50 protein-coding genes (1 of these 50 running past the window's edge) are annotated in these 49,672 nt (G+C 68.7%); 23 read left to right on the forward strand and 27 right to left on the reverse strand.

The genetic code is table 11. The annotated features are described in order from the left end of the window. A protein-coding gene (locus QMZ26_RS10730) for a ferredoxin reductase (protein WP_234458271.1) crosses the window boundary here: on the forward strand, window positions 1–396 show its end. 675 nt of this gene lie to the left of the window's left edge; 396 of the gene's 1,071 nt are visible here — the last part of the coding sequence; its start codon lies beyond the left edge, outside the window; its stop codon occupies window positions 394–396. 12 nt (window positions 397–408) lie between these two features. Further along, a complete protein-coding gene (locus QMZ26_RS10735; RefSeq protein WP_079222134.1) occupies window positions 409–1,557 on the forward strand; it encodes an acyl-CoA desaturase in 1,149 nt (382 codons plus the stop codon). A gap of 5 nt (window positions 1,558–1,562) precedes the next feature. Here the strand turns inward: QMZ26_RS10735 and QMZ26_RS10740 are convergent, their stop codons facing one another. The 5 genes from QMZ26_RS10740 to QMZ26_RS10760 form a co-directional block, all read right to left on the reverse strand. Beyond that, the gene (locus QMZ26_RS10740; RefSeq protein WP_200732036.1) at window positions 1,563–1,919 is read right to left on the reverse strand and encodes a tetratricopeptide repeat protein; all 357 of its coding nucleotides are present in this window, start codon (window positions 1,917–1,919) and stop codon (window positions 1,563–1,565) included. Then, complete coding sequence (locus QMZ26_RS10745) at window positions 1,916–2,494, reverse strand: flavin reductase family protein (RefSeq protein ID WP_283221437.1); 579 nt, start codon at window positions 2,492–2,494, stop codon at window positions 1,916–1,918. Before QMZ26_RS10745 ends, QMZ26_RS10740 begins: the two co-directional genes overlap by 4 nt. Further along, window positions 2,494–3,120 (reverse strand): superoxide dismutase, encoded by a 627-nt coding sequence (locus QMZ26_RS10750; RefSeq protein WP_283221438.1) that lies wholly within the window; start codon window positions 3,118–3,120, stop codon window positions 2,494–2,496. Before QMZ26_RS10750 ends, QMZ26_RS10745 begins: the two co-directional genes overlap by 1 nt. Window positions 3,121–3,579: 459 nt before the next feature. After that, complete coding sequence (locus QMZ26_RS10755; RefSeq protein ID WP_283221468.1) at window positions 3,580–5,103, reverse strand: thioredoxin family protein; 1,524 nt, start codon at window positions 5,101–5,103, stop codon at window positions 3,580–3,582. A 99-nt stretch (window positions 5,104–5,202) separates the two neighbouring features. Beyond that, window positions 5,203–6,177, reverse strand: coding sequence for a LysR family transcriptional regulator (locus tag QMZ26_RS10760; RefSeq protein WP_283221469.1), 975 nt, complete (start codon window positions 6,175–6,177; stop codon window positions 5,203–5,205). Between the two features lie 37 nt (window positions 6,178–6,214). Between QMZ26_RS10760 and QMZ26_RS10765 the strand changes: the two genes are divergently transcribed. Next, window positions 6,215–6,976, forward strand: coding sequence for an SDR family oxidoreductase (locus tag QMZ26_RS10765; RefSeq protein ID WP_283221439.1), 762 nt, complete (start codon window positions 6,215–6,217; stop codon window positions 6,974–6,976). An 18-nt stretch (window positions 6,977–6,994) separates the two neighbouring features. Here QMZ26_RS10765 and QMZ26_RS10770 read toward each other — a convergent pair whose 3' ends face one another. Beyond that, window positions 6,995–7,444, reverse strand: a complete 450-nt coding sequence (locus QMZ26_RS10770) for a GNAT family N-acetyltransferase (protein ID WP_283221440.1) — start codon at window positions 7,442–7,444, stop codon at window positions 6,995–6,997. Window positions 7,445–7,499: 55 nt separating this feature from the next. Here QMZ26_RS10770 and QMZ26_RS10775 point away from each other — a divergent pair, with 55 nt between their 5' ends. From QMZ26_RS10775 to QMZ26_RS10820, 10 genes are all read left to right on the forward strand, one after another. Further along, window positions 7,500–8,441, forward strand: a complete 942-nt coding sequence (locus QMZ26_RS10775; protein WP_283221441.1) for a TIGR03571 family LLM class oxidoreductase — start codon at window positions 7,500–7,502, stop codon at window positions 8,439–8,441. 107 nt (window positions 8,442–8,548) lie between these two features. After that, window positions 8,549–8,860, forward strand: coding sequence for a DUF3817 domain-containing protein (locus QMZ26_RS10780; protein WP_283221442.1), 312 nt, complete (start codon window positions 8,549–8,551; stop codon window positions 8,858–8,860). A gap of 121 nt (window positions 8,861–8,981) precedes the next feature. Next, the gene (locus QMZ26_RS10785) at window positions 8,982–10,178 is read left to right on the forward strand and encodes an MFS transporter (protein WP_200732042.1); all 1,197 of its coding nucleotides are present in this window, start codon (window positions 8,982–8,984) and stop codon (window positions 10,176–10,178) included. Continuing rightward, entirely contained in the window at window positions 10,175–11,368 is a 1,194-nt protein-coding gene (locus tag QMZ26_RS10790; protein ID WP_283221443.1) for an isochorismate synthase, read from the forward strand. The genes QMZ26_RS10785 and QMZ26_RS10790 overlap by 4 nt, the downstream gene beginning before the upstream one ends. Continuing rightward, window positions 11,365–13,014 carry an AMP-binding protein gene (locus QMZ26_RS10795; RefSeq protein ID WP_200732044.1) on the forward strand — a complete coding sequence of 550 codons (1,650 nt, stop codon included), beginning with the start codon at window positions 11,365–11,367 and terminating at the stop codon, window positions 13,012–13,014. Before QMZ26_RS10790 ends, QMZ26_RS10795 begins: the two co-directional genes overlap by 4 nt. Beyond that, window positions 13,014–13,646 carry an isochorismatase family protein gene (locus QMZ26_RS10800; RefSeq protein ID WP_200732045.1) on the forward strand — a complete coding sequence of 211 codons (633 nt, stop codon included), beginning with the start codon at window positions 13,014–13,016 and terminating at the stop codon, window positions 13,644–13,646. The genes QMZ26_RS10795 and QMZ26_RS10800 overlap by 1 nt, the downstream gene beginning before the upstream one ends. Beyond that, complete coding sequence (locus tag QMZ26_RS10805; RefSeq protein ID WP_283221444.1) at window positions 13,646–13,903, forward strand: phosphopantetheine-binding protein; 258 nt, start codon at window positions 13,646–13,648, stop codon at window positions 13,901–13,903. Before QMZ26_RS10800 ends, QMZ26_RS10805 begins: the two co-directional genes overlap by 1 nt. Continuing rightward, window positions 13,900–17,787: an amino acid adenylation domain-containing protein gene (locus QMZ26_RS10810; protein WP_283221445.1), complete on the forward strand. Its 3,888-nt coding sequence runs from the start codon at window positions 13,900–13,902 to the stop codon at window positions 17,785–17,787. Before QMZ26_RS10805 ends, QMZ26_RS10810 begins: the two co-directional genes overlap by 4 nt. Next, a complete protein-coding gene (locus QMZ26_RS10815) occupies window positions 17,778–18,536 on the forward strand; it encodes a 2,3-dihydro-2,3-dihydroxybenzoate dehydrogenase (RefSeq protein WP_283221446.1) in 759 nt (252 codons plus the stop codon). The genes QMZ26_RS10810 and QMZ26_RS10815 overlap by 10 nt, the downstream gene beginning before the upstream one ends. 182 nt (window positions 18,537–18,718) lie before the next feature. After that, a complete protein-coding gene (locus QMZ26_RS10820; RefSeq protein WP_200732049.1) occupies window positions 18,719–19,165 on the forward strand; it encodes a transposase in 447 nt (148 codons plus the stop codon). 144 nt (window positions 19,166–19,309) lie between these two features. Here QMZ26_RS10820 and QMZ26_RS10825 read toward each other — a convergent pair whose 3' ends face one another. The 4 genes from QMZ26_RS10825 to QMZ26_RS10840 are packed head-to-tail and all read right to left on the reverse strand — an operon-like array spanning window position 19,310 to window position 23,210. Beyond that, window positions 19,310–19,690 (reverse strand): DUF2894 domain-containing protein, encoded by a 381-nt coding sequence (locus QMZ26_RS10825; protein ID WP_200732050.1) that lies wholly within the window; start codon window positions 19,688–19,690, stop codon window positions 19,310–19,312. Then, window positions 19,680–20,318: an OmpA family protein gene (locus QMZ26_RS10830; protein ID WP_079222115.1), complete on the reverse strand. Its 639-nt coding sequence runs from the start codon at window positions 20,316–20,318 to the stop codon at window positions 19,680–19,682. The genes QMZ26_RS10825 and QMZ26_RS10830 overlap by 11 nt, the downstream gene beginning before the upstream one ends. Then, the gene (locus QMZ26_RS10835) at window positions 20,315–22,546 is read right to left on the reverse strand and encodes a DUF802 domain-containing protein (RefSeq protein ID WP_283221447.1); all 2,232 of its coding nucleotides are present in this window, start codon (window positions 22,544–22,546) and stop codon (window positions 20,315–20,317) included. Before QMZ26_RS10835 ends, QMZ26_RS10830 begins: the two co-directional genes overlap by 4 nt. Before the next feature lie 10 nt (window positions 22,547–22,556). Then, window positions 22,557–23,210, reverse strand: coding sequence for a DUF3348 family protein (locus tag QMZ26_RS10840; RefSeq protein ID WP_283221448.1), 654 nt, complete (start codon window positions 23,208–23,210; stop codon window positions 22,557–22,559). A 170-nt stretch (window positions 23,211–23,380) separates the two neighbouring features. Between QMZ26_RS10840 and QMZ26_RS10845 the strand changes: the two genes are divergently transcribed. Next, window positions 23,381–24,298, forward strand: a complete 918-nt coding sequence (locus tag QMZ26_RS10845; RefSeq protein ID WP_283221449.1) for a M14 family metallocarboxypeptidase — start codon at window positions 23,381–23,383, stop codon at window positions 24,296–24,298. Window positions 24,299–24,389: 91 nt separating this feature from the next. On the opposite strand, the gene QMZ26_RS10850 is transcribed toward QMZ26_RS10845, so the two are convergent. The 10 genes from QMZ26_RS10850 to QMZ26_RS10895 all read right to left on the reverse strand — a co-directional run bounded on the left by QMZ26_RS10850 (window position 24,390) and on the right by QMZ26_RS10895 (window position 34,822). Next, window positions 24,390–25,016 (reverse strand): hypothetical protein, encoded by a 627-nt coding sequence (locus tag QMZ26_RS10850; RefSeq protein ID WP_283221450.1) that lies wholly within the window; start codon window positions 25,014–25,016, stop codon window positions 24,390–24,392. A gap of 111 nt (window positions 25,017–25,127) precedes the next feature. Beyond that, window positions 25,128–26,396 (reverse strand): hypothetical protein, encoded by a 1,269-nt coding sequence (locus QMZ26_RS10855; RefSeq protein ID WP_283221451.1) that lies wholly within the window; start codon window positions 26,394–26,396, stop codon window positions 25,128–25,130. A 109-nt stretch (window positions 26,397–26,505) separates the two neighbouring features. Further along, complete coding sequence (pcaC, locus tag QMZ26_RS10860; RefSeq protein WP_200732056.1) at window positions 26,506–26,892, reverse strand: 4-carboxymuconolactone decarboxylase; 387 nt, start codon at window positions 26,890–26,892, stop codon at window positions 26,506–26,508. Then, window positions 26,889–28,346, reverse strand: coding sequence for an NAD-dependent succinate-semialdehyde dehydrogenase (locus QMZ26_RS10865; protein ID WP_283221452.1), 1,458 nt, complete (start codon window positions 28,344–28,346; stop codon window positions 26,889–26,891). Before QMZ26_RS10865 ends, pcaC begins: the two co-directional genes overlap by 4 nt. Window positions 28,347–28,403: 57 nt before the next feature. Then, on the reverse strand, window positions 28,404–29,795 hold the full coding sequence (locus tag QMZ26_RS10870; RefSeq protein ID WP_283003907.1) for a cytosine permease: 1,392 nt from the start codon (window positions 29,793–29,795) through the stop codon (window positions 28,404–28,406). Between the two features lie 190 nt (window positions 29,796–29,985). After that, window positions 29,986–31,455, reverse strand: coding sequence for an aldehyde dehydrogenase (locus tag QMZ26_RS10875; RefSeq protein WP_200732059.1), 1,470 nt, complete (start codon window positions 31,453–31,455; stop codon window positions 29,986–29,988). Window positions 31,456–31,457: 2 nt separating this feature from the next. Continuing rightward, window positions 31,458–32,501 carry an LLM class flavin-dependent oxidoreductase gene (locus QMZ26_RS10880; RefSeq protein WP_283221453.1) on the reverse strand — a complete coding sequence of 348 codons (1,044 nt, stop codon included), beginning with the start codon at window positions 32,499–32,501 and terminating at the stop codon, window positions 31,458–31,460. A gap of 1 nt (window position 32,502) precedes the next feature. Further along, the gene (locus QMZ26_RS10885) at window positions 32,503–33,420 is read right to left on the reverse strand and encodes a flavin reductase family protein (RefSeq protein ID WP_283221454.1); all 918 of its coding nucleotides are present in this window, start codon (window positions 33,418–33,420) and stop codon (window positions 32,503–32,505) included. Window positions 33,421–33,456: 36 nt separating this feature from the next. Further along, on the reverse strand, window positions 33,457–34,251 hold the full coding sequence (locus QMZ26_RS10890; RefSeq protein ID WP_079222103.1) for an alpha/beta fold hydrolase: 795 nt from the start codon (window positions 34,249–34,251) through the stop codon (window positions 33,457–33,459). Beyond that, window positions 34,220–34,822, reverse strand: a complete 603-nt coding sequence (locus tag QMZ26_RS10895; RefSeq protein ID WP_200732063.1) for an amino acid synthesis family protein — start codon at window positions 34,820–34,822, stop codon at window positions 34,220–34,222. Before QMZ26_RS10895 ends, QMZ26_RS10890 begins: the two co-directional genes overlap by 32 nt. A 285-nt stretch (window positions 34,823–35,107) precedes the next feature. On the opposite strand from QMZ26_RS10895, the gene QMZ26_RS10900 reads away from it, so the two are divergent. The 3 genes from QMZ26_RS10900 to QMZ26_RS10910 all read left to right on the forward strand — a co-directional run bounded on the left by QMZ26_RS10900 (window position 35,108) and on the right by QMZ26_RS10910 (window position 36,956). Further along, a complete protein-coding gene (locus QMZ26_RS10900) occupies window positions 35,108–35,779 on the forward strand; it encodes a GntR family transcriptional regulator (RefSeq protein WP_200732064.1) in 672 nt (223 codons plus the stop codon). Beyond that, window positions 35,779–36,060 (forward strand): DUF1330 domain-containing protein, encoded by a 282-nt coding sequence (locus tag QMZ26_RS10905; RefSeq protein ID WP_200732065.1) that lies wholly within the window; start codon window positions 35,779–35,781, stop codon window positions 36,058–36,060. Before QMZ26_RS10900 ends, QMZ26_RS10905 begins: the two co-directional genes overlap by 1 nt. A gap of 251 nt (window positions 36,061–36,311) precedes the next feature. Beyond that, a complete protein-coding gene (locus QMZ26_RS10910) occupies window positions 36,312–36,956 on the forward strand; it encodes a hypothetical protein (protein ID WP_283221455.1) in 645 nt (214 codons plus the stop codon). A 338-nt stretch (window positions 36,957–37,294) separates the two neighbouring features. Here the strand turns inward: QMZ26_RS10910 and QMZ26_RS10915 are convergent, their stop codons facing one another. The 6 genes from QMZ26_RS10915 to QMZ26_RS10940 all read right to left on the reverse strand — a co-directional run bounded on the left by QMZ26_RS10915 (window position 37,295) and on the right by QMZ26_RS10940 (window position 44,328). Then, window positions 37,295–39,490 carry a TonB-dependent receptor gene (locus QMZ26_RS10915; RefSeq protein WP_283221456.1) on the reverse strand — a complete coding sequence of 732 codons (2,196 nt, stop codon included), beginning with the start codon at window positions 39,488–39,490 and terminating at the stop codon, window positions 37,295–37,297. A gap of 113 nt (window positions 39,491–39,603) precedes the next feature. Continuing rightward, a complete protein-coding gene (locus tag QMZ26_RS10920; protein ID WP_283221457.1) occupies window positions 39,604–41,073 on the reverse strand; it encodes a M23/M56 family metallopeptidase in 1,470 nt (489 codons plus the stop codon). After that, window positions 41,070–41,453: a BlaI/MecI/CopY family transcriptional regulator gene (locus QMZ26_RS10925; protein ID WP_283221458.1), complete on the reverse strand. Its 384-nt coding sequence runs from the start codon at window positions 41,451–41,453 to the stop codon at window positions 41,070–41,072. Before QMZ26_RS10925 ends, QMZ26_RS10920 begins: the two co-directional genes overlap by 4 nt. Window positions 41,454–41,525: 72 nt before the next feature. Then, on the reverse strand, window positions 41,526–42,335 hold the full coding sequence (locus QMZ26_RS10930) for a trypsin-like serine protease (RefSeq protein ID WP_283221459.1): 810 nt from the start codon (window positions 42,333–42,335) through the stop codon (window positions 41,526–41,528). Window positions 42,336–42,462: 127 nt separating this feature from the next. After that, window positions 42,463–43,716, reverse strand: coding sequence for an ectonucleotide pyrophosphatase/phosphodiesterase (locus QMZ26_RS10935; RefSeq protein ID WP_283221460.1), 1,254 nt, complete (start codon window positions 43,714–43,716; stop codon window positions 42,463–42,465). Window positions 43,717–43,764: 48 nt separating this feature from the next. Further along, the gene (locus QMZ26_RS10940; RefSeq protein ID WP_283221461.1) at window positions 43,765–44,328 is read right to left on the reverse strand and encodes a hypothetical protein; all 564 of its coding nucleotides are present in this window, start codon (window positions 44,326–44,328) and stop codon (window positions 43,765–43,767) included. Between the two features lie 223 nt (window positions 44,329–44,551). Here QMZ26_RS10940 and QMZ26_RS10945 point away from each other — a divergent pair, with 223 nt between their 5' ends. Beyond that, window positions 44,552–44,878 carry a hypothetical protein gene (locus QMZ26_RS10945; RefSeq protein ID WP_283221462.1) on the forward strand — a complete coding sequence of 109 codons (327 nt, stop codon included), beginning with the start codon at window positions 44,552–44,554 and terminating at the stop codon, window positions 44,876–44,878. Here the strand turns inward: QMZ26_RS10945 and QMZ26_RS10950 are convergent. After that, the gene (locus QMZ26_RS10950) at window positions 44,875–45,279 is read right to left on the reverse strand and encodes a ribonucleotide reductase subunit alpha (protein ID WP_345782670.1); all 405 of its coding nucleotides are present in this window, start codon (window positions 45,277–45,279) and stop codon (window positions 44,875–44,877) included. The two genes, QMZ26_RS10945 and QMZ26_RS10950, sit on opposite strands and share 4 nt — an antisense overlap. Before the next feature lie 194 nt (window positions 45,280–45,473). On the opposite strand from QMZ26_RS10950, the gene moaA reads away from it, so the two are divergent. Genes moaA through QMZ26_RS10975 form a run of 5 tightly spaced genes read left to right on the forward strand, consistent with a single transcriptional unit; the run spans window position 45,474 to window position 49,482 of the window. Further along, entirely contained in the window at window positions 45,474–46,454 is a 981-nt protein-coding gene (gene moaA / locus QMZ26_RS10955; protein ID WP_283221464.1) for a GTP 3',8-cyclase MoaA, read from the forward strand. Between the two features lie 8 nt (window positions 46,455–46,462). After that, entirely contained in the window at window positions 46,463–47,476 is a 1,014-nt protein-coding gene (gene moaCB / locus QMZ26_RS10960) for a bifunctional molybdenum cofactor biosynthesis protein MoaC/MoaB (RefSeq protein WP_200732092.1), read from the forward strand. After that, on the forward strand, window positions 47,473–48,726 hold the full coding sequence (gene glp, locus QMZ26_RS10965; RefSeq protein ID WP_283221465.1) for a gephyrin-like molybdotransferase Glp: 1,254 nt from the start codon (window positions 47,473–47,475) through the stop codon (window positions 48,724–48,726). The genes moaCB and glp overlap by 4 nt, the downstream gene beginning before the upstream one ends. Further along, window positions 48,726–48,986, forward strand: coding sequence for a MoaD/ThiS family protein (locus QMZ26_RS10970; protein WP_079222091.1), 261 nt, complete (start codon window positions 48,726–48,728; stop codon window positions 48,984–48,986). Before glp ends, QMZ26_RS10970 begins: the two co-directional genes overlap by 1 nt. Before the next feature lies 1 nt (window position 48,987). Continuing rightward, the gene (locus tag QMZ26_RS10975; protein WP_283221466.1) at window positions 48,988–49,482 is read left to right on the forward strand and encodes a molybdenum cofactor biosynthesis protein MoaE; all 495 of its coding nucleotides are present in this window, start codon (window positions 48,988–48,990) and stop codon (window positions 49,480–49,482) included. Window positions 49,483–49,672: the final 190 nt, after the last annotated feature.

Consider the following 49,672-nt stretch of genomic DNA (forward strand, 5'->3'; position numbering starts at 1 on the left):
CTGGCCCAGCGCCACGTGCTGGCGTGTGGCCCGGATGGTTTCGTGGCGGCTGCACGGCAACGCCTGGTGCACCAGGTGGCCGGTTTCCAGGCCGAGGCCTTCACCCCGCCGGCACCGCTCGGCGATGCCGACAGTGCCGGCGAGATCGCCCTGACCCTGGCCCGCAGTGGCCGCCAGCTGAAGGTCGCGCGCGGCCGTTCGCTGCTGGAAAGCCTGGAAGCGCAGGGCATCAAGCCCAAGCACGGCTGCCGCATGGGTATCTGCAACAGCTGCACCTGCGACCGCGTCAGTGGCACCACCCGCCACCTGCGCACCGGTGAAATGCAGTCCGAAGCGGCGCAGCCGGTGCGGATCTGCGTGAGCGCACCGACCACCGACCTGACTTTGGATCTCTGAGGACCTGCTGCCATGACCCGCGCTTCCGACCGTGCCCTGAGCCCCGCCGAGATGAACGCCTTCGGTGCCGAGCTCGACGCGATCCGTGACCGTATCCTGGGCAGCCTCGGCGCGTCCGACACCCGCTACATCCGCCGCGTGGCCGCCGCCGTGCGCTGGTCGGGCGTGCTGGGCCGTGGCCTGCTGTTCCTGGGCGCGTTCTCGCCGCTGTTCTGGGCGCCCCTGCTGTGGCCGGCCTGCATCGCCGGCACCCTGCTGCTGGCGCTGGCCAAGATCCTGGAGAACATGGAGCTGGGCCATAACGTGATGCACGGCCAGTACGACTGGACCGGCGACCCCAAGCTCAACGGCAACACCTATGAGTGGGACATCGTTGCCACCGGCGACAACTGGCGCAAGACCCACAATTTCCGCCACCACACCTACACCAACGTGCGTGGCATGGACGATGACATCGGCTACGGCCTGCTGCGCATCTTCCCGGAACAACGCTGGTCGCCGTTCTACCTGCTGCAGCCGATCATCGCGCCGATCTTCGCGCTGCTGTTCCAGTGGGGCGTGGCTGCACAGGACCTGCGCCTGGGCCGCTGGTTCAAGGGCCGCATCAGCAGCCGTGCGATGTGGCTGCAGACCCGCCCGGTGGCACGCAAGATGCTGCGCCAGGTGCTGAAGGACTACGTGTTCTTCCCGCTGCTGGCCGGCCCGTTCTTCCTGCCGGTGATGCTGGGCAACCTGGTCGCCAACGGCATGCGCAACGTCTGGACCTACGTGATCATCTTCTGCGGCCACTTCACCGCCGAATCGGAAACCTTCCCGAAGGAATGCCTGCGCAATGAATCGCGCGGCCACTGGTACCTGCGCCAGCTGCGTGGTTCGTCCAACATCAGCGGTGGCTTCATCATCAACGTGCTGTCGGGCAACCTCAGCCACCAGATCGAACACCACTTCTACCCGGACCTGCCGGCCAACCGCTATGCGGCCATTGCCAAGGAAGTGAAGGACATCTGCCGCCGCTACGGCCAGCACTACAACAACGGCTCGCTGCCGCGCCAGTTCGCCCAGGTGGTCTGGCGCATCCTGCGCCACGCCTTCCCGAGCAAGCCGCGCCGCCTGCCGATGCCGGACATCATGCCGGCACCGGCGCCCGCCAACGCGGGCTGAGGCCTTCAGCTGGCCTTGGCCAGCGCTGCTGCCGGCAGGCCGCCGTCCTTCGGGGCGCGGTCCAGCCGGCGCAGGAACACCTGCATTTCCTTGCGCGCCTGCTGGTCGCCCTTGCTGCCGGCCACGCTGAGCCCGCGCTGCCACGCTTCGCGCGCCGCCTGCGGCTGGCCACTGGCCAGCCAGGCCTTGCCGAGCAGCTTCCACGCCGCCGAATAGTGCGGATCCAGCGCCACGCACCGCGCCAGGTGAGTGGCCGCATGCACCGGCTGTCCGGCATCCAGCCAGCTCTGGCCCAGGCCGAAACGCAGCAGCGCGCTGTCCTTGCCGCTGGCCAGCAGGGTCTCCAGTGCTTCGATGTTCATGGCTTTACCTCGTGCAGGTGCTCAAGCGGCCCGGGGAGGAAGCGGCCGCGGTGGAACAGCAGGGGGGCGCCGCCGGCGTCGTGTGCGCCGATGATGCGTCCAGCCAGCAGCAGGTGGTCACCCACCGGCCACTGCGCATGGCGGCTGCAGTGCAGGTGGGCGACCGCACCGGCGATACGCGGGGGGTCATCGTGTCCGCCATCGAGCAGTGCCACATCCGTGAAGCGATCACGCACGGCCGGATCGGCGAAGCGCCGGGCCAGGGCTTCCTGGTGTGCACCGAGGATGCTGAGCGTGAAGCGCGTGGCACGCTGGAACACCCGCAGGCTCTGTGCGTGCAGCGCCAGGTTCCACAGCACCAGCGGTGGCTGAAGCGATACCGGCACGAACGAGTTGATGGTCAGCCCGTGCGGCGTGCCCCGTGCGTCGCGCGCGGTGACGATGGCCACGCCGGTCGGGTAGTGGCCCAGCAGCCGGCGCAGCGCGCGCGGCGGCAGGTGGACCGATGGGGCCGGCGCCGGGGCAGGGAAGACCCCTGCCCACGGCCCGGCGTAGGCAGCGCCATCGGCGTCCATCAGCCGTGTGCCTGGCGGTAGCGACGGCCGACCTCTGCCCAGTTGATGATGTTGAAGAACGCGCCGATGTAGTCGGGACGGCGGTTCTGGTAGTGCAGGTAGTAGGCGTGTTCCCAGACATCCAGGCCGAGGATGGGGGTGTTGCCGGACAGGCCCGCGGCGGCACCCATCAGCGGGCTGTCCTGGTTTGCGCTGCTCTCGACCTGCAGATGACCTTCGCGATCGCTGGTCAGCCACGCCCAGCCGCTGCCGAAGCGGGTCTGTGCAGCTTTGCTGAAGGCATCCCTGAAGGCCTCGAAACCACCGAGATCGCGCTCGATGGCTGCCGCCAGCCCGGCGTCCGGCATGCCGCCGCTTGGGCTGAGCACGGTCCAGAACAGGCTGTGGTTGGCATGGCCGCCGCCGTTGTTGCGCACCGCGCCGCGCACGGACTCGGGCAGCGCATCCAGGTCGGCAATCAGCGCTTCCACCGGCGTTTCGGCGATGCCGGCCTGTTCCAGTGCGGTGTTGAGGTTGTTGATGTAGGCCTGGTGATGCTTGCCGTGGTGGATCTCCATGGTGCGCGCATCGAAGTGCGGTTCCAGGGCGTCGTAGGCGTAGGGGAGGGCGGGAAGCGAGTACGGCATTGCAACAGTCTCCGTGGGGAAGGCCGGGGGCCTCGGGAGGACTGTTATCGCACCTCAACTTTGGTTGAGGTCAAGGGGGAATGGAAGGCGTGCGCTGTCAGCGCCTTGATTCTTTCCTTGGTGCAGGGGCGGATGGGTCAGCGCAGGACACGCCGTAACCCCCCCTCCGGGGTCCGGCCCAGCCGCTGGCGGCTGTGCGTTCGGGCGCTTGCGAAGCAGTGCTTCGCAGGCAAAGCGCCCTCACCCATGGGGGCTCCATGGCGCCAACGGTCCTGCGCTGACCCATCCGCCCCTGCCGGACAGTTTCATGCGCCGGCGCGGAGGCGGATTCAAAAGCAAAAGCAAAGCAGATTGGTAGTGCCGGCCGCTGGCCGGCAACTCAGCTATCCGTGATTGCCGGCCAGCGGCCGGCACTACCAACCGCTACGCTCGCCGGGCATGGCCCGGCGCTACCATTGATCAGCTCAACCAGCCCTTGCACGCGCTGTCGATCTGCTCGCCACAGGCCTGCTGCATGCGCTGCTGCAACCGCGCCAGTGTGTCCGCACCCTGGTGCTTGCTGCCCCAGGCCTTCAGCTGCACCGCCAGCCGTTCGAAACGCTGCTTCGTGCGCTGGTGGTAGCCCGACGGCTGTGCCTGCAGCTCGGCAATCAACGCGTCGGTGGCCTGCTCGATGCGCGGTGCATCGTCGGGAGCCAGGCGCAGCAGGCCCTCCACGTACAGCACGCCCCACTGCACGCGCGTGGCTGGGCCCTGTGCGCCTTCGTAGGCACGCTTCAACCACTCCAGTGCCCCCGCCGTGTCGCCGCGCTTCTCGGCCAGCTCAGCCAGTTCGGGCATGTAGTAGTAGGGCTGCTCGCTGCGCTTCAACTCGGCCAGCAGCAGGGTCTCGGCGCCGGCGTCGTCGCCGACTTCGCGCAGGGCATGGACCGCGCTGCTGATGGTGGCCTGGCGCGCATGCGCATCCGTGGCCGCAGCATCGGCAGCAGCCACGCGCTGCTTCACGCGCTGCACCAGCGCTGCGGGCAGCGCGCCTTCGGGCTGCTGCTGGCGGACCAGCGACACTTCGGTCAACGCACGCGACAGCGCATCGTCCGCACGATTGCCACGCTCGGCATCGGCGCGGTCCAGCGCCAGCAGCAACTGCTGGCCCAGCGTGTTGCTGCTGGCCGGGCCTGCGCTCGCCTGCTTCACCAGCGCAGCACCCGCATAGCCCAGCAGGTCGCGGTTGCGCCGCACTTCCGTGGGCTGTGCAAGCACCGCCTGCAGCAGCTCGCGCACTTCGGTCGGCGGCGTCGTCGGCTTCTCCGCGGTGGCCAGCGCCAACAGGGCGAAGCGACGCTGCAGGGCGGCATCGGGGGCGGCCTTGGCCAGCTGGCGCAGCACGTCGTCGGCCTTGCGCTGGCCGGCCAGGCGGTTGGCATCCACCTCCCAGCCGTAGTCACCCAGCACCTGCCAGTCCTCGGCGCCGAGCTTGCCCGGCGTGGACAAGGCCGTGGCCAGGGTCTCGGCTACCGCGCTGCGGCGGCTGGCGGCCACGGTGAGCGTACGGGTCAGCTCGGCCGCGTCGTTGCCGCCGGCCACGCGGGTGATCTCGTTTCGCTGCGGGTCCAGCACGATCAGGGTCGGGTAGCCGCGCACGCCGAAGCGCTCGCCCCAGGCCTGCGCACCTTCCTCGTCACCGTCCAGGTAGACCGGCACGAATTTGCCGGTCAGGGCGATGAAGGCGGGATCCTTGAACAGGCCGGCCTTCAGCTGGTTGCAGGGCGGGCACCACACCGCGCCCCAGTACAGCAGGACCGGCTTGCCGGTTTCGGCGGCCTCGTTGAACGCATCGTCGACATCGCCCTGGCGCCAGGCAATGGCCGTGGCCGGTGCGGCCTCGGCGGCCTTCGCGCTCGCTACCGGTGCCTGCGCAGGGGAACAGGCGCTCAGCGCGGTGGCCAGCAGCAACAAGGGAAGGGCAGCGCGCATCGGCAGCATCTCGAAGGAACGGAAGTGAAGCGCCATTGTAGGAACGCCGCCCGCCATCACTGATGCAGTTTGCTTATGTCCGGCTTGCTGCGTGGTATATGCCGCCGCTCAATGCGACGGGTGTACCTCCGCCGCGAGCAGCTCGGCCAGCCAGGTCATGAATGCCTCGACCCGCCGCGGCAGGTGGCGGCGTTGCGCATAGACCAGATTCACCGGCATCGGTTCGGCCAGGTAGTCGGGCAGTACTTCCACCAGGCGACCGTCACGCAGCGCCTCGCGTGCACCCATTTCCGGCACCTGGATGATGCCGAGGCCGGCCAGCGCGGCGGCGCTGTAGCCGTCGGCGCTGTTGACCGTGAGCGCGCCGCGCATCGGCCAGGTCTGGTAGCGCTGGCCATCGAAATACTCGAAGCCGGGCGAACGCTGGCCCAGCGTGCCCACGTAATGCACCAGCCGATGCTGGTCGAGGTCGGCCAGTTCGCGCGGCGTACCGTGGGCGGCCAGGTAGCCCGGGCTGGCCACGTTGAGGATGCGCATCTGCCCCAGGGGGCGCGCGATCAGGCTGCTGTCGTCCAGCGTGCCGACCCGCAGCACGCAGTCGAAGCCCTCGCGCACCACGTCCACGCGGCGGTCGGTGGCGCTCAGTTCGACCTCCAGCCCCGGGTGCAGGGCCAGGAAGGCCGGCAGCTGCGGGATGACCAGGTTGCGGGCCATGCCGCCGGGCATGTCCACCCGCAGGCGGCCGCTGAGCTCGCTGGTTTCGCGCCGGAACAGGCTCTGCAGTTCGTCCATGTCGTCGAGCAGGTCGTGCGCGCGCTGCTGCAGCTGGGCACCGTCGGCGGTGAGATGCACGCGGCGGGTGGTCCGGTGCAGCAGCTGCGTGCCCAGTTCGGCTTCGAGCCGGGCGATGGCCTGGGAGACGCTGGCCTTGGGCAGGCCCAGGCTGTCAGCGGCGCGGGTGAACGAACCCAGTTCGGTGACGCGCAGGAAGACGCGCAGGGTGTCGAGGCGGTCCATGGATTGTTCGCCCGGCTTGAACAGTAAAATCAGGATCGCGCGATTTATGCGCGCAGGCAATCCCAATAGTCTGGCCACACTTCCTCCCAGACAGGTGCCCGCCATGACTTCTCCTTCCCGCGTCGTCCTCATCACCGGTGGCAGCCGCGGCCTTGGCCGCAATGCGGCACTGGCCCTGGCGGCCGACGGTGCCGATATCGTGATCACCTATCGCTCGCAGGCCGATGCCGCTGCGCAGGTCGTGCAGCAGGTGCAGGCGCTGGGCCGCCGTGCGTTGGCGCTGCCGCTGGACATGGCCGACAGCTCGGTGTTCCCGGCCTTCGCCGCGCAGCTGCGTGACGCGTTGCAGGCGTGGGGTGTCACCGCACTGCAGGGCCTGCTCAACAATGCCGGTGAAGCGCTGTACGCACCGATCGCCGATACCACTGAAGCGCAGTTCGACCACGCCGTGGCCGTGCACCTGAAGGGGCCGTACTTCCTGACCCAGGCACTGCTGCCTCTGATCGCCGATGGCGGTCGCATCCTCAACGTTTCCAGCGGCCTGGCCCGCTTCTCGCTGCCGGGCAGCTCGGCCTACGCGATGATGAAGGGCGGTATCGAAGTGTTCACCCGTTACCTGGCCAAGGAGCTGGGTGCGCGCGGCATCAGCGCCAATACGCTGGCGCCGGGCGCGATCGAAACCGATTTCGGTGGCGGCCACGTGCGTGACAACGCGCAGGTGAACGCCATGGTCTCGTCGATCACGGCGCTGGGTCGCCCCGGCCAGCCCGACGACATCGGTCCGGTGGTGGTGGCGCTGCTGTCGCCGTCCACGGCCTGGGTCAACGGCCAGCGCGTGGAAGCCTCCGGCGGCATGTTCGTCTGACCGCTCGCGGGCGGCGTGTCATGGGGCGGCGAGGCTCAGCGGCTGGTAGACCAGTCCGTTGAACTCGCCGGCCTCGCCGTCGATCACGAAGCCGTAGCGCTGGTAGGTCGGCACCGCATTCAACGAGGCGCGCACGTTCATCGCCGGTGCGCGCAGCAGCGGCAGGACGGCGCGGAACAGGGCATGGCCGATGCCCTGGCCCTGGCAGGCAGGATCGACGAACAGCATCGCCAGGTGGCGGCCTTCCTTCAGTTCGACCACGCCGACCAGCCTGCCGTCCTGCTCGGCCACCAGGATGTGGTTGTCACCCTGCAGCCGCTCGGCGAATGCGCCGGTGGCAGCCACCTGCATGAAGGTCTGCACGCCCTGTGCGCTGAGCGACGGGGCGACGGCAGCTTCGAAGGCGGCGATGCAGATCGCGCTGATCGCGGGCAGATCGTCGGGGCGGGCCGGGCGGATGGCGTGCATGCAGTGTTCTTTCCATGATGACGTGCGGGCGCATTGCACACGATAAGCTCGCCGCATGAACCACTTCAATGCGGCCCATGCCCGGGTATTCCCACAGCGCGGCCTGAGCCTGGGGCTGATGACGCCGGTCGCCGCGAACGGCCTTGCCGACGTTGCGGAAGCGCAACGCATCGCACGCCTGGCCGACGATCTCGGCTTTGCTGCGCTGTGGACCCGCGATGTGCCGCTGATGGTGCCGCAGGGGCCTGATGCCACCACAAGTGCGCTGGATGATCCGTTCCTCTGGCTTGCGCTGCTGGCCGGTGCCACCACGCGCATTGCGTTGGGCAGCGCGGCCATCGTGTTGCCGCTGCGGCATCCACTGCACGTGGCCAAGGCGGCATTGAGCCTGGACCGGATCAGCGGCGGGCGCTTCGTGCTCGGCCTGGGTTCGGGTGATCGGCCGGAGGAGTTCGCGGCGTTCGGCGAAGACCTGGAGGGCAGGGCGGCCACGTTCCGCGAGCGCTGGGCAGTGCTGCGTGCGGCGTTGTCGCCGGACGACGGCGCGCGTGCGCGCGTGCGCGACGTGAGCGGTGGATTCGACGTGCTGCCAGCGCCCCACGCGCGCATCCCGATGCTGGTGGTCGGCACGGCGCGGCAGAGCCTGCAGTGGATCGCTCGCGAAGCGGAGGGCTGGGCCACCTACCACCGCGAAGAAGCAGCGCAGGAAGGGCGCATCGGGCTGTGGCAGCAGGCGCTGGCGCAGGGCGGTGGTGCAGCCAAGCCGTTCGTGCAGTCGATGCTGCTGGACCTGCAGGCCGATCCGCGCGCCCCGGCAGAAGCGCTGCCGCTGGGCCTGAAGGTCGGCCGCGATGGCCTGCGGGCTTATCTGCAGCGCGTGCATGCCCAGGGCGTGGGCCATGTGATGTTCAACCTGGCCGGCAATGGGCGGCCGGTGGACGAGGTGCTGCGCGAGATCGCAGCGGTAGGTGTCGACGTTGGCGGACACGCTGTCTGATTGCGCATTCGCCGGGCATGGCCCGGTGCTACCGGTAAACGCGTGCATCTGCGTATCATTCGCGTTTGATCCTGCTGCCGGAGCTGCGTGTGACCCGACGTAATCCCATGCATCCGACCGGGCGTGTGTTCGCCGTGGTCGCCTTCATCGAAGCGCTCACCTGGGCCGGGCTGCTGGCCGGCATGTGGCTCAAGTACGGGCCCTATGAGAACGTCGCTCTGGTCAAGGTGTTCGGTCCGCTGCATGGCGCGGCCTTCCTGGTCTACGTGGCGGTGACGCTGTTTGCCGCCGTCCGCCTGCGCTGGCCGTGGTGGGCCAGTGCGCTGGCGCTGCTGGCGGCCATTCCGCCGCTGGTCACCCTGCCGCTGGAATGGTGGTTCCGCCGCCGCGGCCTGCTGGAACTGCGCACCCTGCGCTGAGACGCTGCGTTACCCATGCGTTCAAGCGAATGGCTATCAAATGCAAATACGAGCCGTTATCATTTAAGGACGCCATCACCCCTGCCGGGGCGGCGCCTTCTTTAGAAACGGCTGGTGTTCCATGCATGCACGTCCCGTCGTCGCCGGTCTGCCGGCCCTGGTCCTTGCCGCCCTGATCGGGACCATGGCGATGATGTCGTTCGTGGCGGTGATCGGTCCGGTGGTGCGCCTGCTCGGCCTGTCCGAATGGCACGCCGGCCTGTCGGTCACCGCCGCTGGCGTGCTGTGGATGCTGGCCGCCCGTCCCTGGGGACGGCTGAGTGACCGCATCGGCCGCAAGCGCGTGCTGCTGCTGGCCATGGCTGCCTACACGGTGATCTACATCGGCCTGGCGGTGTTCATCGACGTCGCCCTGCAGGTGGTTCCGCCCGTGCTGGTCTCGGTACTGGTGCTGGTCGGCGCGCGTGGCTTGATCGGGTTGTTCTATGCGGCTGTCCCGCCCACGGCGGCGGCGTTGATCGCCGACCAGGCCCCCACCGGCCAGCGTGCGCAGTTCATGGCGCGGCTGGGCAGCGCCAATGCGCTGGGCATGGTGCTGGGCCCGGCTGCTGCGGGTTGGCTGGCCTACCGCAACCTTTCCCTGGCGCTGTACGTGGCGGCGCTGCTGCCGCTGTTGTCGCTGGCGCTGATCGCCTGGCGGCTGCCGGCCACGCCGCCGGTGGCCGCTGCACAGGCGCGTGCGCGCGCACCGATGTCGCGGCTCGATGCACGCCTGCGCCTGCCGCAGCTGGCGGCCTTCCTGGCAATGGTCTCGGTGACCATCGCGCAGGTCACCGTGGGGTTCTTCGCCATTGATCGTTTCGTGCTGGATGCCGCTGCGGGCGCGCGCATGGCCGGCATCGCACTCACCGCCGTCGGCGTGGGCCTGATCCTGGCGCAGGTGCTGGTAATGAAGCTGGAGGTGCATCCGCGCCGCTGGATCATCATCGGCGCCCTGATCGCCGGGCTGGGTTTTGCCGCAGTGGCGGCGGTGCAGCAGCCCTGGCAGCTGCCGGCCACCTACGCAGTGGCGGCGTTCGGCATGGGGTTCGTTTTCCCGTCCTTCCAGGCACTGGCCGCCGATGCGGTGGAGCCGCACGAACAGGGCGCGGCCGCCGGCACCGTCGCTGCCGCGCAGGGGCTGGGCATGGTGGCCGGCCCGATGCTGGGCACGGTGTTGTACCGCGCAGGCGCCAGCCTGCCGTATCTGCTGGTGGGCGTGCTGCTGTTGCTGCTGTGCGGCCTGGCCATGGCCCATCGCGCGAAGGAGACCGCATGAACGATTCGCTGATGCAGGGCGCGTGGCCGGACGCTGCGCCGACACCTGCCCACCACACCGACGAAGCTGCGCTGTTCCTGCTGCAGCACGCCGACCAGCAGATCCACGCACGCGGCTGCCGCGCAAGCTTGCCGACCGGCGCGCTGGCCAGCCTGGCCGAGCGCGTGCAGGCCTTCTTTGCCCAGCAGCGGGGTGGTCCGGGGCTGTTGGTGGGCGCCGTGCCGTTCGAGCCGCGTGCGGACGATGCGCTGTACCAGCCCGAACGCATGTTGCCGGGGCTGCACATGGCGCCTCTGCACGCGCCCGCCCTGCGCGGGGCATTGACCGCCGAGCCGACCGCGCAGGCCTACGCCGCTGCCGTGGCGACGGCCGTGGAGGCGATGCGCGCACCGTCGGCCACGCTGCGCAAAGTGGTGCTGGCGCGCAGCCTGGTGGCGCACACCGAGCAGCCACTGGCGCCGGACACGCTGCTGGCGCGCCTGGGTGCCGATCCCTCGGTGGCAACCTATGCCGTGCCGCTGCCGGTCGAACCCGGGCAGGCGCCGGCGTGGCTGGTCGGCGCGACACCGGAACTGCTGCTGCGCAAGCGCGGCGCCCAGGTGCTGTCGCATCCCCTGGCCGGCTCTGCCCGCCGCAGCAGCGATCCGGCCGAGGACCAGCGCGTGGCCCAGGCGTTGCTGGCTTCGCGCAAGGACCACGATGAACACCGCCACGTGGTCGAGGCCATCGTCGACGGCCTGGCCCCCTGGTGCCGTCGTGTCGAGGCACAGGCGCAGCCGGTGCTGCACGCTACCGCCAGCATGTGGCACCTGGGCACGCGCATCCATGCAACGCTGAAGGATGCATCGACGCCCGCCGCCACGCTGCTGGCCGAACTGCACCCGACGCCTGCGGTCTGTGGAACCCCGCGACAGGCCGCGCTGCAGCGCATCCGCGAACTGGAGCCGGTGCCACGCGGCTTCTACGCCGGCGCTGTCGGCTGGCTGGACGCGCAGGGTGACGGCGACTGGTACGTGGCCATCCGCTGCGCACGCCTGCAGGGCACGCAGCTGCGGCTGTTCGCCGGTGCCGGCATCGTCGCCGACTCGCAGCCGCAGGCTGAAGCAGCCGAGACCGGCGCGAAATTCACTGCCTTGTTGAACGCCCTGGGTGTGCACGACCCGGCGGCCCTGATCGAGCCCCAGCCATGAATCCCATTGAATCCGCTCGGCTGCCGCTGCAGCAGGCCTGGCCCGAAGCGCGCGTTGCACGCTATCGCGCTGCCGGCCACTGGCGCGGCGAGACCTTCCCGGCCTTCCTGCGCGAGCGGGCAGAGCAGTACGCCGATGACATCGCGGTGGTGGCCGGTGACGTACGCCTGAGCTACGCACAGCTGTGGCACGAAGCCGGGCGCATCGGCGCCGGCCTGCTGGGGCAGGGCCTGCAGCCGGGTGACCGGGTGCTGGTGCAGCTGGGCAACACCGCCGGTTTCATCACCACCGTATGTGGGCTGTTCCGTGCCGGACTGGTGCCGGTGTACGTACTGCCGGCCCACCGTCTCACCGAACTGGTCCACTTCGCCCGCAAGGCCGAAGCCAGCGCCTACATCACCACCGATGTGCACGAGGGCTTCGACCATCGTGGCCTGGCGCGCGCGCTGCAGGCGGAAGTGCCCGCCGTGGCGCGCGTGGTGATCGATGGCGAGGCGGACGGGTTCATCGCACTGGACGCGCTGCAGGGTGACCGCAGCCAGCTGCCGTCCGACCCGGACCCGCAATCGGTGGCGTTCCTGCAGATTTCCGGTGGCAGCACCGGGCTGTCCAAGCTGATCCCGCGCACCCACGACGACTACATCTACTCGTTCCGTGCCAGCAACGCGATCTGCGGCATCGACCGCGACAGCGTCTACCTGGTGGCACTGCCGGCGGCGCACAATTTCCCGATGAGCTCGCCGGGGTTCTTCGGCGCGCTGTACGCCGGCGCCCGCGTGGTGCTCAGCCCCGGCCCGGGCCCGGATGCGGCGTTTCCGCTGATCGCCCGCGAGCGCGTGACCTGCTGTGGCCTGGTGCCGCCGCTGGCGCTGCTGTGGGCGCAGGCGGCGGCCACCAGCGCGCACGATCTGTCCAGCCTGCAGGTGCTGCAGGTGGGCGGGGCCAAGCTGGTGCCGGAGGCGGCGCGAAGGGTGATCGATGGCCTGGGCTGCACCCTGCAGCAGGTGTTCGGCATGGCCGAGGGCCTGGTCAACTACACGCGGCTGGATGACCCTGAAGAACTGATCGTGGCCTGCCAGGGCCGTCCGATCAGCCCGGATGACGAGGTGCGCGTGGTCGATGACCACGACCAGCCCGTGGCCGAGGGCGAGGTGGGGCATCTGCTCACCCGCGGCCCGTACACCATCGGCGCGTACCACAACGATGAAGTGGCCAACGCACGGGCCTTCACCGACGATGGCTTCTATCGCACCGGTGACCGCGTGCAGCAGCTGCCGGGCGGCTACCTGGTGGTGCAGGGCCGGGCGGGTGACCACATCAACCGTGCCGGCGAGAAGATCTCCGCTGAGGAGATCGAGGACCACCTGCTGGCCCATCCCGCCGTATTCGACGCGGCGGTGGTGTCCATCCCCGATGACTACCTGGGCGAGCGCAGCTGCGCCTTCGTCATCCAGCAGGGCGAGCCGATCAAGGGCCCCGCGCTGAAGGCGTGGATGCGTGGCCGCGGCCTGGCGGCATTCAAGGTGCCCGACCAGGTGGTGTTCGTGGACAGTTTCGATACCACGGCGGTCGGCAAGATCAGCCGCCGTGAACTGCGCGCGCAGCTGCGCGCGCGTCATCTGCAACAGACAGGAGGAACGCGCTGATGGCGCTGCCCCGCATTACCCCGTACGCCTTGCCGACCGCCGCCGAACTGCCGGCACCACGCGGCCCGTGGCGCCCGCAGCGTGATCGCATCGCGCTGCTGGTGCATGACATGCAACGCTACTTCCTAGCCGCGTTCGACGCCGGTGCCGAGCCGCTGCAGCCGGCGGTGGCCAACATCGCGCGCCTGCTGGCGCACTGCCGCGCACACGGAATTCCGGTGTTCTACACCGCCCAGCATGGCGACCAGGACCGGCGCGACCGCGGCCTGCAGGCGGACCTGTGGGGCCCGGGCATGCGCCGCAGCGACGAGCATGAGCCGATCATCGATGCGCTGGCCCCGCAGGCTGGCGAACACGTGCTGGTCAAGCACCGTTACAGCGCGTTCCAGCGCAGCAACCTGGAAACCCTGATGCGCGTGCGTGGCCGCGACCAGCTGCTGGTCACCGGTGTGTATGCGCATATCGGCTGTACGGCCACGGTGGCCGAAGCGTTCCAGCGCGACATCGAAGCCTTCATCGCCGCTGATGCGGTGGCCGACTTCTCGCGCGCCGACCATGACCAGGCCCTGCACTGGATCGCACGCACCAGTGGCGTGCCGATGACCACCGAACAGCTGCTGGAGGTGCTGTGATGACCACGACGAACGACGTGCTGGACCTGGAACGCATGCGGGCCGACGTGGCACGCGTGCTCGACTGTGCGCCGGCCGACATCGGCGACGACGACAACCTGATGGACCTGGACCTGGATTCGATGCGCATGCTTGGCCTGGTCCTGGCCTGGGGCAACACCGGGCTGCCGCTGGAGTTCTCGCAGCTGGCCGAGCACAGCACGCTGCGCCAGTGGTGGGCGGTGGTGCAGACGCTGCAGGCGGCGCAGCAGGCATGAACGCCGCGGGGCTGGCGACGCCGGTAGCGCTGACCGAGGCGCAGTCGGGCCTGTGGTTTGCCCAGCGCCTGGCACCGGACAATCCTTCGTTCAATACGGCCCATGCCGTGTGGATCGAGGGTGCGCTGGACGTGGCCGCCTTCGTGGCCGCCGCCAACCAGGCCGCCGCCGAAGCACAGGCCCTGGCGCTGCGCTTTGCCGAGGGCGAGGACGGGCAGCCCCTGCAGTGGCACGACGCGGCCCACGTACCGCTGCTGGCACTGCACGATCTGTCCGCGGACGCCGATCCCGCCGCCTCGGCGCGGGCGGCGATGCAGGCCGACCGGCTGGCGCCGGTGGATCCCACCCGCGACCGCATCAGCCAGCAGGTGCTGTTTGATCTGGGGGGACAGCGTTGGGTCTGGTACCTGCGCGTGCACCACCTGGCTGCCGATGGCTATGGCATGGCGTTGTTCAGTGATCGCGTGTGTGCGCTGCACGCAGGCCGCGGCGGTGAACCGTTGCCGCCGCTGGCGGGCGTACTGGCCGATGATGCCGCCTACCGCAGTGATGTACGTCGCGAGCAGGCGGGCCAGTGGTGGCGCGAGCAGTTGCGGGGCGCACCGGCCGCTGCGGGCCTGGCCGGGACGGCGGCGGCGGGCAGCGATGCGCTGCGCTGGGTGCAGCCACTCGATGCTGCGTTCCGCGACCTGCTGCTGCAGACGTCGGTGCGCTGGCTGCAACCGTGGCCGGACGTACTGGCCGCGCTGTCGGCCGAGTACCTGCGGCGGATGAGTGCCGCCGAGGAAGTCGTGCTGGGCGTGCCCTACATGGGGCGGCTGGGCAATGCTTCGGCGCGGGTGCCGGCCATGGTGATGAACGTGCTGCCGCTGCGGGTGGCGGCGGGCGAGGGCAGCGTCGAGGCATTCGCGCGCGGTATCGGCCGGCAGCTGAGCCAGGGGCGCAGGCAGGGTCGCTACCGGGGCGAGCAGATGCGCCGCGATCTCGGCCTGGTGGGCGTGCAGCAGCGCCTGCACGGCCCACTGGTGAACGTGCAGCCGTTCTACAGGCCTCTGGCGCTGCCCGGCGTTGAGGCCACGCTGGAGGTGCTGTGCACCGGCCCGGTCGATGACCTGACCCTGGGCTTCCGTGGCGACGGACAGGCACTGCTGGATCTGGAGATCGAAGCCAATCCCGCGCTCTACAGCCTGGATGACGTGCAGGCGCACGCCGTGCGGCTGCAGCATTTCGTGTCAGCGGCACTGCAGGCGAACGACATCCGCGAGGTGCCGCTGGCGACGCCGGACGAGGCGCGGCGCGCCGTACACGGCTTCAATGCCACCGACCACGCGTTGCCGGCGACCACCCTGGTGCAGCTGCTGCTGCAGGGCATGGATCGCGATCCGCAGGCAACGGCCCTGGTGTTCGGCGATACCACGATGGACCACGCCACGCTGGAAGCACGCAGCTTCGCATTGGCCGCGCAGCTGCACGCGATGGGCATACGCCCTGGCGACATTGTCGCGGTAGCGCTGCCGCGCTCGCTTGAGCTGGCCGTCGCGTTGCTGGGCGTACTTCGCGCCGGTGCCGCCTACCTGCCGCTGGACCTTGCCCATCCGGATGAACGGCTGGCGCGCATCCTCGCATCGGCGCGGCCGGCCTGCGTGCTGGCCGAGGCCGACGTGCAGGCGCGGCTGGGCGATGTCACGCTGCTGCCGCCCTCGCAGTGGACCGCGCTGAGCTTCGCCGCGCCGTGGGCCGATCCGGCGCCGCGCGATGCGGCCTATGTCATCTACACCTCGGGTTCGACCGGTGAACCCAAGGGCGTAGTGATCGAACACCAGGCCATCGTCAACCGCCTGCTGTGGATGCGCGAGCACTACGGGTTCACCGCGGATGATCGCGTGCTGCAGAAGACCCCGGCCACCTTCGACGTGTCGGTGTGGGAATTCTTCCTGCCGCTGCTGTGCGGTGCCACCCTGGTGCTGGCCGGGCCGGACGCGCATCGTGACCCGAGCGAGCTGGCGCGGCTGATCCGCAGCCACGACATCACCACCGCGCACTTCGTGCCGTCGATGCTCGATGCCTTCCTCGCGGCACCGGCTTCAGAGGGCCTGCGCCTGCGCCGCGTGTTCACCAGCGGTGAGGCCTTGGACGCCACGCTGCGCGACCGCTTCCACGGCAGGGTGCAAGCGGAACTGCACAATCTGTACGGGCCGACCGAGGCGGCGGTGGATGTGAGCTGGTGGCCGGCCAGTGCCGGCGATCGCTCGCGGCCGGTGCCGATCGGCTTCCCGGTATGGAACACGCGCCTGTACGTGCTGGATGCACGCATGCAGCCGCTGCCGGTCGGCGTGGCCGGTGATCTGTACCTGGGCGGTGTGCAGCTGGCGCGCGGCTATCTGGGCCGCGATGACCTGACCAACGAGCGCTTTCTGGCCGATCCGTTCCTGCCCGGGCAGCGCATCTATCGCACCGGTGACGTCGCGCGCTGGCGCGGCGATGGCGCGGTGGAGTACCTGGGCCGCAGCGATCACCAGGTGAAGCTGCGCGGCCTGCGCATCGAGCTGGGCGAGATCGAGGCTGCGCTGCGCGAGCTGCCGGGCATGGACCGGGTGGAAGTGCTGCTGCGGCAGGATGCACCGGGCGACGCGCGGCTGGTTGCGTACGTGCCCTCTGCATCTGCCGACGCAGCGGTGCTGCGCAGCCATCTGGCCACGCGCGTGCCGGACTACATGCTGCCTTCTGCATTCGTCGGCGTGGATCATTGGCCGGTGACGGCTAACGGCAAGCTGGACCGTGGCGCATTGCCGAAGCCGCCGGACGAGCACGTCGGCGGACTGGCACCACGCACGCCAATGGAGCATGAACTGTCAGCGCTGTTTGCACAGGCGCTCGGTCGCACGACGCCCGTTGCGGTGGATGCGGACTTCTTCAGCTTGGGCGGCGATTCGCTCTCGGCGGTGCATCTGCTGCTGGCCATTGAACGGCGCTGGCGCTGCGACCTTGGCCTGGGCGCGCTGTTCGCGCAGCCGACGGTGGCCGCATTGGCCGCGCGCATCGCCGAGCCACCCGCGTCGGCCGACCACGCGCTGGGGCCGGTGATCGCACTGGCGACGGCGGAAAGTGCATTGCCGCCGCTGTTCGTGGTGCATCCCGCCGGGGGCATCGCCTGGAACTACCGGACGTTGGCGCTTGCGCTGCAGCCGGCGCGCACGGTCCATGGCCTGCAGTCGCCGGCCTTGGACCCACGGCAGGCCATGCCGTCGAGCATCGAGGTGATGGCCAATGACTACGTGCAGCGCATCGCCACCCTGCAGCCGCAGGGGCCGGTACACCTGCTGGGCTGGTCGGTGGGTGGCATCCTCGCCCAGGCCATGGCGGTGCGCCTGCTCGAGATCGGCCGCGAAGTGGGTGAGCTGGTGCTGCTCGATGCGTATCCGAGTGAATGCTGGCGGGCGGAGCCGGAGCCCGATGCCATCGCCGCGCTGCGTGCACTGCTGGCCATCGCCGGCCATGACCCCGACGCACATCCGGAACTGGACAGCCGCGAGCGCATCCTGGCCTTCCTGCGCCGTGGTGGCAGCGTGCTGGGCAGCCTGCCGGATGTGGTACTTGATGGCGTGGTGCGTGCGGTGACCGGCACCAATCGCTTGATCCGCGAGCATCAGCATCGGCCCTTCGACGGCACGCTGGTGCATGTGCGGGCAGGGCGCGACCACCAGGCACGGCCGCAGCTGCAGTCGGCGTTGTGGATGGCCCATGCACGCAGGGTGCAGGCACTGGAGGTGCCGTTCCTGCACGCCGAACTGACCGGCCGCGATGCGGTGGCACAACTGGCGCCGTGGTTGTCGACACGGCTGCGGCAGTGGGATGAACAACAGGAGATCGCAACATGCAGCTGAGCGGCTTTGAAGGACGCGTGGCGCTGGTGACCGGCGCGGCCGGTGGCATCGGCGCGGCCTTGGTACGGCTGCTGGCCGATGCGGGGTGCACGGTGGTGGCGACGGACTACCAGCGTCCAGCGGTGCAGGACGCGCGGGTACGGGCATTCGCGCTGGACGTGACCGACAGCGCGGCGGTGGATGCGTTGGTGGCGCAGGTGGAGGCGGGCGTGGGCCCAATCGCGCTCGCCGCCAGCGTGGCCGGCGTGTTGCATGTGGGCGAAGTGGCCACGACCGGCGATGAGGACTGGCGGCGCGTATTCGCGGTCAATGCCGATGGCGTGTTCCATGTCGGCCGCGCGCTGGCGCGGGTGATGTCACCGCGGCGCCAGGGGGCGATCGTCACCGTCAGTTCGAATGCGGCCGGCGTGCCGCGCCATGGCATGGCCGCCTACGCGGCATCGAAAGCCGCAGCGAACATGTTCACCCGCTGCCTGGGGCTGGAGCTGGCGCCGCTGGGCATCCGCTGCAACATCGTTGCCCCGGGTTCCACGTTGACCCCGATGCAGACCGGCATGTGGGACGACGCGCAGGGCGCCGAGCGCGTGATTGCGGGCAACCTGGACACCTACAAGGCTGGCATCCCGCTGCGCAAGCTGGCCACCCCGGAGGATATCGCCCATTCGGTGATGTTCCTGCTGTCCGAACAGGCCGGTCACGTGGCGATGAGTGACCTGTACGTGGATGGCGGCGCCACCCTGCGCGGTTGAGCGCCTGTAGAGCCGGCCGCTGGCCGGCAGTCGCGATCTGGTAGTGCCGGCCGCTGGCCGGCAACCGCGATCTGGTAGTGCCGGCCGCTGGCCGGCAACCTCGATCAGTTCCAGACAATTCCGAACCTCCGTCACGGCAGACCCCGACGTTCATCCCTCAACTGCCTGGCCCATGATGTGCCATGAGCAGCCATCGCCTCCGCCTCGGCCGCCGCTCGATCACTGGCCAGGCCTACGTTCTGACAACGACCACCCATCAGCGCCGCCGCCTCTTTGAAAGCGCGGCGGCGGCAGCCTGCGTCATCGAGCAGTTCCGATACATTGAAGAGAAGGGGCTGGTGCGGTCGTTCGCCTGGGTCGTCATGCCGGATCACGTGCACTGGATGTTCCAGCTGCAGGCGTCGGAGCTTGCTGACATCGCCCGCCGGCTGAAGTCATCCAGTGCGCTGGCGCTGAATCGACTGGCCGACCGGCGCAGTACGATATGGCAGTCAGGGTATTTCGATCACGCGGTGAGAGCCGAGGAGTCGCTGGTGAAGCAGGCGCTGTATATCCTGGGGAACCCGATCCGGGCCGGTCTCGCCAGGCAGATCGGCGAGTATCCGCACGCGTGGTCGATGTGGACGTAATGCCGGCCAGCGGCCGGCACTACCACGGCGCTAACTGTTGCATCGCGGGGCGGGAGGTAGCGCAGGACGCCGGCCGGCAACCGCAGCGAGGCGCGTGATAGTGAGCAGCTGCCGGCCAGCGGCCGGCACTACCGAGGCAACGGCCTAGACGCCGGTGCGGGGCTTGCGCGTGCGCTTGGGCTTTGCGGCATCGCCGCCGCTGGCGGCACCGTCCTGCAGCGCCTGCAGCCAGGACAGCGTGTCGATGTAGTCGATGAAGTGCCGCAGGTAGCCGGGGCTGGTGGCCTGCATCGTATCCAGCATGCGCTGCACCAGCACCGCCGAGTTCAACGGGCCGCCATCGGCGGGTGCCTCGGCACGCAGCGAGCGGCGCACCTGCAGTTCGCTGCGCAGCTCGGACCACTCGCGGCGCACCTGGTCCAGCATCGGCACCTGCGGGTAATGCGGCAGGCTGCGCGAGCCGGCGTCGAGGTCGCGCACCAGGCCGCGCAGATCTTCCAGCGGCGAGGATGGCTTACGTGCCATCAGCGGCCTTTGGCTTGGGGATCGGCGCGATTTCCACGCGGCGGTTGCGCGCGCGGCCGGCCTCATCGGCATTGGAGCTGACCGGCTGCTCGCTGCCGAATGCGGCGGCAAACACGGCATCGGCCGGTACGCCGTCGGCAATCAGCGTGCGGGTCACGGTCAGTGAACGCTGTGCGGACAATTCCCAGTTGTCGGCGAAGCGGCGGTTGCCATCGCGGATCGGCGCGTCATCGGTGAAGCCGCTGACCATCAGGATTTCTTCGCGCGTGCCCAGGTACGCCGCCAGGGGCGCCGCCAGGCTGCGCAGCAGCTCCTGGCCTTCCGGCTGCAGCTGGTCCGAATTGAGGGCGAACAGCACGCTGCCGCTGATGCCGATGCGGCCGTCCACCAGGGTCACCCGGCCGGCAGCCAGCGGCCCGGCCAGCGCCTGTTCCAGTGTCTGCAGGCGCTTGGCTTCGGCCTGGCGCTGCTTCACTTCCTGGTCCAGCCGCTGCGACAGCTCCAGCTGCACCGCCACCACGCCGACCAGGATCAGCACGAAGGCGCCCAGCAGCACCGACATCAGATCGCCGAATGCGGCCCAGATCGGGGCGTGCGAGCCGCCGTCGACCTCCAGTTCGTCACTCATGCGCTACCGGCCTTGCCACGGCGCGTGGCCAGCTGCTGCAGTTCTTCCATCACCTGCTTCTGCGACAGCAGACTGAGGTCGACCACCTCGCGTGCCTGCGCCACGTAGTAGGCCAGCTGCTCGTCGCTGCGGGCCAGCGAGGCGTCCAGGGCGCCGCCGATCTGTTCCAGGCGCCCGGACAGTTCGGTCGATGCGGCGCCGAACTGTTCGACGGCGGCGCCGAAGGTGCCGGCCAGCTGGCCGACCTCCGCTGCGCTGCCACTGAGGTGGCCGGCGATGCCGTCGAGCTTGCCGGTCTCGGCAGCAATATGGTCGGTGAAGCGGCTGCCGACGCGTTCCAGCAGCTCGGCCGAGCCGCCCACCAGTGCGTCCACGGCGCTGCGCTGTTCGTGGGAAGCGTGGTTGATCGCCTCCAGCAGGGTCTGCACGGTGGCCAGCAGGTGGCCGCGCTCTTCCAGCATGGCATTGTCGCGCACCAGGCTTTCAGACAGGGTGCTGCGCAGTTCGTTGATGACCTCGGCTGCGGCCTTGGGGGCGTCGGCGGCGGTCTGCAGCAGGGTGGAGACCTCTGCCAGAGTGGCGCTGGCCTGTGCGCGGCCGTTCTCGCCGATCTGCTGCGCCGTGCTGGCCAGGGTCGCGCAGACCTGCTGCTGGCGCTCGGCCAGGCCCTGCGCGATGGCTTCCAGTGCGCTGCTCCACTGCTGCAGGCGCTGCTCATCACCGGCCTGCAACTGCGACTGCAGGGCCACGTGTGCCTGCTGCAGTTCCGTGGCGACCGCATCCCAGCGCGCCTGGCGCTGCTGCTCGCGCGCATCCAGGCCCGCCTGCAGTTCTGCATGAGCGCTGGCGGCCGCAGCCTGTGCCGCCTGCCAGTGCTGCGAACGCAGTGCTTCGTGGTCCTGCAGCAGCGACTGGCTGGCACTGTGGCGCTCGTCCAGGGCCTGCAGCAGTGCCTGTGCCTGCGTGTCCAGCTGTGCGCCCACTGCCTGCAGCGACTGTTGCTGGCGTTCCAGCAGCGTGGTGTTCAGTGCGTGCTGCTGCTCGGCAGCACTGCGCCATGCGTCGGCCGCGCCAGCGGCATCGGCCTGCAGGCGATCGCTGATGCGTGCGATCAGCGTTTCGGCCTGCGTGCCCTGGCCATCACTGAAGGCCTGCAGGTGCTGACGCAGATCGGCCACCAGCGCCTGCTGCGCCCGAGCCTGCTCGGCCACGACCTTGGCCCAGCTCGCCTCGGTGGCAACGCGGCTGCGCTCGAAGCCATCGTTGAGGCCGGCCAACTGCTGCTGCACGGCCTGCTCGACACGTGCATGCAGGGCCTGGCCATGGGTCGCCAGGCCGGCCAGCGTGGTTTCGGCCATCGGCTGCAGCGCGCCACCAATAGCGGCCGCACTGGCTTCGGCACCTTCGCGCAGCGACTGCTGCAGCGAAACCGCCAGGCGTTCCTGCAGGGCCTGGCTCTGGGTGAGGAACTCGGACTGTCCGGCCAGCAGCCGCTCGTTGGCGGTGGTGCTGTGCTGTTCGAAGGCGCTGGTCATCGCCTGCAGGCGGTCCACCAGCGCGGGCAGGGCGGCCGACTGCGCCTGCAGCAGGCGCAGCGATTCGGCGCGCTGCCAGGCCTGCGAATACGGATGCAGCTCACCGGCGATGGCGCGGTCCAGCTGCTGTACCACCTGCAGCCGGTCGCGGCGCAGCAGCGCCGACAGCAGGCCGAGCATGGCCGAGCTGGCCACGCCCGCAATGGAGGTGCCGAACGCTACGGCCAGGCCCTGCACCGGCGAGGCCAGCGAGCCGCGGATGGCGGCCATGTCGGTCGCGCTCTGCAGGGCAAGGCCGGTGCCGCGCAGCGTATCCATCATGCCCAGCAGGGTGCCGAGCATGCCCAGCAGCACCAGCAGGCCCACCAGGTAAGGGGTCAGCACCGGGCCGGGCAGGGCGATGCGCTCGCCTTCCACGCGCAGGCGCACGGCATTGCGCAGGCCCACCGGCACGCGCTCCAGCCACGGCGCCAGCGAGTCCTTCGCCGTCCCCAGGTCGCTCAGTGCAGCGCGCAGCCCGTTGCTGGCCTGGCGGTAGCGGTACAGCTCCACGCCGCCGGCGATGTAGCAGGCCGCGATGATCGCCGCCACGGCCGCGCCCAGCGGGTGCACCGCCACGTAGCCGATGCCGATCCAGCACACGGCCAGCAGGCCGACAAGGAATACAACGACATGGAAAGCAGTTCTGGACATGGTGTTCCGGTCAGTGGGAGCGCAGGGCTGCAAGCAGCCCATGGATCGGGTGGAAACGCAGTTCGAGCTCGGCCAGCAGCAGGCTGCGCATGTCATTGCGGAATGCCGCGCGCCAGCCGGGCTGGCCATGCACGCGTTCGAAACGGGCGCCCAGCACCGTGGGCACCGTCGCCAGCAGGCTGTGCTCGCGCGGGGTCAGGGTCTGTTCCATCACCGCATCGACCTCGGCCAGCCGCGCCAGTTCGGGCGAGGCCTGCACCAGCTGGTCGCGCAGGCGGCCGCGCAGGCGCCCGGTGGCGGTCTGGATGGCCTGCTGCAACACGCGGTAGCGCTGGCGCAGCGAGGCGAAGTTGGCCTGGGCGGCGGCCTCGGCCAGGTCCAGCAGGCGCTCGGCCTCGGCATCCTCGCCGATGGAGGCCAGCAGGCTGGCCTCGGCCTGTGCGCAGTCGGCCAGCAGGTCGTCCACCGCCTCGGCGGCCTCGCCCGCCTCGGGCAGGCGGCCGTCCAGCGCCCCGGACAGGGCCACGGCACGGCTCCAGTCCACCCACTGGCCGAGGCGATCGGTCAGGGCGGGACTGCTGGCCGGCATCGCACCGTCGCTGAGACGGGCAAGCAGGCGGAGGAAGTCCGGTCCACCGAGGACCGGCTGCGCGGCGTTCGCCATCAAGTAGCCAGGGGCCAAAAACCGTTGATTTTACAACCAGATGACCGCCGCTGGATGAAGGGGCCGGGCCATCCCCCGTGGTCAGGCACGGGGAGGGTCTCGGCCCGCGCCGGCAGACGGCTTAGAATGGTCGGCTGCACTAACGCAACTGGACCCTCTGGAGCTTCTGCATGACCCTCGCGCCGTTCTATCCCATCGGTACCCCCGGCCAGCCCTGGGGCGATGCTGAACGCGCACAGTGGCGGGCCGCCCAGCAACGCCAGCGCAGCTACCACGACGACGTGGTGGCCGCGCTTGAGCGCCTGGACGACGGTTTCGACGTGATCCAGTACGGCCAGCTCGACTATGCGCCGGATCATTACCCGCTGTTTGCCGTGGTCAACCACGACTGGAACCCGGCGCTGCCGACCGCCCTGGTCACCGGCGGCGTGCACGGCTATGAAACCAGCGGCGTGCACGGTGCGCTGCAGTTCCTCGAACAGCAGGCCGAGCGCTACCTGGGCCGGATGAACCTGATCGTGGCACCGTGCGTCAGCCCGTGGGGCTACGAGCGCATCCAGCGCTGGAACCCGAATGCGATCGACCCCAACCGCAGCTTCCGTGACGGGGGCCTGATCGAGGAAGCCGCCTCGCTGATGCGCTGGGTGGCCGAGCGCAAGGCGGACATCCGCGTGCACCTGGACCTGCACGAGACCACCGACAGCGACCTGCACGAGTTCGATCCGGCACGCTGTGCCCGCGATGGCAAGCCGTTCGAGCGTGACAACATCCCCGATGGCTTCTACGTGATCGGCAACAGCGAGGATCCGCAGCACGGCTTCCAGAAGGCACTGATCGAGGCCGTGGCCCCGATCACCCATATCGCCCCGGCCGATGCCGAGGGCAACCTGGTGGGCCTGCCGCTGCAGTCGCCGGGCGTGGTCTGGGGCGAGTCGCGCTCGATCGGCGCATGCGCCGGTTTCACCGACGCGCGCTATGCCACCACCACCGAGGTGTACCCGGACAGCCCGCGCACCAACCCGCAGGAATGCAACGACGCCCAGGTGGCGGCGGTGTGCGCGGGCCTGGATTACGCACTGGCCCAATGACGTAACGCCGGGCTCGCTCGACTGCTGTTGGAGAAGCAGTCGAGCAAGCTCGACTCTACCCAAGCAGAGCCATGCCCGGCGACGCTGCGGATCATCCCTTCTGGCGCTGCTCCTGGATGGCCTTGTCCAGTGCATCCAGGTCATCGGTGGACGACTGCAGCCACTGCGCGTACTCGGGGGTTTCGACGAAGCCTTCGCCGCGCAGCACGGTGTCCAGGTCCGGGTTGTCATTGCTGGCGTGCTGCAGGAAGCCCGCCATCAGGCCCGACAGGCGGTGCGCGGCCTGGAAAGCAGCCTGCGGCGATCCCGCCGGCTCCACGATGGTGCCGAGGAAAGCCGCGTAGGCGGCGTGATCGACCTCGAAGTCATCGCGGTTCTTGAACGCCTCTGCACTCAGCTGTGCTTCGCCCGAGCTGTGGCGGGCGAAGCCCCAGGTCCAGATATCGAGGAAATGCAGCGCTTCCAGCTTCTGGCGTTCTTCTGTGCTCAGATCGATCGCGCCGGACAGGGCGTACTCCATGGTGGCGGCCGAGAAGGCTTCGGTGCCGGAGCTGGCGTGGAAATCGCTGAGGCTGCGCAGCGCATCGGGTTCATGCGGGTCGAGCTGCAGCGCACGGTAGATCACGCGCGCGCCTTCGATGTGGCGGCCCTCGGCGATGAAGATGTTGAGGGCATGGGTGGCCAGCTGGGCGGCGTTGAGTTCGGCGAAGGTCGTCATCGGGGTGGGAAAGGGAAAGGGCGGTCCGATGGTAGGTGCAGTGTTTCGCCGCAACAAGGGCCATACCCGGCCGCGCAGTAGATCCACGCCATGCGTGGATGTTCGATTGACTCAGAACCGGTAGCCGATGACCGTGAACAATGAGGTCTTGTAGCGGTCGTCACCGCCCTCCGCGGCGCCGCTGGTGTACTGCCCGGCACCCACGAACGGATCGTTGCGGCCAACCAGCAGCTCGCTGGATACGCGCAGGCGGCCATGCGTCCATGCGCCGCCCAGGGTCAGGCGCTGGCTGTCCTTGAAGTCGGCTTCGTCCTTGATGAAGCGTGACAGGCTGGCGTACAGATCGACGTCCTGCCCGCCCAGTGTCACCGGGCGACCCACTTCGGCGAACACCACCGTGCCCTTCGTGGCGATGTTGTACGACGCATCGAAACCGCCGACGGTGATCACGTGCGTATCGCGCGCTGCCGGCAGGCTGATGTCCTGCCGTGCCACCAGCACCTTGCCGCGCCAGCTGCCGTTGCCCACCTTGATGCTCGCCACCAGCGCGCGGCGCTCACCGTCACCCTGCGGCGTCCCGCTTTCATCCTGCAGCCGGGAGTAAAGGCCCGAGACGGCGGCCGAGACCGTGATGTCATCGTGCCTGTACAGATCCCAGTCGAGCGTGGCCGCCACCAGGTCGCGTTCCGAGGTGCGGGTGCCGTTGGGCACGTAGCTGTCGCCCTGCACGAAGGCCGTGGAGTAGCGCGCCCCATCGCGGCTGATGCCCTTGCCGTCCGGCGTGGAGGTGGGGTAATAGCCGGCAGCCAGGCGGTAGCCCTGGCCATCATGGCGATAGGTGATACCCGGTGCGTACACCTCTTCCAGGCCGACGACGAAGCCGATGCTGCCGAGCACCTGTGCGCCCCAGTACTGCTCATCCAGCACCACCGGCTGCAGGCCCACCGCCACCCGGTCACCATTGGCGAAGCGGCGCCCGGCGTACGCCTGCAGCGGGAAGCTCACTTCGCCGGGGTAGTTGCGGTAGCCGCCCGCATGCGAGTACAGCACGCTGCCGCCGTAGAAGCGGTACTGCGCCGAGGCGAAATAGTCCCTGCCGTCATAGTCGGCCTTCAGGATGAGCGTGTCGAAGGACAGGTGATTGGAGGTGCGGCGGGTGCCATCGCCGTGTGCGTCGTTGAAGCGCACATCCCAGCGGCCGCGCAGGACACCGCCAAGTGTCCAGCCGGTGTGTGCGGGTGCAGGTGCCGCCGTTGCGGCAGGGGTTTCTGCAGGAGTGCTGACGGCCTCGGCGGGGGCTTCGGCATGTGCAAGCGAGGCACACGCCAGACACAGGGCCAGGACAAGAGGCGAACGGACGAAACGGAACGCAGGATGCATGGCAGGTTCCCAGGCAGGAACAGCAGGAAAGTGGACCCTCGGGCAACAGGGCGCCCACCGCGCCGCAAGGCACGGGCAGGGCGCAATGATGGAGAGGTGCGGTCGGGTGTTACGTCTCGGTAGCGTCGAACTCGCCGATGGCCTCGCGGGCCACGCGGAAACTGTCGACCGCAGCGGGCACGCCGCAGTAGATCGCCACCTGCAGCAGCACCTCGCGGATCTTCTCGCGGCTGACGCCGTTGCGCAGTGCGCCCTTGACGTGGATCTTCAGCTCGTGCGGCCGGTTCAACGCGGAAATCATCGCGAGGTTGATCAGGCTGCGCTCGGCCAGGGCGAGGTCGCTGCGCGCCCACACCGTGCCCCAGCAATACTCGGTCACCAGTTCCTGCAGCGGCTGGCTGAAGGCATCGGCCTGCGCCAGGGCGCGATCCACATACTCGTCACCCAGCACGTGGCGGCGGATCTGCAGGCCTTTCTCGAAGCGGGAATCGCTCATGCGCTGATGCCTCCGAACAGGGTGTACTTGATGTCCAGGAAATCCTCGATGCCGTAGCGCGAACCCTCGCGCCCCAGCCCGGACTGCTTGATGGCGCCAAACGGCGCCACTTCATTGGAGATCGCGGCGCGGTTGATGCCGACCATGCCGTAGTCCAGCCGTTCGCTCATGCGCCAGGCGCGGCCGAGGTCGCGGGTGTAGCAGTACGCGGCCAGCCCGGAATCGGTGGCGTTGGCCAGGCGCACGGCCTCGGCCTCATCGTGGAAGCGGAACACGGCGGCCAGCGGGCCGAAGGTTTCGTCGGTCGCCACCTGCATCTCTGCGGTGGCATCGACCAGCAGGGTCGGCTGGTAGAAGCACTCGCCCTGCGCGCCGACGGCGCCGCCCAGCAGCACGCGCCCGCCCTTGGCCACCGCATCGTCCACGTGCGACTGCACCTTGGCGACAGCGGCGGTGTTGATCAGCGGGCCGATCTGCGTGCCCTCGGCTTCGCCCGCGCCCACCTTCAACGCGGCGATGCGCGCACGCAGTGCCTCGACGAAGGCATCGTGGATGGCGTCGTGCACGAGGAAGCGGTTGACGCAGACGCAGGTCTGGCCGGCGTTGCGGAACTTGGCCAGCATCGCGCCATCAACCGCCGCTTCGAGATCGGCATCCTCGAACACGATGAACGGCGCGTTGCCGCCCAGCTCCAGCGACACCTTCTTCACTGTCTTCGCGGCCTTGCCGTACAGCATGCGGCCGACCGGCGTGGAGCCGGTAAAGGTGAATTTGCGCACCTCCTCGCTGTCGAAGAACGCATCACCGATGGACGCGGCATGGCCGGTGACCACGCTGAACATTGCCGCGGGCACGCCTGCCTGCAAGGCCAGGTCGGCCATCGCCAGCGCGGTGAACGGCGTTTCCGCCGCCGGCTTGACGATGCATGGGCAGCCGGCGGCCAGTGCCGGGGCCACCTTGCGGGTGATCATCGCGGCTGGGAAATTCCACGGCGTCACCGCTGCCACAATGCCGATCGGCTGGCGCGTCACCATGATCCGCGCATCGGGGTAGGGGCTGGGAATGATGTCACCGTAGACGCGCTTGGCTTCCTCGGCGAACCATTCGACGAAGCTGGCGGCGTAGACGATCTCCGCGCGGGCTTCGGCCAGCGGCTTGCCCTGTTCGGCGGTCAGCAGGCGCGCCAGCGTTTCGGTGTTTTCGATCAGCAGGCGGTGCCAGGCCTTCAGCACGCGCGAGCGATGCTCGGCCGTGGTGGCACGCCAGTCGGCCCAGCCGGCGCTCGCTGCCGCGATTGCGCGCTCGGTTTCGGCACGGCCCAGGCGCGGCACCGTGCCCAGCGGCTGCTGGGTCGCCGGGTCGAGGATTTCATCCACCTCACCGCTGTCGGCGGTGATCCATTGCCCAGCCACCAGCGCACGCTGGTGGAACAGCGCGGACGTTTCAACGTTCATGCATACCTCGTGGTTCGTGTCGGGCGCGGGCACCGGGGTACCCGCGCCGGTGGGGGTTCAGGTGGCCGCGACACTGGCGCCCTGGGGCGCACGCACGGCCAGCAGGTAGTAGGCGAGGGCGCTGACCAGCAGGCCGATCACCCAGGACACATCGACGCCACCGAACAGCTGCGCCCACGCGCCCTGGAAGAACGCGTTGCTGATGAACGGCACCTGGGCAATGGCGCCCAGCAGGTAGGCCAGCAGGGCACGGCCATTGAACAGGCCATAGCGGCCCCCATCGCGGGCGAAGATCGAGGCGATGTCGTAGCGCCCGCCGTTCACCACGTAGAAGTCCAGCAGGTTGATCGACACCCACGGCGCCAGGATGAACAGCAGCGCGAACACCGCGTTGATGAAGATCTCGATGAAGTTGGCCGACGCCCACAGCGCACACAGCGTGGAGGCCACCAGCAGGGCGCACGACAGGGTGACGCGGGCCAGCCGTGCCGGCGTCCACGCGGGCGAGAACGTCTGCAGCGAGGTGACGCAGGACAGCACCGCGCCGTACAGGTTCATCGCGTTGTGGCCGATGATGTTGACCAGGAACAGCACCATCAGCACATAACCGAACCAGCCGGTGTGCAGGCGTACCGCTTCCATCGCATCGGTCTGCTGGCCACCGCTGACCGCCAGCATGCCGAAGGTGAAGGCCAGGATGGGGCCCAGTGCAGCGCCCAGGTAGGTGTAGATGAAGGGCCGGAACACGCCGACGCTGCGCGGCAGCGCACGCGAATAGTCCGAGGTGTAGGGCGAGAAGCTGATCTGCCAGACGCAGCAGATGCCGAACATCGAGAACCAGCCGGCGGGCGAGAAGCTGCCATGGCTGAAGGCTTCGGCGCCCAGGCGCGGCACCATGATGGCCAGGCCGATGGCCAGCGCGCCGCCCATGAACCAGATGCCGATGCGGTTGAAGCCGTGGATGAAGTTGTAGCCGATGATGCCGATGGCCGTGGCCAGCGCCGCACCGATGATGGTGGCCAGCGGCAGCGGCACCGCCGGGATGACCGTGTGCAGGGTCTTGCCGGACAGGATGATGTTGGAGATGAAGTAGCCCAGGTAGATCAGCGTGGTGAAACCCACCACCAGCAGCGAGCCGAAGCGGCCGAACTGCGCGCGGCTCTGGATCATCTGCGGGATGCCGGCCAGCGGCCCCTGGGCCGAGGCAAGGGCGAGGATGGCGGCGCCGAACATATGGCCGGTGACGATGGCCAGCAGCGCACTGGCGATGTCCAGCTTGAACGTCAGCACCGACATCGCGCCGGTGATGACCGCCAGCGGGGCGAGGTTGGTACAGAACCAGAGTGTGAACAGGTCACGGGGGTTGCCGTGGCGTTCCTGCTCGGGGATGTAGCCGATGGAGTGGCCCTCGATGGAGAAAGCGCCATCCTGCTTGCTTGCATTGCTCATGGGCGGATTTCCTTGGCCTGCCGGTCGCCCGGCAGGCGTGCATCGGGATCGGTCGCGCGCGCCCGGCTGTGCAGGGGCGCAGGAACGATCCGGTCATGGAACCGGGCTGCGCGACCTCGCCCATCGAGGGGGGGGAGGCGAGGGCGCGCGGGCCGGAGGCGGGAACGGGTGTGGGTGCCGGGCGCGGGGCCTAGCGCATCACGAACGGGTCATCCATGGGGACATCGGACGTACGCAGCCACACCGTCTTGGTCGTGGTGTATTCCAGGGCGGCCGCTGCGCCGCCTTCCCGTCCATGGCCCGAAAGGCCGAATCCACCGAACGGCGCCAGCGGTGAAATCGCACGGTAGGTATTGATCCAGACCACGCCCGAACGGATTGCCCGGCTCAGCCGGTGCGCGCGCGTCAGGTTGCGGGTGAAGATGCCGGCAGCCAGGCCGAAGGCGGTGCTGTTGGCCTTGCTGATCGCTTGGGCTTCATCGTCGAACACATCCACCGACAGCACCGGGCCGAACAGTTCGGTGGTGATGCTGTCGGCCTGCGGGGACGCGCTGCAGTCGACGATGGTGGGCGGGAAGTAGATGCCGGCGCGGTCGCTGCGGGTACCGCCGCAGAGCACGCGGGCGCCCTGCGCGACCGATGCGGCCAGCACCGCTTCGATGTTCTGGCGCTGGCGCTCGGTGCACAGCGGTCCGAACTCGGTGGCCGCGTCGTCCGGGGCGCCGATGCGGATGGCCGCCACTTTCTCCAGCAGCCTCGCAAGGAAGGCATCCTTGATGCCCGCCTGTACCAGCAGGCGCGAACCGGCCACGCAGCTCTGCCCGCTGGCCGCGAAGATCGCTGCCAGTTGTGCGTTCACCGCGCTGTCCAGGTCGGCATCGTCGAACACGATGAACGGCGATTTCCCACCCAGTTCCAGCGAGACGCGGGCCAGGTTGCCCGTGGTGTTGGCCACGATGTGGCGCGCGGTGGCCGGGCCGCCGGTGAAGGCGACCTGCGCTACCTTCGGGTGGCTGCTCAGCACGGCGCCGCACTCGGGGCCGAAGCCGGTGATGACGTTGACCACGCCCGGCGGGAAACCGGCCTGGTGCAGCAGCCGGGCAAACGCCAGCAGCGGACCGGGCGCTTCCTCGGACGCCTTCAGCACCACGGTGCAGCCGGCCGCCAGGGCTGGGCCCAGCTTCACCGCCGACAGGAACAGCTGGCTGTTCCAGGGCACGATGGCGGCGACCACGCCGATCGGCTCACGGCTGATCCAGACCTGCATGTCCGGCTTGTCGACCGGCACGAAGCTGCCTTCGATCTTGTCGGCGATGCCGGCGTAATAGCGGTAGTACTCGGCGATATAGGCAATCTGGCCACGGGTTTCGCGGATGATCTTGCCGGTGTCGCGGGTCTCGATGGCCGCCAGCTCCGGCGCCGCCTGTTCCAGCAGGTCGGCCAACCGGTACAGCAGCTTGCCGCGCTGGGAAGCGGTCAGCGTGGCCCAGGCCGGGTCGTGCAAGGCACGGTCGGCGGCCTCGACCGCGCGTTCCACCTGCTCGCGGCGCGCCTCGGGCATGGTCGCCCAGGGCGTGCCGGTGGCCGGGTCGATGCTTTCAAACGTACCGGCACCGGCTTCGAAACGGCCGTCGATGTAGAGCTCGAACGGGCTGTCCATGGTCATTCCTGGGCGAAGGCGGGCATGACGTCGTTGATCATACGCAACAGCGAGGCCTTCTTGCGCTCGAAGGACATGCCGGTGTCGATCCAGAACGAGTACTCGTCAAAGCCCATGGCCTCGTAGGCCTTCAGGCGGGCGATGACTTCCTCGGGCGGACCGATCACGTTGTTGCTGCGCATCGCCTGGGCCGAGTACATCGGGTGGGCGGCAATCTCCTCATCGCTCAGCTTGGCGATCAGGCCCTGGCTGATCGGGCGTTCGTTCTTGAACCACGCGCCGAAGTAGTTGTAGAACACGTTGATCTCATCGGCAGCGATCTGTGCATCGGCTTCCGAATCGGCCACGTAGGTGTGGCGCAGCAGCATGATCTTCGGGCGCGGCACCTCGCTGAACTTCTCGCAGGCGGCGTTGAAGTGGCCGATCAGCTTCTGCACTTCATCATCGCCGAAGTGCAGCGGGGTGACCTGCACGTTGCAGCCGTTCTGCACGGCGAATTCGTGACTGTTGGGATCGCGCGCGGCCACCCAGATCGGCGGGTGCGGCTGCTGCAGCGGCAGCGGCGCCGAGGTGGTGCTGGGGAAGGACCAGAATTCGCCCTCATGGGCGTAGTCGCCCTTCCACAGGCCCTTGATGGCCGGGATAAGCTCGCGCATGCGCTGTCCGGCACCCCAGGCATCCATGCCCGGCACCATGCGCTCGTACTCGAACGAATAGGCGCCACGGGCGATGCCCAGGTCGAGGCGGCCGTTGGAAATGATGTCGGTCATCGCCGCTTCGCCGGCCAGCTTGATCGGGTGCCAGAACGGGGCCACCACGGTGCCGGTGCCCAGGCGCACGTTCTTCGTCTTGTTGGCGATGTCGGCCAGGTTGAGCAGCGGGTTGGGCGCGATGGTGAAGTTCATGCCGTGGTGCTCGCCGGTCCAGATGGCGTGCATGCCACCCTCGTCGGCGATCTGGCACAGCTCGATCATCTCGTCGTACAGCTGCTTCTGCGACTGCTGGTCCGAGACGCGTTCCATATGGATGAACAAGGAAAACCGCATTTCAACTCTCCCTTCCAATCAGTTCTTTGACCACACCGCAGGTGTGGTTGCCGTAATAGGTGCCGTAGGTCTTCAGCGCGCTTTCGCGGCAGTAGCGCTGCAGCATGCTGGTGACTGCCGGATCGGCGATGTCCAGCGCAGGCACGTCGGCCAGCGCCACGTACCGCCCATCGCGCGCGCTCGCCTCGGGCGTGCTGCACAGGAACGTGACGAACTGCCGGTGTGTGTCGGTGTCCGTATAGACGGAGTACACGAAGCTCGGCGAGGCACCGGGCTGATGCCGGGCAAAGATGCGTTCCAATGCGTTGTCTGCACCCTCGTTGCCGATCTCGACGGTGGGCAAGGCCCAGCCGCCTTCCGGCGCTGGCACCAGCAGCAGGCTGTCGTCGTGGGCGATGATCGCGCTGATCAGACCCTTGGTATCGGCCATGACCTCGGTGGCCACCTTGGCGGGGGTGAAGTAGCCACCGCGGTAGTAGCCCAGCCCGGGCAGGCCGGCCGTATGGAAGTGCTCCACCTGCCCGATCAGGACGGCATGGTCACCCGCCTCCACCACCGTGTGCATGGTGCAGTCGAACCACGCACTGACCGCGTCCAGGATCGGGCTTCCGAGAGCGCTGTTGGTCCAGGACACCGCGGCAAACCGATCCGGATTGCGCCGGGCAAAGGTATTCGATGCGTCGGTCTGTGCCTCGGACAGAATGTTGATGGCAAAGCGCTTGGCGCCCACGAAGTTGTCGTAGTTGCCCGATGCATTGGCGATGCTGACCAGCAGCAGCGGCGGATCGAGCGACACCGAAGCGAACGAGTTCGCGGTGAAACCAATCGGTTCACCGTCTGCGGTGGTGGACGTCACGATGGTGACGCCGGTCATGAACGAGCCGAAGGCTTCCCTCAGCTCTTTTGGATCGATAGCCATATGTTCCCTCCAACCGATGGCCTGGAATGTGTGCTGCTAGTTCGTTGTGGTGCCCAGCCATTCCGCCAGCGCCGCGTTGACCTTGGCGGGGGCGGTCAGGTTGACCATGTGGCGTTCGTGCGGAATGACCACGGCCTTGCCGTTGCGCGCCAGCGCCGCCATCGACAGGGCCATGGCCGGCGTCGAGTTGGCATCTTCCGCGCCGGTCAGTGCCAGGGCAGGGCAGCCCACTTCCGACCAGCGTTCGGCGTAGGTCACATCGCCGCGGGCGAAGGCGCGGTAGGCATCGGCATAGCCCTGCACATCCACGTTCTCCAGCCACGAGCGCACGTCCTCCACCAGTGACGCCTCGGTGGTGCCTTCGTCGAACCAGCGCTGCAACGGGGTTTCCACGTCCACCCGGCCAGTGGCCAGTTCATCCGAGCGGGTCACCACCGCATGGCGGGCGGCATCGGTACGCAGGTGGACACCGTTGATGACGGCCAGACGGCGCACCAGGTCCGGGCGTTCGATGGCCACGCCGGCGGCGATCAGGGCGCCCATCGAGTGCCCGGCCAGGTTGACCGGGCCCAGCTGCAGGGCGCTGATGAACTCCACCATCCACGCCACGTAGTCGGTCAGCCCGGGTTCGCCCGGCAGGCGCGTGCTCTGGCCGTGGCCGGGCATGTCCACCGCGATGACCCGGTACTGCTGGGCGAAGGCGGCGATCTGCGGACCCCAGGCGGCGGCCTGCATGCCGACGCCGTGGATCAGGACCAGGGGCTCTCCCGCCCCCTGGTCCAGGCAGTGCGCCTGTTGGTTACTTGACAGCGGCAGGGTTCGAGACGTCATGGCCGAGCTCTTTCAGGTCCTGGTAGCGGTCACCGATGCGGTGGTGCGGGCGGCCGGCGGTGGCTGCGCCCAGCACGACCACCAGCTCATCGGCAGCCGGGGCATCGGCAATGGCGAACTGCACGGTCAGGTAGTGCGAACGGCGGCCTTCGTCGTTCTTGTCCATCATCGGCAGCACGATCGGCGCATTGGCTGGGCCGCGGGTGTTGGTGAAGGCCAGGTAGGACTTGGCGCGCACCGCGTTGCGGTAGATGTTGCCGAAATGCAGGGTGTGGATCAGCGCCGAGGCGTGTTCCAGCTCGCCGTCCAGGCCGACCACCGCGCTCTTGCCGAAAGCCTCCACCGCATCGCCCGAACCGACCTCGCCCAGGATCAGGTCGGTCAGGTGCTGGCTCAGCTGCGGGCCCAGCGCCCGGATCTCCGGCGACAGGTCCTCGACGTAGCCACGGCCGGCCCACGGGTTACGGATCACGGCCGCGGCGGCCACCATCTTCAGCGGCGTGGCAGCGTCGCGGCCCCCGTCCACATGCACGGTCTCCACGTGGAGAACGGTCTTTCGTATCAGGCTCATCTGGTCCTTCCTCGCCGCCGCTGGCGGTCACAATGGTGGTGTACGGTATGTTGGTATACCATTCGCAGCGACGGTATCACGCTCCAAAATCGGCTTGCAATATGTCTAGGCGCATTCATTTTTCGCCCGCGACCAAAGCCGCAGGCGAGGGTGGTGCGACGGGGACGAGGCGGCCTGCCGGGGTGCGCTATTCATGATCCGTGGTTGAATAGCGTGGACGTACACGAGCTACCGGCAGCGCGCCCGCCACCGCGTGGCTGCCACCTAAAGGGATTGCGAAACACGATGAACCTGAGAATCGACCACTCGCCGGTCACCCTGCGCGAGAAGTGCCTGGAAAAGCTGCGCAACGCGATCATCACCGGCTATTTCCCCTCCGGTGCGCGCCTGGTCGAGCGCACCCTGTGCGAGCAGCTGGGTGTCAGCCGCACGGTGGTACGCGAAGTGATCCGCTACCTGCAGGCCGAGGGCCTGGTGGAAGTGCTGCCGCAGAAGGGCCCGATCGTGGCCGTGCTGAACTGGGACGTGGCCAGCCAGGTCTACCGCATCCGCCTGGTACTGGAGCAGAGCGCCGTGGCCGACTGCGTGCGCAACCTCACCGACGACACCACCGCGCAGATCCAGAAGGCGCTGGAAACCCTGCGCACATCGTATGGCACCCCGGATATCGCGCCGGTGCTGGAAGCTTCTTCAACGCTGTACGAAACCATCTTCCGTGCCGGCAACAACCACATCGCCTGGGAAATCGTGCAGCGCCTCAATGGCCGCATCAGCCGCCTGCGCGCGATGACCCTGACCCACGTGGACCGCGAAAAAACCGGCTTTGAACGCATCAAGGCCATCTGCGATGCGATCTGCGTGCAGCGCGACGAAGCGCTGGCGCGGCAGCGCGTGGCCGAACATATTGGCGAGGCCGAGGCGATTGCCCATGCCTTGCTCGAACAGGAGCAGAAGTGATGGCCGCCTATTGGATTGCCCACGTGCAGGTGCTGGATGCGGAGAAGTACAGCGGCTACACCGCGCTGGCGCCTGCCGCCTTTGCGAAGTACGGCGCGAAGTTCCTGGCCCGTGGTGGCCGCTCGGTGGTGCTGGAAGGCGATCTGCCCGACCGCCACGTGGTGATCGAATTTGCCGACCTGGAAACCGCCCAGGCGTGCTATGCCTCGCCCGAGTACCAGCAGGCCAAGGCCAGGCGCGAAGGGCACTGCATCGCCAGCGTGGTGATCGTCGAAGGCTGACCACTCTTTTGTAGAGTCGAGCCATGCTCGACTGCTGTTGTTGACCCAGCCGAGCATGGCTCGGCTCTACAACATCCACGCCGCGCGTGGATGGCCGCGGACGCAGCCGAGCATGGCTCGGCTCCACCAGGTTCATTAGATCCACGCCATGCGTGGATGCCCACGAATCCCGTGGCCGCCGACCACTTCACAACCCACAAGCACCGCAACCGCGACCATGGGCCATCCCACGCCCACGAGTTCCACCGAGGATGCTGCAGAACCTGCTACATTTCGCACCGCTGCTGACTGCGGTGATGACCTGCGTGACCGCCTTGATCTGGGTGGTCTACCTCAACTTCTTCCTGCGCAGCTACCGCCGCCAGCAGCGGCCGTCGATCCTCATCACCTCCGGCGCCGGCCGGCACCTGGATGCGCACTGTTTCGTGACCAACCTCGGCCTCGAGCCGGTGTACCTGCTGGACGTGGTGATCGACCTCATCGAGCCCGACGGCAAGGTCGTACGCGCGGTCATCCCTGAGCGCACCGAGCACTGGAGCAAGGGCGCGCCCGGCGAGGACGAGGACATCCGCCGCGCCACCAACGTCGGCCCGCTCAGCAGCGGCGGTGAGCGCGACCTGGGGCGGTTCCGCACGCTCATCGACCGCGCCGGTACCGAGAACCCGGACATCAAGACCGGCAACGCCTTCACCAGCCTGGAAGTCACCGTGGTCATCGTTACCGCCAGCCAGGCCGAGCTGTGTGGTGCCTCGCGCTGCTACCGCATTGAATATGGTGACGATGGCGCGCCGAAGTTGAAGGCACGGACCATCAAGGCTGCACAGCTGCAGGGGTATTTCGCGCGGCGGAACCTGACCCGGTTGTTGACCACGCAGTTGGAAGGCTCGCGCCGGTAACGTCGGGCCATGCTCGACTGGTTCGCGCAGACCGCAGCCGAGCATGGCTCGGCTCTACAGAGGAGCGAAAGGCAGCCGAGCATGGCTCGGCTCTACAGAGGAGCGGAAGGCAGCCGAGCATGGCTCGGCTCTACAGAAGAGCGAGGAGCAGCCGACTGCCTGCAGATCGCGTCGCTTTCGCAATTCTTGCATTGCTGCTGCGCCGCTCGAACGCATGCCGCCGCAGGGCCCCCACTATGCGTGCAAATTGCGACACGCATCGGTGTTTCGCAGTGTCCCTCCACCGCATCGCCAAGGCATTCGCGACAGCGCATTACCCGTCAGCACAGCGGCCCGCGTTACAGCGGCAGCTCCCACTGCAGCCGTACGCTGGGGACCGACTGCCGCGCGCTGCGAACCACCTGGGTGCCGCCATCGTCGAAGCGCAATTGGCCGCTCTCGCTGTCCCGGCCGAGCAGGGTGCTGCCGGTCAGCCGTAGCTTGCCACGCCCGTGGGTGCTGTACTGCACCCACGCCTCAAGCTCGCGCCGGTAAGCGGCGATGTCGATTTCGCCCAGACTGTAGCGGATGCGCCCGCCGCTGCGGTAGGTAAATGCCAGACCGCTGCTCCAGCGCGGGGTGATCCGGTAGTCCATGGCCGCGCTGGCAGTGAACGGCACCTGGTCCTGGATGCGGTTGTCGGGCCCGGGGACACCGCGCACCCGTGACTGGTTCCACGTGGCGTTGCCGCGCAGTTCGATTTCAGGTGCATCGGGCAGCACGCGGGCCAATGGCATCTGTCCGTCGAGTTCGATACCCCAGGCAATGGCGCGGCTGCCGTTGACCGGGGTGGCGACCCAGCGCCAATCACGCAGCAGGGTTTCGGTGCGGATGGGTGAATCGATGCGGCGCAGGTAGCCGCCGATGCTGCCTTGTGTGCCTTCGCGGCCGTGCAGCTCCCAGGCAGTGTCCAGGCCCCAGGCCAGTTCCGGGCGCAGCGCCGGGTTGCCGATCTCGTCCGGGTTCAGTGCGCGGTTGTTGGTGGAGGTGTAGGGCCGTGGCACCAGCAGACGCAGCTCCGGCGCGCGGAAGGTGCGGCTGACGGAGACGCGCAGCTGGTCCTTGCCCTTGGCCCGCTTCCACAGCCCCTGCAGCACCGGGGTGAACACGCTGGCGCGATTGCGCACTGGGGCAAAGTCACGCCCTTCGCTGGTGGTCTGCAGCCGCTCCCAGCGGCCGCCGAGGTAGAAGGCGCTGTGCTCGCCCAGGGCGAACTCATCCTGCGCGTATACCGCAACACGCTGCAGGCGTGCATTGAAGGAGAGATCGCTCGTTGAACCGGCTGCGCCATCGAAGCCCTGCAGCTGCTGCAGGCGCGATTCGCGACGGTCGTCCAGGCTGCCTTCGGCGCCGACCTGCAGGGTATGGCGGCCGCGCGCAGGCAGGGTCCATTGCGCGCGGCTGCTGCTGCCCAGGACATGCAGTCGCGCATCGGTGTGATCGATCAGGTTGTCCTGCCCATCCTGTGCCTGGCCCTGCTCGCGGAAGCGATAGTTTTCGCGGTTGCCGTCCACGGCGCCGCGCACCGTGAGGGTGCCGCCGCGCTGCAGCTGGCGGGTCCATTCCGCGCTGGCCTGCCCTTGGTCCAGGCGCAGGCGCGTGCGCTGGCGGTAGTGCGGCGTGCGCAGGGCGGGTCCACGCTGGGTGTCCCAATCGATCACCATGTCGCGACGGAAGTCGGACGCATCCAGCAGTGCCTGCAGCGAAACCGTATCGTCCGCCGTGGCATTGAGGGTCATCGAGGGTGACAGCGAAACGTTGTCGCGGCGACCGGTGGCGCGCAGCTGGCTGTGCCGCAGCAGCAGTGGCTGCCCATCGGCGTCCCAGGCCTGTTCGCTGCCGTGCTCTTCCACCAGGAACGCGCGTCCGGTGGCGGTTGCCGTAAGTGCATGGTCGACCCGCGCGCCTTGGTGCGTCTGCCGCCAGCTGGCCGTGGGCGTGCTGCGTGACTGGCTCCCGGCCCAGGACAGGGTCAGGCGTTGGCTGTCCTTGGGTGCGGTGGCGCGGGTGACGATGTTGAGGGTGCCGGCGATGGCGCCTGTTCCGTGATCGACGGTGGGCGCACGCAGGATCTCGATGCGTTCGATCTGATCGGTGGCCAGCGAATCGAGGCTGAACCCGGCGGGGGCGCGCTGGCCATCCAGCAGTATCTGGGTGTAGCCGCTGCCCAGCCCGCGCAGCGATACCGCGCCCGGGCGTCCCGGTGCGCCGCTGGAGACGCTCAGGCCGGGCAGGCGCTTGAGCGCCTGCAGCAGATCGGTATCACCGTGGCGCCTAAGGGTTTCGTGATCGACGACGATGCGGCTGGCCAAATCATCACGCCGCGCGTCATAGCGCTGCGTCTGCACCTGCACAGCCTCCAGTTCGGTGGTGGCCGGCGCCGATGGTGCGGTCTGCGCAGCAGCGGTGGCGGCGGGGCAGAGCAGGCAGCCGATGGCCAGGCGGGTGCTGGCTTGCAGGCGGCGTGGCGGTCGCTGCGTGGAAGAGCCTTGCATTCTCGTTGGATTCCTTTCTGATGGCGAAGCGGCGGGCAGCAGCGGAGCCTCCCGCGGCCGGGCATCGAGTCACTTCGCTTCGGGTGGCAACGCGCGGCGGGCGCGTCAGCGGGTTACTGCAGCCAGGCCTGCGGATCGACGCGCGTGCCCCTGCGCAGCAGTTCCATGTGCAGATGGGGGCCGGTGGTGCGGCCAGTGTTGCCGGTGCGGGCGATGACCTCGCCCTTGCGCACGCGTTGACCGACAACCACCTCGTAGTCCTGCAGGTGGGCAAGCAACGTCTGCCAGCCACCTCCGTGGTCGATGACCACCACGGTGCCGTAGTTGGGGCCATCAGGGTAAGTGCGAGTGGCGGCGATGATCGTGCCATCGGCCGGCGCCTGCACGGCTGTGCCACGTCGCGCTGCAAAGTCCACGCCACGGTGGGCGCGTTGGCGGAAGTCCGACGCATGGCCGAACACGCTGGTGACCCGCGCTTGGGCAACAGGCGCGGCAAAAGCGGGGGCCAGCGGCACAGTGGCTTCCAGCAGCGTGACCGATGCGGCCTGCAGCGGTACGGCCAGCGATGGCGGGACAGCGGTGGCCGCCGCCTGCACGGCAGCCAGGCAAAGGGTGGCGGTCACACCGGACGCGGCCAGCAGCAGCGTGATGGCCTTGCCGGGGCGGCGGCCTGCATCGCCCTGCAGCATGTGCCGCAGGCGCAGCTGGTGGCCGCCGGGATCGCGGTGTGACAGTGCGCTGGCAGGCCGCAGTGCAGTGGCATGGCGCAGCGTTTCCACGTAGGCCTGCGCCAGCAGGCGGCCATCGCCAGCGGCGGGCGCTTCGGCCAGCGCACGGGCATCGCACTGCAGTTCGGCTGCGAGCTGTACGCGCGCGGCAATGCGTTGCACGAAGGGATTGAACCAATACAGCGCGGCTACCAGACGCATGATGCCGGCGCGCAGTGGATCACGGCGGTGCAGGTGCGCGGCCTCGTGGCCGATGACCAGGCGCAGTGCGCGGTCCGGCAGGGTGAGGCTGGCTGCAGGCAGGAGGATGCGTGCATGGGGCCAGCCGACGGCGAACGGCGTGCCGCCGCCTTCCGTGCAGCGGACAGCGATGCCTGTGGCCTGCAGCTGCCGTACCGCCTGCCGTGATTCTGGGCCCGGCAATTGCGACGTCTGCACGGGGTGACTGCTGCGCAGCACCGCCTGCAGCCGGCGCGTGGCCAGCGCCCAACGTGCCAGCCAAAGCAGCACGCCGCCGCCATACACCGCCCATAGCAGGGCCGGCAGGCCTGCCGCCAGTGACATGCCGAGCGCAGACGCGGGCTCGGCTGCGGGCAGCATGCGGTCCGGCAGCGAGTGCAGTGCGACCGGCAATGCGCCGGTCAGCTGCGGCAATGGTGCGTGCTGAAGCGGCAACAGCAATGCCAGCACGGGCGGCAGCACTGCACACAGCCACGCACCCAGCCAGTAATGCGACGACGCGTGGGAGAGCCGCAGCCTGCGCTGCAGTGTCTGTGCTGCGTACCAGGCCAGGCCAGCGCTGAGCAGGCTGGTTGCAAGCGCGGCCCCCCAGGTGGCGGCTGCCGGCAGGCTCATGGCTGGCCCTCGTCATGTGCACGCAGCAGGGCCTGCAACTGCTCGATCTCCTGGCTGGTGAGCAGCCGGCTGTCAGCGAAGGCCTGGCTGGGCAGCGGCCCATCGAGTTCCAGCACGCGGCGCGCGAAATCCGTGCTGAGGGCTGCCAGGGTGGCCACTTTGCCGACCCTGGCGCTGTAGACGTTGAGTCCGTGCTGGCTGCCTTCCTTCACCAGGCCCTTGTCGACCATGCGCTCCAGCGTCTTGCGGGTAGAGGAGTACGACCAGTCCAGCGTGGCGACAGCGGCGTTGTGCAGTTCACGTGCGCTGCAGGCGCCGTCGCGCCAGAGGCACTTCAACAGTTCCAGTTCGGCATTGGAGGGGGTGGGTGCGGAGGACATCATCTGGCCTGGCGTTTGATCGATGTCGCAAGTCTGCGACACATGTCGCACGCAACGCTAGTCGGTCGGGCATCACGGCGCGGCGCGAATTGTGCTGACGATCCACTCCGCATAGCGCGAGATGCGTACGTTGTGGACCACCTGGCCGTAGAACCCTGCGTCCAGCGCGTGTTCCGGCACGGCGGTTATCCACGACGCCAAGCCGATGACGTGCCAGCCTGTCTGATCCTGGAGCAGCAACGGGCCGCCACTGTCGCCGTTGCCGATCACGCCTTCCAGCGGGAGGCCGCCCTGCGGGCCATCAAAGCGGTACCAGAGGTAGCGTTCGTTGCCACCAGTCACCGCATTTTCCCCGCGACGCAGCATGCCACGGTGCGATGCGCCAGGTGCCAGCCCGGTGCTGCCGGTGCCGGTCGCACCCTTGCCGACCAGAGTGGCGATCCTTCCGGCTTCGTCCTGCCCGCGGTACAGTCGAACCGGCGGGACATCGCTGACGGGCGTGGCCAACTGGATCAACGCAATGTCATCGGAGGCGGCGAGGAACGCGTGGATCGGGCCTGGATTGCCGGAGGCCAGAGCCGCCTGGCCCAGTTCATCGGGCATGCGCCGGTAGCCCGGATGCACGACCACGCGTTCGACGCGGTAGGCCTGGCCGTTGATCTCCACCTCGGCATCCATGCCCTCCATCGGCGCGGCGTGTGCGGCGGTCACCACCCAGCGCGGCGCGATGAGCACGCCGTGCCCTTCGCCCGGCATGTCGGCCAGGGCCGGGAAGGCGGAGGCCGGAACGCGGTAGGCGCTGTCATCCACATCGCTGCGGATGACGATGGCGTCGGCGGTGAAAGGCAGGGTGGCGAGGGCGAGCAGAAGCCAGCGGTGCATGGGTCGGTGCAGTCCTGTGCGGGGCAATCCGCACCGTAGCCCGGTTCCGGCTCAGGGAACACCAGTGTGCGACGAAGCGCCCTGCACACCCGACGAACACAGGTAGATCCGCGACGGAGCTGTCGCCTCAACGCGGGCGCAACACCGCGTCAAACGTATCCGGGTTGCCGTCATTGGCGGCCGCCGGCACATTCAGCAGGCGGGTCAGCAGCGGGTAGACATCCACGTTGTCGAAGCCCTCAACGGTCCTGCCCGCCTTGAAGGAGGGGCCGGTGGCCACGAATACCGCGCGCATCGACGGCAGGGTGTTGTCGTAGCCGTGGGTGCCGCGGTAGGCATGGGCGTGGCGGGCCAGCATGTCGGGCGTCAGTGCATCCCAGCCTTCTTCCATCTCGCAGATGATCGGCGGCGTGCGCGGGTGCTGGCCATACTGCCAGCGTGGCGGCAGGTCGGCGCGCTTCCAGCACTGGTAGTGGTCGTGGCGGCCGAGCAGCGCCCGCTCGGCCTCGCGTTCGCGCCCAGGCATGGCCTGGAAGCCGACCGGCTGGCCCACGCTGGTGGCCACCGCAATGGCCGGGTCGACCATGCGCTCGGTGTCCAGTACCTGGCCCTCCGGCAGCTCGGCCATGCCGTGGTCGGACACCAGCACGATGTTGGTACCGGTGGCCAGGCCTCGTGCGTCCAGCCCTTCCAGCACCTGGCCGACGATGGCATCGGCGCGCTGGATCGCCTGGCGGTACTCGGCCGAATCCGGCCCGTAGGTGTGGCCGGCCTTGTCGACGTTTTCCATGTACAGCGTGGCCAGGCGCGGGGCCTGCGGGCCGGTCTGCGCCAGCCAGCCCAGCACGGTCTGCACACGGTCCTCCAGTGCGATGGAGCGGTCATAGACCTGCCACTGGCTTGGCCGCACGCCCTGGATGGCGGCCTCGCTGCCGGGCCACGACCAGGTGGCCGTGCGCACCCCCGCCTTCTCGGCGCTCACCCAGATCGGCTCGCCGCCCCACCAGCGCGCATCGGTGACGGCGGCCGGGTTGCTGATCTCGAAACCGCCCAGCTGCGGGTCGTGCATGCTGTTGTGGATGATGCCGTGGTGGCCGGGACGCAGGCCGGTGACCAGGGTGTAATGGTTGGGGAAGGTCAGCGACGGATAGGACGGCGTCATCCAGCGTGCGCGCACGCCACCGTCGATCATCCGCTGGATGTTGGGGGTCAGGCCGCGATCAAGGGCATCGGCGCGCAGGCCGTCGATGGAGACCAGCAGCAGGCGCGGTGACGGCTGAACCGTGGTCGGGGGCGTTGCAGAGGCCTGGCGGGGCGATGGCGTGCTGCACGCCATCAAGCAGAGGGCGGCGATCGAGCCGCAGACAAGGCGCATGTTCATGGCGCATCCTAGCCCCGTGCGATGACAGGTCTAGGACGGATGTGGCCTCTACCGGGCCAGGGCCTGCCAATCGCGTTCCGGCTGCATGCCGAGGCCTTCGATGAAGGGATGCAGCCCCGCGTAGAACGCCTGCGGCACCGGATTCCTGGTGCCATCCCACTGCAGTTCGCCGCACTGGAAGCAGACCTCCAGCGTGTGGGTGCGCTTCTTCCCCTTGTAGAACTCGAAGCGATGATGGGGCTCGAAGACGCAGGCGGTGACCCAGTCGCTCACATAAGGGTCGATGCCCTCCAGCGTGGCCAGGAACGGCTGTTTGCGAGTGCCGGTCAGCACCGCTTCGCGGTACCTGCGCTCCGCTGGCGGCGTGGCACTGTTGCTGCTGTTGTTGGTGTCATACGGGGAGGAATGTTCAACGACCACGATGCGGTCGGCGTCGCGGGCCACGCGGGCAAGATCATCCAGCATGGGTTGGCCCTCGGCGTTGGGTGGCTTGTCTTCGATGGCCAGTGGGTCTTCGCTGGCGGCGGCCGGTGGTGGCACTGGCGCGGACGGGGTGCAGCCACAGGCAAGACCCAACAGGCCCAGCGCTGTCATTCGTTGCAGCAGGTGCATCAGCGGTCACTCCTTGATTGGGCTGGATGGCCGTGTTCGACGCCGGGCAGCAGGCAGTCCGTTGCGGGTGCTGGGCATGGTCGTGGTCTGGAAGGTGGGCGTGGAGTCGGGGCAGTCGAGGCAGTCGGGCAGGCTCGACTCTACCGGAGGGCGGCGGCGGTTGACGCTGGCCGCGGCGGGGCGCAGGCTGGACGGGCCTGCTTCCTGCACAGAAGGGAGACTTATGACCGCAAGCGCGTCCCTCCACCCCTCGCCTGGCACGCACGGCCACACGCGCCTGTGGAGCGTGTTCTGGCTGCAGGGGGTCATTCCCAGCAATCTGCTGTGGGCGGCAGCCCTCTGGGCCCTGGCCAACCAGCGCACCACGCTGCTGCTGGCCCTGTTTGCCGTGCTGCTGCTCTATACCGGCTGGATCATCCCGGCGGTGTGGCGGGCCGCGCCCACCGCGCGCACCCCCAACCTGGGCGTGGCCGCACGCGGGCTGACCGTGGCCTGGGGGTTGAACACCGTGCTGGTGATCTTCTTCCTGACCCTGCAGCTGCTGGCCTAGTAGAACTGGATCGGTTCGCCAGCGCGGTCGAAGGCGGCAAAGCGGCCGATCTGGCCGTCATGGATGGCATTGACCATCAGCTGCAGCGGGCGGGCGGCTTCATCGCTGTTGGGCGCAAAGCCGGCGCGCCCGTCCATGGCGGCCACGAACACCAGGTCCCAGTTGATGCCGGTGGTGGTCGATTCGGCGGCCAGGGCCTGGAAGCTGGCTACCTCCGCGGGCAGCTTGTCCACGCACAGCACCGGTGACAGGGTGCCGCCCTCGCGGCGGTCATGCCGTTCGCGCTGGTCGGTGGTGGGCGACTCGGGCAGGTCGGCACGCACGAACACGAACAGCAGGCGCTGTGGCTCGGCCTGTTCAGCGGCGGCGTGCAGGAGTTGCTGGAAATCGTTCATCATCATGAGGGTTGTCACACGCCCGCTGCACGGAAAGCCGCATGCTGCCATAACGCCTGCCGCGCGGGGCCGGAGACGATTGATTTAAGTCATGCCCATGGAACTGAAGGCCGCGTACTCTGGCAATCGTTCCAGCAGGCGAGGGTATCCGGACCATTCCGGGCATAGGCAAGACGGTGGAGCAACAAGGTGGACCAGCCATGAGCCAACTCACCGACGGTTTCGGACGCAGCTTTCCGTACCTGCGCCTGTCGTTGACCGAAGCCTGCAACTTCCGTTGCAGCTACTGCCTGCCCGAAGGTTACCAGGCCGATGGCCGCCCGCGTTTCCTGCAGGTGGATGAGATTGCCCGGCTGGTGCGTGCGTTTGCCGCGCTGGGCATGAGCAAGATCCGCCTGACCGGTGGCGAGCCCAGCCTGCGCAAGGACCTGGAGCAGATCATCGGCACCGTGGCTGCGGTGCCCGGCATCCGCAAGGTGGCCATCACCACCAACGGCACCTTGCTGCCGCGGCGCCTGCCGGGCTGGCATCGCGCCGGCCTCACGGCCTTGAACGTGAGCATGGACAGCCTGCAGCGCGAGCGCTTCCACGCCATTACCGGGCATGACCGGTTGCCGGAGATCGAGCAGGGCCTGGCCCTGGCCCAGGCGCTGGGCCTGCAGTCGATCAAGCTCAACGCGGTGCTGCTGCGCGGGCTGAACGACGACGAGCTGCCGCAGTGGATGGAGTACCTGCGCGACCGGCCCTTCAGCGTGCGCTTCATCGAACTGATGCGCACCGGCGACAACGAAGCCTATTTCCAGCGCCACCACCTGCGCGCTGACGTGGTGATCGAACAGCTGCTGGCTGCTGGCTGGCAGGAGCGCCCGCGTGCGGCCGATGCCGGCCCCGCGCGCGAGTTCGGCCACCCGCAGCACCGCGGCACGGTGGGCATCATCGCGCCGTACTCGCGCGATTTCTGCAAGGGCTGCAACCGCCTGCGGGTGACTGCCAAGGGCGACCTGCGGCTGTGCCTGTTCGGCGATTTCGGCGTGCCTCTGCGCCCGTTGCTGCAGAGCGACGACGACCACGACGCACTGCTGGCACGCATCACTACCCAGCTCGGCCTGAAAGCGGCCGGGCACGGATTGCACCAGGGCCAGACCGGGCTGACCCCGCACCTGGCCTCGATCGGAGGATGAGCAACACCATGACCGGGGAACTGAACGCGGCCTTCCACATGGCCGATGTCCGCGACAAACGCATCACCCGCCGCCGCGCGGTGGCCGTGGGCGAACTGCATGCCGGGCCGGTGGCCTACCCGCTGATCGTCGAGCGCCGCCTGCCCAAGGGCGATGCGCTGGTGATGGCTGAGATTGCCGGCCTGCAGGGCGCAAAGATGGCGTCGATGCTGATGCCGCTGTGCCACCCGCTGCCGCTGGAACTGGTGCAGGTGTTCTGCGCACCGGTGCCGGAACGGCAGGCGATCCGCGTCTGGTGCGAGTGCGCCAGCGAGGCGCGCACCGGCGTGGAGATGGAGGCGCTGGCAGGGGTGAACGCGGCCCTGCTGACCCTGTACGACCTGAGCAAGCCGGTGGAACCGGCGCTGCGCATCGAAGGCATCCGCCTGCTGTTCAAGGAAGGCGGCAAGCGCGGCGTCTGGCTGCACCCCGATGGCATGGACGAGGCCGAGCGCGCCCGTTTCAAGCCACGTGCGCCGAAGGGCCTGGAAGGCGCGGCGTGCGCGGTGATTACCTTAAGCGACCGGGCCAGTGATGGCACCTATGCCGATGCATCCGGGCCGAAGCTGGTGGCGGGGCTGCAGGCGCTGGGCGGCGAGGTGGTGGCGGCCGAGGTGCTGGCCGATGGCATCGAACCGCTGGCCAGCCGCCTGCGCGCGCTGGCCGACAGTGGCGTGCGCCTGTGCCTGTGCACCGGCGGAACGGGCCTGGGCCCGCGCGACCTGACCCCGGAGGCGCTGCGTTCGCTGGACGCGCGCCCGGTGCATGGGCTGGCGCAGATGGTGCGTGCGCTGAGTGCGCAGCACACGCCGATGGCCTGGCTGAGTCGGGCCGAAGTGGTACAGCTGGGCGACCTGCTGGTGTTTGCCCTGCCGGGCAGCCCGCGCGCCGCCGCGCAGTGCCTGGACATCCTCGCGCCGGTACTTGGACACGCCCTGGCGATGGTCGATGGCGGTGGCCACGGCCAGGGGGGCGCCGCATGATTGCCTACAGCGAAGCACTACAGCACCTGCTTGAGGCAGCCTCGGCGCTACCGGCCGAACGCCTGCGCCTGCACGATGCGGGCGGGCGCACCCTGGCCAGCGACATCATCAGCGCACAGTCGCTGCCGCCGTTCGACAACTCGGCGATGGATGGATTCGCGCTGCGGGCCGATGGCACGGCCTTCGCCAGTGGTACCGGATTTGCGGTGCAGGGCTGGCAGGCCGCCGGCGATGCCGGCACCGTGGGCGGCGAGGGCGCCTGGGAAATCATGACCGGTGCGCGCATGCCGACCGGCCTGGATACGGTGGTGCCGGTGGAGCAGGTTGAGATCCTGCAGCGCCACGAAGGCCGCCCGACCCGGATCGCGCTGCGCGCGGACGTCAGCCCCGGCCAGCACGTGCGCCTGCGCGGCCAGGACGTAAGCGAGGGCGAGCGCGTGCTGCGTGCCGGCGACGTGCTGGATGTCAACGCCCGCACCCTGCTGCACGCCATCGGCGTCGGCGAGGTGGCGGTGGTCGCGCGGCCGAAGGCTGCGGTGATCGCCACCGGCAAGGAACTGGTGACCGAGGCCGCGCAGTCGCTGCAGTCCGGGCAGATCCGTGACAGCAACCGGCCCTATCTGGTGGGGCGCCTGCAGGCAGCCGGCGCCGAGGTGGTCTGGCAGGGCACGGTGGGCGACGAGGTCGCCGCCTTCAATGCCGTGCTCGACCAGGCACTGGACGCCGGGGCGCAGCTGCTGATCAGCACCGGTGCGGTGTCGGCCGGGCGCTACGATTTCGTGCCGGACGCCCTGCGTGAGCGCGGCGCCCGCATCATCTTCCACAAGGTGGCGATCCGCCCGGGCAAGCCGCTGCTGTTCGCCGTGCTGCCTGGCGGCGCGCTGTATTTCGGCCTGCCGGGCAACCCGGTGTCGGCCGCGGTGGGGCAGCGCTTCTTCGTTGAGCCGGTGCTGCGCCGCCTGTTGGGGCTGGCCCCGGAGACGCCACTGCAGCTGCCGCTGCAGGCCGACGTGCGCAAGCCCGAAGGCCTGCGCTTCCATGCCCGTGCGCGGGTGGAGGTGGACGCGCAGGGACGGTTGAGCGCGCGCGTGCTGTCCGGCCAGGAGTCGTTCCGCCTGATGTCCATGCTGCGGGCCAATGCCTGGGTGGTGCTGGAGGCCGAGGGCAACCTCGCGCCGGCCGGGACCTATGTGCGGGTGCAGGGCTGGGGTCACCACGAACCGGTGCAGCTGGTAAGCGAGGAATCATGATGAAACAGGTGAACCTGCAGTTGTTTGGTGCGTTTTCCGACCTGGATGCGAGCCGCGAGATCGCGGTGGACGTTGCCGGGGCGACCATTGCCGATCTGCGCCAGGCGCTGCGCGAGCTGCTGCCGGTGCGATGGCCGGATTTCCGTGCCGGCCTGCTGGACTACTCGGCGTTCGCCGACCAGCAACGGGTGCTGCGCGACCACGATGCGCTGCCGGCCGATGGCCGCGTGGCGATCCTGCCGCCGGTCAGTGGGGGTTGAGATGAGCCATCCCACGATCGCGAAGGTGGTGGACCGCGCACAGGCGGCGATCGACCCGTCCGAGGGCATCGCCGCGGTGTCCGACCCCGGCTTCGGGGGTATCGACGTATTCATCGGCAAGGTGCGTGACCTCAACCAGGGCCGGCCGGTGCTGGGCATCAGCTATGACCTGTTCGAGCCGCTGGTGCTGAACGAGGTGCAGCGGCTGGCGGCCGAGGTGCAGGCCGCCTACGGGCCGAAGCTGAAGCTGTACGTGGCCCACGCCAAGGGCCGCCTGGCGGTGGGCGAGGTGGCGGTGGTGGTGGCCGCAGGCAGCCCGCACCGCGACGAAGCCTTCCGTGCATGCCGGCAGCTGATCGAGGCGGTCAAGCACCAGTGCCCGATCTGGAAGCAGGAGCACTACCAGGACGGCGACAGCGAGTGGACCGAGGGCTGCAGCCTGTGCCACGCCGACGACACCCCGGTGCATGACCATGACCACGCTCACCACCGGTAGATCCACGCCATGCGTGGATAGGGCCTTTCCGGTACCGCCGGCCGGCGCAGCCACGCATGGCGTGGCTCTACTGACTGCGGGTTTCAGTAGATCCACGCCATGCGTGGATGGGGCCTTTCCGGTACCGCCGGCCGGCGCAGCCACGCATGGCGTGGCTCTACTGACTGCGGGTTTCAGTAGATCCACGCCA

This window comes from Stenotrophomonas sp. PFBMAA-4, assembly GCF_030053215.1.
In the GTDB taxonomy this organism is placed as follows: domain Bacteria; phylum Pseudomonadota; class Gammaproteobacteria; order Xanthomonadales; family Xanthomonadaceae; genus Stenotrophomonas.

Coding starts and splice junctions, on each gene's coding strand:
- QMZ26_RS10735 (WP_079222134.1), top strand. CDS start 409: ATGACCCGCGCTTCCGACCGTGCCCTGAGCCCCGCCGAGATGAACGCC.
- QMZ26_RS10740 (WP_200732036.1), bottom strand. CDS start 1,919: ATGAACATCGAAGCACTGGAGACCCTGCTGGCCAGCGGCAAGGACAGC.
- QMZ26_RS10745 (WP_283221437.1), bottom strand. CDS start 2,494: ATGGACGCCGATGGCGCTGCCTACGCCGGGCCGTGGGCAGGGGTCTTC.
- QMZ26_RS10750 (WP_283221438.1), bottom strand. CDS start 3,120: ATGCCGTACTCGCTTCCCGCCCTCCCCTACGCCTACGACGCCCTGGAA.
- QMZ26_RS10755 (WP_283221468.1), bottom strand. CDS start 5,103: ATGCTGCCGATGCGCGCTGCCCTTCCCTTGTTGCTGCTGGCCACCGCG.
- QMZ26_RS10765 (WP_283221439.1), top strand. CDS start 6,215: ATGACTTCTCCTTCCCGCGTCGTCCTCATCACCGGTGGCAGCCGCGGC.
- QMZ26_RS10770 (WP_283221440.1), bottom strand. CDS start 7,444: ATGCACGCCATCCGCCCGGCCCGCCCCGACGATCTGCCCGCGATCAGC.
- QMZ26_RS10775 (WP_283221441.1), top strand. CDS start 7,500: ATGAACCACTTCAATGCGGCCCATGCCCGGGTATTCCCACAGCGCGGC.
- QMZ26_RS10780 (WP_283221442.1), top strand. CDS start 8,549: ATGCATCCGACCGGGCGTGTGTTCGCCGTGGTCGCCTTCATCGAAGCG.
- QMZ26_RS10785 (WP_200732042.1), top strand. CDS start 8,982: ATGCATGCACGTCCCGTCGTCGCCGGTCTGCCGGCCCTGGTCCTTGCC.
- QMZ26_RS10790 (WP_283221443.1), top strand. CDS start 10,175: ATGAACGATTCGCTGATGCAGGGCGCGTGGCCGGACGCTGCGCCGACA.
- QMZ26_RS10795 (WP_200732044.1), top strand. CDS start 11,365: ATGAATCCCATTGAATCCGCTCGGCTGCCGCTGCAGCAGGCCTGGCCC.
- QMZ26_RS10800 (WP_200732045.1), top strand. CDS start 13,014: ATGGCGCTGCCCCGCATTACCCCGTACGCCTTGCCGACCGCCGCCGAA.
- QMZ26_RS10805 (WP_283221444.1), top strand. CDS start 13,646: ATGACCACGACGAACGACGTGCTGGACCTGGAACGCATGCGGGCCGAC.
- QMZ26_RS10810 (WP_283221445.1), top strand. CDS start 13,900: ATGAACGCCGCGGGGCTGGCGACGCCGGTAGCGCTGACCGAGGCGCAG.
- QMZ26_RS10815 (WP_283221446.1), top strand. CDS start 17,778: ATGCAGCTGAGCGGCTTTGAAGGACGCGTGGCGCTGGTGACCGGCGCG.
- QMZ26_RS10820 (WP_200732049.1), top strand. CDS start 18,719: ATGAGCAGCCATCGCCTCCGCCTCGGCCGCCGCTCGATCACTGGCCAG.
- QMZ26_RS10825 (WP_200732050.1), bottom strand. CDS start 19,690: ATGGCACGTAAGCCATCCTCGCCGCTGGAAGATCTGCGCGGCCTGGTG.
- QMZ26_RS10830 (WP_079222115.1), bottom strand. CDS start 20,318: ATGAGTGACGAACTGGAGGTCGACGGCGGCTCGCACGCCCCGATCTGG.
- QMZ26_RS10835 (WP_283221447.1), bottom strand. CDS start 22,546: ATGTCCAGAACTGCTTTCCATGTCGTTGTATTCCTTGTCGGCCTGCTG.
- QMZ26_RS10840 (WP_283221448.1), bottom strand. CDS start 23,210: ATGGCGAACGCCGCGCAGCCGGTCCTCGGTGGACCGGACTTCCTCCGC.
- QMZ26_RS10845 (WP_283221449.1), top strand. CDS start 23,381: ATGACCCTCGCGCCGTTCTATCCCATCGGTACCCCCGGCCAGCCCTGG.
- QMZ26_RS10850 (WP_283221450.1), bottom strand. CDS start 25,016: ATGACGACCTTCGCCGAACTCAACGCCGCCCAGCTGGCCACCCATGCC.
- QMZ26_RS10855 (WP_283221451.1), bottom strand. CDS start 26,396: ATGCATCCTGCGTTCCGTTTCGTCCGTTCGCCTCTTGTCCTGGCCCTG.
- pcaC (WP_200732056.1), bottom strand. CDS start 26,892: ATGAGCGATTCCCGCTTCGAGAAAGGCCTGCAGATCCGCCGCCACGTG.
- QMZ26_RS10865 (WP_283221452.1), bottom strand. CDS start 28,346: ATGAACGTTGAAACGTCCGCGCTGTTCCACCAGCGTGCGCTGGTGGCT.
- QMZ26_RS10870 (WP_283003907.1), bottom strand. CDS start 29,795: ATGAGCAATGCAAGCAAGCAGGATGGCGCTTTCTCCATCGAGGGCCAC.
- QMZ26_RS10875 (WP_200732059.1), bottom strand. CDS start 31,455: ATGGACAGCCCGTTCGAGCTCTACATCGACGGCCGTTTCGAAGCCGGT.
- QMZ26_RS10880 (WP_283221453.1), bottom strand. CDS start 32,501: ATGCGGTTTTCCTTGTTCATCCATATGGAACGCGTCTCGGACCAGCAG.
- QMZ26_RS10885 (WP_283221454.1), bottom strand. CDS start 33,420: ATGGCTATCGATCCAAAAGAGCTGAGGGAAGCCTTCGGCTCGTTCATG.
- QMZ26_RS10890 (WP_079222103.1), bottom strand. CDS start 34,251: ATGACGTCTCGAACCCTGCCGCTGTCAAGTAACCAACAGGCGCACTGC.
- QMZ26_RS10895 (WP_200732063.1), bottom strand. CDS start 34,822: ATGAGCCTGATACGAAAGACCGTTCTCCACGTGGAGACCGTGCATGTG.
- QMZ26_RS10900 (WP_200732064.1), top strand. CDS start 35,108: ATGAACCTGAGAATCGACCACTCGCCGGTCACCCTGCGCGAGAAGTGC.
- QMZ26_RS10905 (WP_200732065.1), top strand. CDS start 35,779: ATGGCCGCCTATTGGATTGCCCACGTGCAGGTGCTGGATGCGGAGAAG.
- QMZ26_RS10910 (WP_283221455.1), top strand. CDS start 36,312: ATGCTGCAGAACCTGCTACATTTCGCACCGCTGCTGACTGCGGTGATG.
- QMZ26_RS10915 (WP_283221456.1), bottom strand. CDS start 39,490: ATGCAAGGCTCTTCCACGCAGCGACCGCCACGCCGCCTGCAAGCCAGC.
- QMZ26_RS10920 (WP_283221457.1), bottom strand. CDS start 41,073: ATGAGCCTGCCGGCAGCCGCCACCTGGGGGGCCGCGCTTGCAACCAGC.
- QMZ26_RS10925 (WP_283221458.1), bottom strand. CDS start 41,453: ATGTCCTCCGCACCCACCCCCTCCAATGCCGAACTGGAACTGTTGAAG.
- QMZ26_RS10930 (WP_283221459.1), bottom strand. CDS start 42,335: ATGCACCGCTGGCTTCTGCTCGCCCTCGCCACCCTGCCTTTCACCGCC.
- QMZ26_RS10935 (WP_283221460.1), bottom strand. CDS start 43,716: ATGAACATGCGCCTTGTCTGCGGCTCGATCGCCGCCCTCTGCTTGATG.
- QMZ26_RS10940 (WP_283221461.1), bottom strand. CDS start 44,328: ATGCACCTGCTGCAACGAATGACAGCGCTGGGCCTGTTGGGTCTTGCC.
- QMZ26_RS10945 (WP_283221462.1), top strand. CDS start 44,552: ATGACCGCAAGCGCGTCCCTCCACCCCTCGCCTGGCACGCACGGCCAC.
- QMZ26_RS10950 (WP_345782670.1), bottom strand. CDS start 45,279: ATGATGATGAACGATTTCCAGCAACTCCTGCACGCCGCCGCTGAACAG.
- moaA (WP_283221464.1), top strand. CDS start 45,474: ATGAGCCAACTCACCGACGGTTTCGGACGCAGCTTTCCGTACCTGCGC.
- moaCB (WP_200732092.1), top strand. CDS start 46,463: ATGACCGGGGAACTGAACGCGGCCTTCCACATGGCCGATGTCCGCGAC.
- glp (WP_283221465.1), top strand. CDS start 47,473: ATGATTGCCTACAGCGAAGCACTACAGCACCTGCTTGAGGCAGCCTCG.
- QMZ26_RS10970 (WP_079222091.1), top strand. CDS start 48,726: ATGAAACAGGTGAACCTGCAGTTGTTTGGTGCGTTTTCCGACCTGGAT.
- QMZ26_RS10975 (WP_283221466.1), top strand. CDS start 48,988: ATGAGCCATCCCACGATCGCGAAGGTGGTGGACCGCGCACAGGCGGCG.